The sequence below is a fragment of the Ruegeria sp. EL01 genome, assembly GCF_900313035.1.
GTDB lineage: Bacteria > Pseudomonadota > Alphaproteobacteria > Rhodobacterales > Rhodobacteraceae > Ruegeria.
On the sequence record NZ_OMPS01000049.1, the window covers coordinates 1 to 56,475 of the forward strand.

Below are 56,475 nucleotides of genomic sequence, written 5' to 3' on the forward strand. Positions count from 1 at the left end.
CGGAACTTGCCAGTCCAGCCCTGCGAGCCGCAATAGGCTTTCAACGAACCCTGCCGTCTGTCGAAGGGGCATGCCAAAAAGCACCTTCATCGTGAGACAAACCTGGATCGCCGCGTCGCTGAACTCAGGCTGACGCCCGCGCTTGCCCGTCGGAGCCGCATGCCAGGGCATCTCAGGATCAAACCAGATCGACAGGGAACCACGCTGCTTCAACGCCGTGTTGTACGAAGGCCAGTTCCTGGTCTTGTACGTCGTAGGGGACCAACTGCTCATGCACGCCAGCTACCACGCTGGATTCAAACAGTGAATCCCTCAAACCATTTGTGCAACAAAGTCCCGGTGACCCCAAAACCGATCGCTGACTGCACTTCGTCCCCCCTTCACTTCAGCGGCTTTCCAGCCATCATGCCGCCCAGCGACGCTGGCAGGTCGCTTTTCATCCCCGGCTCCTCACCATATGCGTAACGCGCTTGACAAGCTGCCCACCGGTGCCGCATGTCCCTTTCGTTGGTGTCTGCGACAGCAGATGAAAAGGGAATGCGTCAACGGGTTTACCGCCAAACGCAGCCGCCCCCGCGACCGTGACCGGAGAGGGTGCCCAATGCCACTGGCCAATAGGCCGGGAAGGCGGGACATCCGGCAGAGCCCAGGCTCTGACATCCGCAAGCCGGGAGACCTGCCAACACCCGAAGACCAGACCGGACGGGGTGTTCCGGTGTCGGGACCATAGCGAATAGCTTGGCCCGCATGAAACCCCGTCCCCCATGAACCGATGAGGGGGATGAGAGACGTGACCGAGACCACACCAGTCGAACTGCTGGTTTGCACAACATGCCGACGCGGATTGCCGATTGAAGACGATGCGCAACGCCCCGGCACCTTACTGCACAAGGCGCTGGAACAGGCAGAATTGCCTGATGGCGTGAAATTGAAACCCGTGGAATGCCTGTCGAACTGCAATCAGGGCTGCTCGATCGTTCTGCGCGGCGGGCCAACCCGCTGGACTTTTGTTTACGAAAACCTGAACGAAGATAACGATGTCGAAATCATCGTCGAAGGTGCCACCAAATATCTGGCCGCCGAAGATGGCTTGGTGAAATGGCGCGAACGTCCTGAACATTTCCGCAAGAACTGTGCGGCCCGTATTCCCCCGATTGGAGCCCTGGAATGAGCAACCTCGAAAAACTCCCTGTTACCGTGATCACCGGCTTTTTGGGCTCGGGCAAAACCACGTTGGTGCGCCACCTGATGCAGAACCCGCAGGGTAAGCGTCTGGCCGTTGTGGTCAACGAGTTTGGCGATGTGGGCGTGGATGGCGACATCCTGAAATCCTGCGCCATCCCGGATTGCCCGGCCGAGAACATCATGGAACTGGCCAATGGCTGCATCTGCTGCACTGTGGCCGATGATTTCATCCCGACCATCGAGGCGTTGATGGCGCTGGAACCGCGCCCCGATCATATTCTGATCGAAACCTCGGGTCTGGCGCTGCCAAAACCGTTGCTTAAGGCTTTCGACTGGCCCGATATCCGCTCGAAGATCACCGTAGATGGCGTGATTGCGCTGGCGGATGCCGAAGCCGTCGCCGCCGGTCGGTTTGCACCGAACGTCGAGGCAGTAGACGCCCAGCGCATGGCTGACGAGTCCATTGATCATGAAACGCCCCTGTCCGAAGTGTTCGAGGATCAGATCTCCTGCGCCGACATCATCCTGCTGACCAAGCCCGATTTGGCGGGTCCCGAAGGTGTGGCCAAGGCCAAAGAGGTCATCGCGTCTGAGGCCCCTCGTCCCCTGCCCGTCGTTGAAGTTGCCGAAGGCGCCGTCGACGTGCGCGTCGTGCTTGGGCTTGGGGCGGCTGCCGAGGATGACATGGACGCGCGCCCCTCGCATCACGACGGCCATGATGATCACGAACATGATGATTTCGAAAGCATCATCGTCGATCTTCCGGAACAGACCGACCCGGCCGAACTGGTTGCCAATATCGAACGTCTGGCGAACGAGTTGAACATTCTGCGTGTCAAAGGCTACGCCGCCGTTCAGGGCAAGCCCATGCGCCTGCTGGTGCAGGCCGTTGGCGCCCGCGTGCGTCACCAATATGACCGGCCATGGGCATCGACCGAGGAGCGCCGCTCACGTCTGGTGGTGATTGCCGAGCATGACGATATCAACGAGGCTGCAATTCGAGACATCCTTGTGGGCGTCGTTGAGGTTGCAGAGTAGAATCACATGCACGTCGTCTTCCGCGAAAGCCACGGGTTAGAGGAAACGGAAACCCCAACCGATCTGGGCCAGAGTCCGGCGGACTTGGTGGTGTTGTCCTTTTCCGACAGTGACCTCGGCGCTTTTGCGGCGGGCTGGCATCGCGGTGGCGGACCCGACGGTCGGATGCCGACGCTGCGGCTTGCTAATCTGACGGCGCTAAAGCACCCACTGTCCGTCGACACATATGTGGAACAAACGCTGGAAGGTGCCAAAGGCATCCTGATCCGTCTGATTGGCGGTGTGCCTTACTGGTCCTATGGCCTGCAGCAGGTTCTGTCCCTGGCCCAAGCCAAGGGCATCGCACTGGCTGTACTGCCCGCGGACGGGCGCGAAGATACGCGGCTGGATGAGTATTCGACCCTGCCCGTCTCGACCCTGCGGCGGCTGGCGCATTTGTGTGACACCGGGGGCGAAGTCGCGGCACAAGCAGCTCTGGCGCAGATGGCGCTGGCAGCGGGTCTTTATGCCGGGCCGGTGATGGGATCGAAAACAATTCCCGACTGCGGCGCGTGGTGCCCGGATCGTGGTGTGATTCCAGCAGAAACTGCCTTTGACGGTGATGCGCGGCGCGTGCTTGTCACGTTTTATCGCGCTTACCTGACTTCTGCGGATACCGCCCCGATTGCTGCGTTGATCCGCAGCCTGCGTGGCCGGGGGTTGGACGCCGTTGGAATGTTTGCACCGTCCCTGAAGGCACCAGCTGCTGCTGACTGGTTGCGGGATCAGGTCGTCGCGCTGCACCCTTCTGCCATCATCAATGCAACGTCTTTCTCGGGCAAAGGCGCGTCAGGCACATCGCCGCTGGACGCAGCGGGCGTGCCCGTTTTTCAGGTCGCCCTGTCCACCGCACGCCGCAAGGCCTGGGCTGAGGCCGAACGGGGCCTCTCACCGGCTGACCTTGCCATGCATGTGGTGCTGCCCGAAGTGGATGGACGGGTTTCAGCAGGCATCGCCTCGTTCAAGGAACCGGGAAAACGCGACCCACATCTGGAATACTCTCGTTTTGCCCACCGCGCCGACGTCGAACGGATCGAGGCGATCGTCGACCGCGTATCAGGTTGGCTGAACCTCAGCGAAAAACCTGTAGCTGATCAAGCCCCTGCTCTGGTTCTATCAACTTATCCCGGCAAAGACTGGCAAATGGCCCATGCTGTTGGTTTGGACGCACTGGCCTCGGCCGAGGCCATGCTGAGTGATCTGCAGACAGAAGGATACGACACTGGCCAGGCTGAGCCGATTGCCGAAACCTTATTGGACGCACGGATATCCTGGCCGTTGGAAGACTACCTGTCGGCGCTTTCGGACCTGCCCGAGCAGTTGCAATCAGACCTCGAAACCGTCTGGGGCCAACCTGAGGACGACACTGCCATAACTGATGGCGCGTTTCGCTTTACCGCGCTTCGGCGTGGAAAGGCATTCGTAGCATTGCAACCGGAGCGTGGCACACCCGAGCTGCGAGACGATGAATATCATGACCTATCCCGGACTCCTCGCCACGGATACGTGGCCTTTTATCTGTGGTTGCGAAAGGGTCTCGGCACCGATGCTTTGATCCATATTGGTGCACATGGGACGCTGGAATGGCTGCCCGGCAAATCCGTGGCCCTGTCCGCGACGTGTTGGCCCGAGGCATTGATCCGCGATCTGCCGGTGATCTACCCCTTTATCGTGAACGACCCCGGCGAGGCCGCGCAGGCCAAACGCCGGATCGGAGCGGTCACGCTGGGGCATATCCCGCCACCGATGAAGGCAAGCGGCACGCCAGACCGGATGGTTCGTCTGGAATCGCTGTTGGATGAATTCTCGAACGCCGACGGGCTGGACCCAAAACGCCGCGACCGATTGCAGGAAGACATCCGCGATGAGGCGCAGGCCATCGGGTTGGAGAACGATCTGGGCCTCAACCAAGCCAGCTGCACCGCCGAGGCGATCACCCGCATCGACCGCTTTGTCTGCGATATAAAGGAAAGCCAGTTTGGCGACGGGTTGCATATCTATGGCCGCAAACCTGCTGTGACAGCCAGTTTCGATGCTGAACCTTCCGCCAATGCGGAACGCTCTGCGCTGCTGGATGCGTTGGCCGGAAAACGGATCGAGGCTGGACCTTCCGGCTCACCCTATAGGGGTCGGTCCGATGTGCTGCCGACCGGGCGCAATCTCTATACGACGGATCCTCGGTCCGTCCCAACCCGCGCTGCATATGCGCAGGGTGTGAAGCTGGCCGAGGAACTTGTCCGCCGTCATCTGCAAGAAGAAGGTGACTACCCCAAAGGCCTGATCGTTGATCTGTGGGGATCCGCCACAATGCGTACGGCCGGTGAGGAATTTGCCATGGCGCTGCACCTGCTGGGTGTAAAACCCATCTGGGACGCAGGATCTGAGCGCGTTTCGGGCATCGAAGTGCTGCCGATCACCGATTTGGACCGCCCGAGGCTGGATGTAACGCTGCGCGTCTCGGGCCTGTTTCGCGACGTGTTTCCGACCCTGTCAGCCTTATACGGTCAGGCTGTGCGTGCCTTGTCGGATCGCGACGAAGCGGCAGACTGGAACCCATATGCCGGTCTGGCGCCTGCCGCACGGGTCTATGGTCCAGCACCGGGCAGCTATGGTCTGAACATGACGCAGCTATCCGAAATCTACACAGACGAGGCACGCACCCAAGCGGGCGAAGCATGGCTCGACGCCAGCTCATACGCGCTGGAAGGTGAGCACATTGCGCAGGATCTTCACGGCATCACCCAGCGCGTCGCACAAGCAGACAGCTTTGTACACCTGCAGGACCTGACCGAAACCGACCTGCTTTTGGCCAATGACTACGCCACTCATGAAGCCGGGTTTGCCGCCGCCAAGAAGGTCACTGGTGGTGCCGTGCAGCTGTACCATCTGGACAATACAAACCCTGAAAAGCCGCGCGCCCGCACGCTGCCCGAAGAAATCAGCCGGGTCGTACATGCCCGCGCTGCCAACCCGGGCTGGATTGCGGGGATGCAGCGCCACGGCTTCCGCGGAGCCGCCGAGATTGCCGCGACGCTGGATCACATGGCCTCGTTCGCGCATCTGTCCGGCACCGTCGCACCGCATCTGTTCGACCTTTATCACGACGCGACGCTTGGCGACGCCGAGGTGGACGCCTTTCTGCAGGACGCCAACCCGCAGGCGCATCACGCCATGCAGGACAGATTCCGGGCACTGCTGGATGCCGGGCTGTGGGACACGCGCAGAAACTCCATCCGCGCCGATCTGGAGGGGATGGGATGAGCGCGCCCATCGTTCAGGGCTGGTGCCCCGGCGCCCATCGACCGATGATGTCAGGCGACGGGCTGGTGGTGCGGATCCGGCCGCGACTAGCTCGGTTGGACGCACAACAGGTGTTGGGTCTTTGTGACCTTGCAGAGCGGTTTGGGAACGGTACGATCGATCTGACCAACCGCGCGAACCTGCAACTGCGTGGCGTTGCTGTCGATGATCATCAACCGTTGCTGAAAGAATTGGCCGAGCTGGATCTTCTGGATGCCGAACCAGGTATCGAGGTCCGGCGCAATATTCTGGTCTCACCGCTTTATCAGTTGGGTGATCTGACCATGCGGTTGACGCAAGAACTGATTGACCGATTGGGAGAATTGCCGTCCCTTCCCGCCAAGTTTGGCTTTGCCATAGATACCGGGCCTAAGCGATTGCTGGCAGAGGATTCCGCCGACATTCGATTGGAACTGAACTCGGGTGACTTGATCTTGCGCGCAGATGGAGCCGAAACAGGCCGTCGCGTTGACGAGGGTGAGGCCATCAACAAGCTGATTGCATTAGCCTGTTGGTTTTCAAAGAATTCTTCGGCGGACATGAGACGCATGGCACGATTGGTTGCCTCTCAAAGTTTACCGCAGGACTGGCAAGGCAGCGAGACGGGGTCAGTTGGGACTGGGCTACGCCCCGGTGTCTTTGATCAAGGGGTGGTATACGGTGCCGCGTTTGGCCAGCTGCACGCCCGCAGCCTGCGTGAACTGTTTGAAAACGCGGGCGCATCTGCCCTGCGGGTTACACCGTGGCGATTGATCCTATTGGAAGGCGGGGCGGCGATACCCGCCCCAGACTTCGTTACAGACAACACCGACCCGCTGATGACGACGGACGCCTGCCCCGGGGCACCGTTCTGCCCGCAGGCGCAGGTGGAAACGCGCGAAATCGCCCGTGCCCTGGCCTCTCGGGTGAATGGCAGCCTGCACGTTTCGGGATGCGCCAAAGGCTGTGCCCGTATGGGGGCTGCGGATGTCACTTTGGTGGGTAACGCCGGACGATTTGATCTTGTCAAACGAGGCCGCGCAGGGGATGAGCCCAGCCAGCGTGGGCTTGACCCGAACACTCTTATGACCATGGACCTGACCTGATGCCCTATGAATACGAAACCGATGGCGTGGCGATCTACAAACAAAGCTTTGCAACGATCCGGTCCGAGGCTGATCTTGCCCGTTTTGATGCCGATGAAGAACAGGTCGCTGTGCGCATGATCCATGCAGCAGGGATGGTGGGGTTGGAAGAGTTTGTACATTTCTCGCCTGATTTTGTGCCCGCAGCCCGTACTGCTTTGGAAAACGGGGCGCCGATCCTATGCGATGCACGCATGGTCAGCGAGGGTGTGACCCGGTTCCGCCTGCCCGCAGATAATGAGGTGATCTGCACCCTGCATGACGAACGCGTCCGCCCGTTGGCCGCTGAGATGAGCAACACCCGCTCTGCCGCCGCGCTGGAGCTATGGCGGCCAAAACTGGACGGAGCCATCGTGGCCATTGGAAACGCACCCACCGCCCTGTTCCACCTGCTGAACATGCTGGATGATCCGGACTGCCCGCGCCCCGCGGCCATCATCGGTTGCCCGGTCGGATTTGTCGGCGCGGTGGAATCGAAAGACGCGCTGTGGGAGGCAAAGCCAGTGCCGTCCTGCATCGTCAAAGGCCGTTTGGGCGGCAGTGCCATCACCGTCGCAGCGATCAACGCTATCGCGAGCCGCAAAGAATGAGTGCTGGTAAGGTATACGGTGTGGGCCTCGGCCCCGGTGACCCGGACCTGATGAGCGTTCGGGCTGACCGTTTGTTGCGAAATGCCCGTCACGTGGCCTTTTTTCGCAAACCCGGCCGCAGTGGTCAGGCGCGTAAAATTGTAAACGGCATGATTTCTGAGGACGCCATCGAATATCCGATGGAGTATCCTGTGACGACCGAAATCCCGCTGACCGATCCACGCTACAACGAGCTATTGTCGGCGTTCTATGAGGACTGCGCCGCGCATCTCAAAGCTTTGTCGGAACAGGGCGAAGATGTGGTTGTGCTGTGTGAAGGAGATCCATTCTTCTATGGATCTTTCATGCATCTTTACAGCCGATTGCGTGATGATATTAATGTCGATGTTGTGCCCGCCATCACCGGTATGTCAGGCGCTTGGACCGCAACGGGTGATCCGATCACCTGGGGGGATGATGTCCTGACCATTCTGATGGGCACCCTGCCCGAAGACGATCTGGCGCAACGGATGGCGCAAACAGATGCTTTGGTGGTCATGAAAATTGGACGCAATATCGACAAGGTGAAACGCGCCCTGCAGACGGCTGGCGTCTATGAGCGGGCGTGGATCGTAGAATATGCGCAGATGCCGAACCAGACAGTGACGAGACTGTCGGAAGCCTGCGATAAGGTAACCCCATATTTCTCGATCATTATTGTGCACGGCCAGGGGCGACGCCCATGACCGGATGGATCAAGATTGCTGGCCTTGGCCCCGGTAGCGACGATCTGGTGACGCCCGAGGTCACCGCCGCGTTGGCCGAAGCGACGGATATCGTCGGTTACATCCCCTATGTTGCACGGGTCGCCGGGCGCGAGGGGCTTACCCTGCATGCCAGTGATAACCGGGTTGAGATCGACCGGTCCCAGCACGCCCTGCAAATGGCCGCAGACGGAAGGCGCGTTGTCGTCGTCAGCTCGGGCGATCCCGGCGTGTTTGCCATGGCGGCAGCTGTGTTTGAAGCGCTGGAAAACGGCCCGGACGAGTGGCGCGACATTCCAATTGATGTATTGCCCGGGATCACCGCAATGCTCTCGGCCTCGGCCCGTGCCGGCGCGCCATTGGGACACGATTTCTGCACCATCAACCTCAGTGACAACCTCAAACCCTGGCCTCTGATCGAGAAACGTTTGCGTTTGGCTGCTCAGGCGGATTTCGCGATGGTGTTTTATAATCCCCGCTCGAAGTCTCGGCCGGAAGGGTTTGTAAAAACGCTGGAAATCCTGCGCGAGGAATGCGAGCCTGAACGGCTGATCCTGTTTGCACGGGCTGTTTCACGCCCAGATGAGGTAATCCGTATTTCAACCCTGGCCGAGGCGACGCCCGATATGGCGGACATGCAGACCGTGGTGATTGTCGGATCTTCACTGACCCGTGTCATTGAGCGGCCCGGTACGCCGATTGTCTACACCCCGAGGTTCACACCGGAATGAGCCAGCCAGTCCAAAACCTGCGCAACACTCGACAGTTCTGTCCGCTGCGGCAAGGCTGGACGATCGATCATGACCACGGATATACCCAGCGCCCGCGCGGCATCCAGTTTGGCGCGCGCACCCGTGCCACCCGCATTCTTGGACACCACCATTTGGGTGCCATGGCGCTCCATCAATGCGCGATCACCTTCAACTGTGAACGGCCCACGCGACACCACCACGTCCGCATTCGGCAACGGCAGAGCCCTGGGTTCATCTACCAGTCGCAGCAAATAGCGATGCTGAGGTTGGGCTGTGAATTCTTCGAGATGCATCCGTCCAACGGCCAGAAAGACCCGCTGCGCCGGGCCAGACAATGCCCCAACGGCTGCGGGAACATCGAGAACCGGGTGCCAACGATCCCCGCCCTGTTGGGCCCAGGCCGGTCGGGTCAAGGCAACCATGGGGACACCCGTAGAGTTGCATGCGTCAATCGCATTTCGGCTCATCTGTGCGGCGAAGGGATGTGTTGCGTCGATAACATGGGTGATCCCATGATCCTGAATGTAACGTGCGAGCCCTTCGGCACCACCAAACCCGCCAACCCGCACCGGCAGTGGCTGCGACCGAGGCGTGTCAACGCGTCCCGCGTAAGAATAGCTCGCGGGAATGCCAAGATCAGCTATGGTTCGGGCCAACGCATTGGCCTCGGTCGTGCCGCCAAGGATCAGGAGGTTGGGCATGCATAAGGCTCCGTGGCTGACCATTCTTGGGTTGGGCGAAGATGGACTGGATGGCCTGTCACCGGCAAGCCGTCAAGTGTTGGACCGGGCCGAAATCATCATGGGTCCTCCCCGGCATCTGTCGCTGATTCCTGAAACCGACGCAAAACGTGTCGAATGGCCGATTCCCTTTGCTGATGGTCTACCTGTGCTGACCGAATTGCGCGGACGGCCGACGGTTGTTTTAGCCTCAGGCGATCCGTTCTGGTTTGGTGCGGGATCGGTCATAGCACGCAGCTTCGATGCCGGAGAGTGGGTCTCAATCCCCGGACAATCCACCTTTTCGCTGGCTGCTGCGCGGCTGGGCTGGCCGCTGGAAACCACGCTGACCTTTGGCCTGCATGCCGCCCCCCTGACGCGGCTGCGCCCTCATTTGTCATCGGGGTTGCGCACAATCCTGCTGCTGCGCAACGGCCAAGCAGTGGCTGAACTGGCGACCTATCTGACCGAAACCGGATTTGCCGACACAACGCTGCACGTGATGGAGGCGCTTGGCGGACCGCGCGAACGCGCACGCGCGATGTCACTGACCCAAGCCTTGCTTGAGACGTTTGAACACCCGGTCTGCGTCGGACTGGACGTTGCGGGGGATGGCCGGGCCTTGCCTAAAGTCGCAGGAAAACCGGACGACATCTTTGAAACAGACAGGCAGATAACCAAACGCCCTATTCGCGCGCTGACACTGTCAGCGCTGGCTCCGCGTCGGGGCGAGCATCTTTGGGATATCGGCGGCGGCACCGGGTCGATCAGTATAGAATGGCTGATGTGCGATCCGACGCTAACCGCCACCTCGATTGAACCGCTGGAAGATCGGGCCAGCCGAATTCGCCGCAACGCCGACAGTTTGGGGCAGGATCGACTGGGCGTGGTTCATGGAACGGCCCCCGACGCCCTGACCGGTTTGACCCTGCCAAATGTTGTCTTTGTTGGTGGCGGACTCAGTTCTGAGTTGTTGGACTGGCTGCAGGAGAATCTGCGCACAGGCACCCGTATGGTCGCAAACGCCGTCACGCTAGAAAGCGAAGCACTACTTGCAACCTGGCACGAAAAACTGGGTGGCGACCTGCTGCGCATCGAACTGGCGCAAGCCAGTGCCCTGGGCCCGCGGCGCGGCTGGAAATCCGCCTATCCGGTGGTGCAGTGGAGCGTGACTCTATGATTGTTGCAGGACTTGGGTTTTCTTCCACCGCAACGGCGGACAGTCTAAGGGCGGCCTTTGATCGGGCCTGCGACGGTCATACCGTGGACGCTGTGGCAACGGTTGTGGACAAGACGGGTCATGCCGCTTTGGCAGAGTTTGTTGAGACGACCACCCTGCCCTTGCACTTCGTCGCGCCAGAGGATTTGGCTGCGCAACGCACCCTGACCTGCTCGCTCCGCAGCCGTGCCACACATGGCACCGGCAGCGTCGCCGAAGCATCCGCCCTTGCCGTCGCCGGATCTGGCGCACGGCTGCTCTCACCCAGACAGATTTCAGACGACCGGCTTGCGACCTGTGCCGTCGCCATCGGAGGACAGACATGACCGTTCATTTCATCGGCGCCGGACCGGGTGCCGCCGACCTGCTGACCCTGCGCGGGCGCGACCTTATCGCGTCCTGCCCGGTGTGCCTGTATGCCGGATCACTCGTGCCCGAAGAGATCCTGGGCCACTGCCCCGAGGGCGCAAAGGTCGTGAACACCGCGCCGATGGATCTGGATCAGATCATGGCTGAGATCCAGACCGCCCATAAGGCAGGACAAGACGTCGCCCGTTTGCATTCCGGCGATCTGTCAGTCTGGTCCGCAATGGGCGAACAAATCCGACGCTTGAAAGAGATGGGCATTCCCGTCAGCGTCACCCCCGGTGTGCCTTCCTTTGCGGCAGCAGCGGCGACGTTGGGGACTGAACTCACCCTGCCGGGACTGGCGCAATCGGTGGTCTTGACCCGAACACCCGGGCGGGCCTCATCCATGCCCGAAGGCGAAACGCTGGTGAACTTTGCCAAAACGGGCGCGACTCTGGCCATTCACCTGTCGATTGGAAATCTGGACAAGGTCGTTGACGACTTGTCCCCGGCCTATGGCACGGATTGCCCGGTGGCAGTTGTCTACCGCGCAAGCTGGCCAGACGAACGTGTCATTCGCGCGACCTTGGGTACATTGAAAGACGCGTTGGACGACAGCATCTCGCGCACGGCATTGATTTTGGTCGGCCCGGCGCTGGCAGGTGAAGGGTTTGACGAAAGCTGTTTGTATTCGCGAACCTATGATCGCCGTTATCGCCCGCAAAGCGCCGAAAGCCCATGGTCAAGTTGGAGCCACGGAGATGACTAACCCCCCCGGTCTTTTGATTTCCGCGCCGTCCTCGGGCACGGGTAAGACAACCGTGATGCTGGGCCTGTTGCGCGCATTGGCAGATGACGGTTTGACCGTTCAACCCTTTAAAAGCGGGCCGGACTACATCGACCCGGCCTTTCACCGGGCGGCTGCGGGTCGCGCCTCGTTCAACCTGGACAGCTGGGCGATGGGTGAGCCTTTGCTAAACGCGATTTCGGCGCAGGCCGAAGGCGCGGATATTGTGGTGTCCGAAGGGTCCATGGGCCTGTTTGATGGCGTCGCAAAACCCGGAGAACTGGGGCATGGAACCAGCGCAGAAACCGCCCTGCGCATGGGGTGGCCCGTTGTTCTGGTTCTGGACGTGGGCGGACAGGCGCAATCGGCAGCGGCTACTGCTTTGGGGTTTCGGATGTACAACCCCGACCTGCCCTTTGCCGGTGTCATCCTGAACCGGTGCGCCAGCCCAAGACATGAACGCCTGACCCGATTAGGCATGGAGCGCGCGGGCCTGCCGGTTCTGGGCGTGCTGCCACGCCGGGGGGATCTGACCCTGCCGGAACGACATCTGGGGCTTATCCAGGCTGTTGAGCACCCAGATTTGGAAAGCGCCATCACCGGGTACGCTGCGTTTCTGCGTGAACATGTGGATCTTGTGGCGATCAAGCTTGCGGCTTCCTCGGCCCCCTGTGGGCCGTCGTCAACCGCGCTGCCGCGACCTCCGGCCCAGCGGATTGCATTGGCACAGGACGCGGCGTTTTCATTCACTTACCCGCATCTGCTGGAAGGCTGGCGCGTTGCCGGGGCAGAGGTTTTGCCGTTTTCCCCGTTGGCCAATGAGGCGCCTGCAAATGACGCAGACATCGTGTGGTTGCCCGGCGGGTACCCCGAGTTGCATGCAGGCAAGTTGGCCGCTGCCGAGACGTTTCTGGCCGGATTGCGCAAACACGCCGAAACCAAACCCGTTCATGGCGAATGCGGTGGCTATATGGCATTGGGCGAGGGGCTGATCGATAAGGAAGGCACGCGCCACAAGATGGCCGGTCTGCTCGGGCTTGTAACATCCTATGAAAAACGCAAATTCAACCTGGGCTACCGCAGAGCCGAATTGCTCGCGCCGATGCCCGGGCTTGCGACTGGTACAGCACTGCGCGGGCATGAGTTCCACTATTCCTCAATCGTGGACCAGCCAGACGCCCCTCTGGCCCGGGTTTTTGACGCCGAAGGTGCCGAAGGGCCACAAACTGGGTCCGTGCGCGGCAATGTGACGGGCACGTTCTTCCACCTGATTGCAGAGGCCTCGGCATGAGCGGATTTGTCTCGTTCATCGGCTCAGGCCCTGGTGATCCGGAGTTACTGACCCTGAAAGCCGTCGACCGGATGCAAAACGCCGACGCAGTTCTGTTTGATGACCTGAGCAGTGGACCAATCCTGACCCATGCGTGCAATGACGCGGATCTGGTCGGTGTGGGCAAACGCGCCGGCCGCCCTTCGCCGAAGCAGAACCATGTCAGCCGTTTACTGGTTGAATATGCCGAAACTGGCGCTCGGGTTGTTCGGTTGAAATCCGGTGACGGCGGGTTGTTCGGACGGTTGGAGGAAGAACTGGTGGCCCTGCGGGAAGCCGGGATCGAATACGAGATCATACCGGGCATTCCATCCGCCATCGCAGCGGCGGCGGCGGCGGGTATTCCTTTGACCCGACGCCTGACCGCGCGGCGCGTTCAATTTGTGACCGGCCATGATGTCAGCGGCAAACTGCCCGAGGATCTGAACCTGCCAGCGTTGGCAGATGCATACGCCACAACGGTTGTCTTCATGGGCAAACGGACGTTTCCACTGTTGGCCGAGGCGTTGCACGCCCACGGTCTGCCACTGGATACCCCCGCACTTATGGCGGAATCCGTTTCGACACCCGATCAAGCGTTACACCGATCGACCATCGGGGACCTATCGAACCAGCTGCAATCCGAGATTGGAACCGCCCCGGCGCTAATCCTGTATGGCCCGCTGGCGGAGTTCGACGATGTATGAACTGAACCTGATTGGCATCGGTACCGGCAACCCGGACCATGTCACCTTTCAGGGCGCTGAAGCCATCCGCGCGGCAGACTTGATCCTGATTCCGCGCAAGGGTGAGAACAAGGCCGATCTGGCCGGAATACGCGAACAGATCATTGCGCAAGTGACGGAAACTCAACCAACAATTGCTTATTTCGACATCCCCAAAAGACGCGGTGACGACGGTTATCTGCAAGGCGTGGATGACTGGCATGATGCCATTGCGCTGCGGTGGCAGCGCACAATCGAAGCACACCCAGAGGCGCGCAAAGTTGCGCTACTGATCTGGGGGGATCCTTCGCTTTATGACAGCTCACTTCGAATCGCCGCGCGGCTGGATCTTCAACCCGTCAAACGCGTGATTCCGGGCATCACTGCTCTGCAAGCTCTGACCGCAGCGCATGGTATTCCAATCAATGACATCGGAGCGCCCTATGTCGTTACGACAGGCCGCCGCCTGCGCGACGAAGGCTGGCCCAAAGAGGCCCAAACGACTGCCGTGATGCTGGATGGGGAATGTTCGTTCCAAAGCCTTGAAATGGCAGATTATGACATCTGGTGGGGCGCTTACGTGGGCATGAAAGAAGAAATCCTGGTCCATGGGCCGCTGGATAAGGTGGCTGAAGACATCCTTGCAACCCGCGCGCAAGCCAGGGCTGATCACGGCTGGATCATGGACATCTACATCCTGAAAAAGCGCGCGAAGTGACATGAAACGTCGCAAATGGCGATTGCGCCAGCGCGACATTCCCGGCTAAATGGAGGCGTCTGGTCCTGCCGGAGAAATCCGGATGCTAAGAGGGAATTTGGTGCGCCTTCATTTGAAGTCAAATCCAAAGCCGCCCCCGCGACTGTAAGCGGTGAGCCTTTGTTCAACCAGCCACTCCCGAAATCGGGGGGAAGGCGAACAGAGGCACCGACCCGCGAGCCAGGAGACCTGCCAGGCGAGTATTGAAACACCGGCCGTCGGGTGCGACGGCACAGGAGGACAAGAAATGACAACACAAACACTTAGGGCATCCGCCTCGCGCACAGGCCTTATTCCAGCGGTTTTTGCAGTGGTTCTGGGCCTTGGCATCGTTACGCTGGCAGGTCACGTACAAGCATCCGCCCTGCATGACGCCGCCCATGACGTGCGGCACGCCACCGGCTTCCCCTGCCACTGAGCCCATGTTCAGTCGTATTCTGACCAGCGCGTTGTTCGCTGGCGCTGCAGCGGGGTTGATTGCCGCCTTGCTGCAGTTGGTATTCGTGCAGCCTGTATTGCTGCATGCAGAACTGTATGAATCAGGTGAGCTGGTGCATTTCGGCGGCGCAGCCGTTACCGCACATCCCGAACTGCCGGGCATGTTTTCGGATCTTCAGCGTGACGCCCTGAGCGTTATCTTTACGATGCTGACCTACACCGGCTACACGCTGATTGTTGTGGCACTGATGTCGATCGCCGAAGGGCAAGGCCACAAGATTGATGGCAGAACTGGCGTATTGTGGGGGCTTGCCGGCTTTGTAGCAGTGCATTTCGCACCAGGGTTCACATTGGCACCCGAAGTACCGGGTGTGGCAGCCGCAGATGTCTTCGCACGTCAGATCTGGTGGTTTGCGACCGTTGCAACCGCCGCCGTTGCGATGTGGTTGATCGCTTTTGGTTCCAACCTCATCAGCTATGTGATTGCTGCGGTTCTGCTGATGGCACCCCATATCATCGGCGCGCCCGAGCCAGAGTTTTTCACCGGCCCGGTCCCGACCGAGATCGGCGCCCTATTCGCGGCGCGAGCGTTTGGCATCGGTTTGGCTGCTTGGGTCCTCGTTGGCTCGTTTGCCGGATACTTCTGGCAAAAAGAGGCCAAACACACCGAAGCGCACGCCTGAAAACAGCTTTGTCAGCCCGTTGGGAACCCTCCCGGCGGGCTTTTCCCTTTTCAAGGATAAAAGATGTCCCGCTCACTTGCTTTGTTTGCAATTGGTCTGGTCTTTGGCGGCGGGGCCGGCTTTGTGCTGGCTGCGGCCAACGGCGTCACATTTGATGGCCATGACCATTCCGATCCCGCGCATCACGGCGGCCATAAGGCCGAGAGTACAGCGCATGATCATTCTGCAGTGATCAATCTGCCCGCTGGTCCAAACGCGCCCAGCGTGAAAATTGCTGTGGTCAAAGACCCCATGGCCGGTTGGAATCTGCATGTCCTGCCGCAAAACTTCGAATTTGCACCGGAAAGCGCTTCTGCTGCGGATCAGCTGGGTGAAGGGCACGCGCATGTCTATGCCAATGGCGTAAAACTCGCGCGGCTTTATGGCAACTGGATGCACCTTGCGGGTTTGCCCAAGGGTAAGGTTGAAATCAAGGTTTCGCTGAATGGCAACAGCCACAGCCAGCTATTGGTAGACGGAGTGCCCGTCAGCGCGTCGGAAGTGATTCAGGTCGATTGAAGCGCCGGTATGCGCGTGCGCAGACACAAACGAAGCCGCCCGCATGGCCGGGCGTCTTCAATCCAGCCCGCAGGGCTGTCCAGATAGGTTCTGCAAGTTGCGGCAACGTCATCCGCATCCGCCACCACATCGACCCCGGAAAACACATATGAGGCCATGCCGCCGCCCTGCAGCGCCAATGCAACCGGGTCCTGACAGCCATTGAAACAGGCATGCTCGGCCAGCTCAATGCTATCCTCCAGCCCTGCCCTGGAAAGCGCCTCGCTCACCGCTTGACGCTCGGCATCGCGATCACGCGTGCCAGAACAGCTGCTGCAAATGAGAATGCGGGCCTGAGCCACGTTGAACTTGCCTTTCGTTTTTCTGTTCTTGAGGCTTTACCGATCTAGGCGCAAGACCGGGCAACATAGAACTGCACGAGAATGTGAGTGCGCGCCTGCCCGATTTCTGGCATCAAGTATCCGACCAAAAAAAGCGGAGGTCATCGGATGAAAGTTTTTGGCGCAATCATGTGTCTGCTGGCTTTGCCCGCATTGGCCGACGAACCTTTGTCAGGTTGGGCTGTTTACGACACTGGAAAAAGCTACGATGAACTGGTGGCGGATACAAAAGCAGCCGTGAAAGAAAACGGGCTGATCGTTGTCACGCAGGCTGGACCAACCAATGCTGCCGCTGCACGAGGTATCACCATTCCGGGCAACCGGGTGATCGGTGTTTTCAACAATAACTTTGCCGTACGTGTGCTGGAAACCTCGACCGCCGCCATGATCGAAGCACCCATCCGGTTTTATGTCACGGAAAACGACAACGGCACCGCGACACTGTCTTACAAAACGCCAAGTTTTGTTTTTGCGCCTTACGTTTACGAGGGCGGCGAGGCGCTGTCTGAAATTGCATCAGAGCTGGATAACAGGTTTCAGGACATCGCAGAAAACGCTGTCAAATAGTCACACTGGCGTGATCCACCTTGCGTCCGGGTGCGTCCTCCGCAATCTGCGTCACATTGAGTAATTCGGAGCATGATTGATGCAGGACACCTCTCCCCGCGCGGCTGACCTTCTGGCCCAACGCCTGTACGAGGCCGGATGCCGCCATGCATTTGGTATGCCGGGTGGTGAAGTTCTGACTTTGGTTGATGCGCTGGAACAGGCAGGAATCGCGTTTCATCTGACCAAACACGAAAACGCCGCTGGCTTCATGGCCGAGGCCGTGCATCACCGCGACGGCGCGCCTGCAATTCTCGTGGCCACGCTTGGCCCCGGCGCGATGAACGGCATCAACGTGGTGGCCAATGCGTTGCAGGACCGTGTACCCATGATTGTCTTGACCGGATGTGTCGAGGCGGATGAGGCGCTGACTTATACCCATCAGGTCATGGATCACAGCCAGGTCTATCGCTCGATCACGAAAGCCACGTTCCTGTTGACCGCCGAAGGCGCAGATATCGTTGCGGACAAGGCTGTGTCTCTTGCCACACAACCCCGCCCCGGTCCGGTTCATATCGACGTGCCGATCTCGGTTGCGGATGCGCGTGTCAGTTCGCCGAAACGGCGCAGGTTGGCGAAAGCCGCTGCCGTCGCGCCCGAGGGCAATTGTCTGGAGAAAGCCCGGCGCTGGGTGGCCGAGGCAGAACGCCCCTTTGCCATTGTTGGTCTGGATGTCCTGTATGACGGCTCAAGCAGTGTTGTTCAGGCGTTTTTGGAACATTTCGGAATTCCCTTCGTGACAACGTACAAAGCCAAGGGCGTTGTGCCCGAGGATCATCCGCTGTGTCTTGGAGGGGCCGGGTTGTCACCCTTGGCCGACCGGCATCTCGTTCCCTTGGTGGAACAGGCCGATCTGGTTCTGTGTTTAGGCTATGATCCGATCGAAATGCGCCCCGGGTGGCGTGAAATCTGGGATCCTGAAGAAACGCGCGTGATCGATATTTCGGCGGTGGTGAACGATCACTACATGCATCAGGCGGGATTGAACCTGGTAGCTGACACCGGCGCGACCCTTGAAGCAATGGCCAAAGGAAATCCTGCTCGGGCGACGTGGCCAAACGGCGAACCCGATCGGGTCAAAACCGCATTGGCACAAGCCTTCCCGACGGATGATGAATGGGGGCCTGCCGCAGTTATTGCGGAAACACGGGCCGCTCTGCCTGCTGAAACGCTTGCAACGGCCGACAGCGGCGCGCACCGCATCCTGCTGAGCCAGATGTGGAACTGCATCGACGCGCGGGGCCTGATCCAATCGTCCGCATTGTGCACGATGGGCTGTGCAGTGCCGATGGCAATCGGTCTAAAACTCGTCGAACCCCAGCGCCCGGTGATCAGTTTTTCTGGTGATGCCGGTTTCCTTATGGTCGCCGGAGAACTGTCGACAGCGTCTGAGATGGGTGGCAACCCGATCTTTCTGGTCTTTGTCGACGCCAGCCTCGCGCTTATCGAACTGAAACAGCGTCAAAGGCAAATGGGCAATCGCGGTGTCGATTTCGATCGTCATGACTTTGCCGCCCTGGGTCGCGCGTTCGGCGGCTACGGTCACACCGTGCGCAACCGACAGGAACTGCGGGCCGCACTAGACGCAGCCCAGACGGCCGACCGCTTTACCGTCATCGCCGCAGAAATCGACCGAGGAGGTTACGATGGCCGCATCTGAGGGGCCTTTGAAGGGCGTCAAGGTTCTCGATCTCTCTCGCATTTTGGCTGGGCCGACCTGTACGCAATTGTTGGGCGATCTGGGCGCCAGCGTCATCAAGATCGAAAACCCCGCCACCGGGGGCGATGATACGCGTCAATGGGGGCCGCCTTACGTTGAAGACGCCGCTGGCAACCGCTCGGATCTGAGCGCGTATTTCATGTCTGCCAATCGCAACAAGAAGTCCGTCGCTATCGACATCACTACGTCCGGGGGACAGGCTGAAATCAAACGGCTGGCGTCCTATGCGGATATCCTGATCGAGAATTTCAAACCCGGCGGATTGGCAAAATACGGACTGGATTACAACAGCTTGGCGGGTGATCTTCCCGGCCTCGTTTACTGTTCGATCTCGGGCTACGGTCAGACCGGACCCAATGCCAGCAAGCCCGGCTATGATCTGATGGCCCAAGGCTATGGTGGGGTCATGTCCCTAACCGGCGATCCGGACGGCGCGCCGATGAAGGTGGGGGTTGGTATCGCGGATGTGATGTGCGGCATGTACGCCGCTGTTGGCATTCTGGCCGCCCTGCGCCATCGAGATCTGACCGGCGAGGGCCAACAGATCGATCTGGCCTTGGTCGATACGCAAGTGGCTTGGCTGATAAACGAAGGTGTGAATTACCTGACCTCAGGCTCTGTCCCCGAACGTCGCGGAAACGGGCACCCCAACATCGTGCCTTATGACGTTTATGAAACAGCCGATGGCCACGTCATTCTGGCGGTTGGAAATGACAGCCAGTTCAGACGGTTCTGCGCGTTTATTAAACAAGACGCACTCGCAGATGATCCACGCTTTGCGACAAACCCTGCCCGGCTGGAAAACAGGGACGCATTAAATGCGGTTTTGCGCCCTGCACTAAAGACTCACAGCACGGCAACCGTCATATCAGAGCTCGAATCCCGCAAAGTGCCTGTCGGGCCGGTACAGACGCTTGATCAGGTTTTTTCGACAGAACAGGTCGCGGCCCGGCAGATGCAAGTGCCCATGCAGGCCCAGCCTGGCGAAGTTCAATTGATCGGGAATCCCCTGAATCTGTCACGTACGCCTGTAACGTATCGTGATGCTCCGCCTGTTTTTGGGGCGGACACAGATCGTGTACTAAGCGCAAAAAATCCGTTCGAGGATTGAAACACTTGCCTCTTTAGGCGGCAACTTGCTGAAACATGCCCTTGAATCGGCGGTTTTTTTCGTTTTTTGCGCACACGGGTTTTCACCAATTCGAGAGCAGGGTCGATACTGTTACGAGCCGCCTGCACACTCTGTTACATCGAACAATGACAAATATCGCAATCAGATTGGACCCAAGTATGAAACAAGACGTTTTTGGACAAATGAACACCCTGACCCAGGCGGCAAGTGTCGACGCCTGGAACGGTGTTCTGCTGGGGTTCATGGCGCATGCTGCGGTCACACCGCAGCACTTGGGAAAAGTACTGGAGCTGGAACCTGATTTCGCGCTGGGTCACGCGATCAAGGGCTTGTTCATGGTTCTGCTGGGCCGACGTGAGATGCTGCCGGTTGCCAGCGAAGCGCTGGCAGCCGCCAATACAGCGATGCAACGACAGCCGGTTTCTGAACGCGAAAGGCAGTATGTCCAGGCGTTGGAGCTGTATCTGGCCGACTTGCCCACCCAGGCCGTGCAGAAATTCGAAGAAATTCTGCGGACCCACCCCGAAGATACGCTGGCCATGAAACTCAGCCACGCGACACGATTTGTGCTTGGCGATTCCGAGGGCATGCGCCGCTCGATCGAGCGCGTAATGCCCGCCTACGAACCCGACCATGCTGGGCGCGGATATCTGCTTGGGTGTCATTCCTTTGCGCTGGAAGAAACCGGCGCTTATGAAAAGGCTGAGATCGCTGGGCGCCAAGCGCTGTGGATGGTTTCTGACGATGCCTGGGGGTTACACGCGGTCGCACATGTCCACGAAATGACCGGGAACGCGAAGCTGGGCCTGGATTGGCTGGCCGGGCGCGAGGACGCGTGGGCACATTGCAACAACTTTCGCTATCACGTCTGGTGGCATAAGGCCCTGATGCATCTGGATCTGGGTCAGGTCGAGAACGTGATAGAATTGTATGACGAACATATCCGCCGGGATAAGACTGACGATTATCGGGACATTTCGAATGCAACATCCCTGCTCTCACGCCTTGAACTGGAAGGCGTGGATGTTGGCAGCAGATGGGAAGAACTGGCCGATCTGAGTGCGGCACGAACCGAAGACGGGTGTCTGATTTTCGCAGACCTGCACTATCTGTTGGCTTTGACCGGTGACAACCGTTCCGAGGCCACCGGCAAAATGCTGCAACGTATTCAGAAAGACGCGGGGCGCAACCATGGGGATACACCCACCCGCATGTCCGATCCGGGTGTCGCAGCGGCCAAAGGGTTAGAGGCGTTTGGTGACGGTCAATATGGCGCAGCCTTCGACTTTTTGTCGAACGCCCGAGGGTCAATGCAATTGGCTGGTGGCAGCCACGCCCAACGCGATGTATTCGAACGCATCACCATCGATTCGGGCCTGCGCGCAGGCCGTCTTGAGGCGGTGGAACGCATCCTGGACGACCGCCGTGCCAAACGCGCAGGGGGCGAAGACAATTACGCACTTGCGCGCCGCGCCCTGATCGACGCGGCCCGCGACAGCGATGACGCACATAGCGTCCCCGCCGAATAATAAAAAAGACCAAGAAGGACAGAAACCGTATGGCGACTGCATCGCCCGCTTCTGATTTTGCTCCGGTTGCGGCTTCGGCCGCGGCTCCGACTGCCCGTGTGCGCGACCCGCGCCTGGATTTTTATCGCGGCATCGCGATGTTCATCATCCTGATCGCCCATATCCCCAATGATCCGTGGGCCAAATGGATTCCCGCCCGGTTCGGCTTTTCTGACGCGACCGAGATCTTTGTGTTCTGCTCGGGTATGGCCTCGGCCATCGCTTTCGGCGGTGCATTCATGCGTAAGGGATGGTTGTTGGGCACGGCGCGCGTCGCGTTCCGCATTTGGCAGGTTTACTGGGCGCATATCTGCCTGTTTTTCTTTGTCGCCATGAGCATGGCCGCGCTGGACAACGCTGGCCTGTTTGAAAAAAGCTATGTCTCATCCTTGAATCTGCAGCATTTCTTCAATGATCCGCTGCCACAGATGGTTGGCATTTTCACCCTGACTTACGTGCCGAACTATTTTGACATTCTGCCGATGTATCTTGTGGTTCTGGCGATGATGCCGTTGTTCATGGCCTTGTCACGAGTTGGGTTCTGGGCTGTTGCCGCAACCTCGGTTGCGATCTGGCTGGTCGCCCAAACAGGTATTCTGGCCCTTCCGGCCGAGCCTTGGTCTGACCGGCAATGGTTTTTCAACCCGTTTGGCTGGCAATTGCTGTTTTTCACCGGTTTCGCCTTTATGCGCGGCTGGATCCCTGCCCCGCCCGTCTCAAAATCCCTGATCTGGGCCGCAGCGCTGTTTCTGATCCTGTCGGCACCATTTGGATCATGGAAAGTCTTCTTGTGGGTCCAATCTGCTGCACCGGGTCTGGCCGAAGAAATCCGTGACATCTGGCCCCTGACCAAGGAATTCCGTGGAAAGACCGAGTTTGGCCTGTTCCGCTACCTGCATTTTCTGTCGCTGGCCTATCTGGGCTGGGTGATTGCGGGTGAACACGGCCACCGCCTGATTGCATCTGGCCATAGTGCCAGCGCGCGCGCCTGGCAGGTTATGCTGACACTGATCACCAAGGTGGGTCAACAATCGCTGGCAGTATTTGTCTTCTCGATGGCCGCCGCTCGGCTGATTGGCGTCGTTCTGGATCAGACTGGGCGGGATTTTGCCAGCGTATTCATCGCGAACATGATTGGCTTTGCCATGATCATTGGCGTGGCCTATCTGGCCGCGTGGTTTAAGTCACAGCCTTGGAAATCGAAGAAATGAATTTAACTCGTCGCGCATTTTTGGCCTCAACTTCAGCGCTGTTTCTGGCACCCGCGACCTTCGCCTCGGGCGGAGAGGTACCGTTTGACCGCAATGACGTCGTTGCACTGGCCCGCGACCTGGTCAGCCGTCCCTTTGCAGAACGTGAGATGGTTCCACAGGAATGGCAGGATCTGACGTATCCGCAGTACCGGTCGATCCGTTTCCGGCTGGATCGCGCGCTGTGGTTCGAAACCGAAACGCCGTTCAACATCGATTTCTTCACACCGGGTCTCTACTTCCCGCGCACCGTACAGGTATCGACCGTCGAAAACGGAATGACCAAACCTGTCGCCTTTGATCTGGAGATGTTCGATAAATCGGATGAGGTGCCGCAGCTTCCTGTAGACGAAACCCTTGGGTTCTCGGGCCTGCGCTTGCGGACCGAAATGCACCGTCCCGGTAAAACGGACGAGTTCTGTGTGTTCCAGGGGGCGAGCTATTTCCGGGCAATTGGCCTGCACGAGGTTTACGGCCTGTCAGCCCGCGGGCTAGCATTGAAAACCGGCGATCCGGATGGCGAGGAATTTCCTGAGTTCATCCGCTTCTGGCTGGAACGTCCTGAGCCCGGTCAGCGCAACATGGTTGTGCACGCCCTGATGGACAGTCCCAGTGTGACCGGCGCCTATCGCTTTAACGTAACCGCAGGTGCCGATTGCACGATGGAGGTTGAAGCAACCCTTTTCCCTCGTGTGGAGCTGGATCACGTGGGCATCGCGCCGGGGACCTCGATGTTCCTGTTTGATCAGACCAATCACGGTCGGTTCGACGATTTCAGGCCCGCTGTGCATGACAGCGACGGGCTGCTGATCCGCAATGGCGTGGGCGAAGTGATCTGGCGTCCATTGGCAAACCCGACCCGTCTGCAGGTTTCGTCTTTCGTCGATACCAACCCCCAAGGCTTTGGTTTGATGCAGCGCAAGCGCGCGTTCTCAGATTATGCCGATCTTGAAGCTCAATATCACAAACGGCCCAGCCTATGGGTCGAGCCGCAAGGTGATTGGGGCAAAGGCACGGTTACGCTGGTTGAAATCCCGGCTGACCAGGAAATCTACGACAACATCGTTGCCTATTGGCGTCCGGCCGAGCCTTATGTGCCCCGTCAGCAAGTTGACATGTCCTACAGCCTGTTTTGGGGTGAAGAACCTCAACGCACGCCGATGCCCCGCGTGATCAACACCGCAATGGGCGAAAACACCTTTGGTGAAGGGCGTCTGGCCGTGATCGATTTCGAGGCCAGTGAGTTGTTTGAAGACCCCGAAGCGCTCAATATTTATGTGCAATCACCGCACGTTGAGACGTCGGAAGGTGTCTTGCAGCGTAACCCCGATACTGGTGGCTTGCGGCTGGCCTTCTCGTTCGAACCCGGCGATCGCGACCACGTCGAACTGCGCGCGCAGCTGAGGCTCGGCAAACAGGCCGCTTCAGAAGTCTGGCTGTACAGATGGACGACATGAGCCACGACCTGCATATCATGCCGCCAAGGGCACCTTTGGCGATGCCCGCGCAAGACTTTCGTGCCGGATTTCGGGATGCCGAAGTGCCGTCACGTGCTGGCACGCAATCGGCCGGGTTCTGGCGGGCGCTGGCGTTTTCACCAGCAATGGCTGCGACGCTCGGATTGTTCTGGGTCATGACCGATTGGTTCGGAGCCGAGGGGATCAATCTGATCGAAGCGGTCCTTTTGGTGCTGATCTCGTTTAATTTCTTCTGGATCTCGTTCACGGTCTGCACCGTTCTGTTGGGCATGGTGTCGTTGTCGCGTCAGGAACGCCCGACCCGTCAGGGACGTCCGCAAGCATTGCGCGTGGCCCTGCTGATGCCGGTCTATAACGAGGTGCCGTGGTTCGTGCTTGGCAACGCCAGAACCATGCTGGAGGAGTTGCAAGCCCGAGGCGGACAGCATCACTATGCCATGTTTATCCTGTCGGACACGCGCGACCCAGGGATTGCCGCGCAGGAACAAGCCAGCATCGAAGCACTGCGTACCACGTTGGCCCCTGGGTTAGAGTTGTACTACCGCCGCCGCGAACAAAACACGGACCGGAAGGTCGGTAATATCGCAGATTGGGTCAGCCGCTGGGGCTCGGACTGGGATGCAATGCTGGTGCTGGATGCCGACAGCCTGATGACAGGCCGCGCCATCGCCCGCCTGACAGACACGCTGGCGCGTGATCCCGGTGCGGGTCTGATCCAGAGCTACCCGCAGTTGATCGGCGCGCAGTCGGTTTTTGCCCGGATGCAGCAATTCGCCAACGGCGTGTACGGCATCGCCTTTGCCGAAGGGCTGGCCCGCTGGTGCGGCCAGGAGGGCAATTACTGGGGCCATAACGCCATCATCCGAACCAAAGCCTTCGCAACATGTGCGGGGCTGCCCAAACTCCGGTCCCTCAACGGGCAGGAAGAGCTGATCATGAGCCATGACTTTGTCGAGGCCGGTCTGCTGCGCCGTGCCGGATGGGGAGTGCGTTTTCTGCCACGTATTCGTGGATCATACGAAGAAACGCCCCCGACCCTCATCGATCATGCCATGCGAGATCGGCGCTGGTGTCAGGGCAACCTGCAGCATTTGAAACTGCTGGGGTCACGCGGATTCCGATCGGTCTCGCGCTTTCACATGTTCCATGGGGCGGTTGGATATCTGATGTCGCCGCTGTGGTTCGCGCTGCTGGTGATGTGGGCATTGATCGGTCAGGGCGAAGACGCCTCGGTCCTGCATTACTTCAGCCCTGACAACCCAATGTTCCCGCAATGGCCGGAAATGACTGAAACGCGGCATGTACTGATCATTCTCGTTATGTATGCGATGCTGCTTGCCCCCAAAGTTCTGGGCGTCGCGGCCCTGCCCCTCAGCGGTGTGCGCTATTCCGATTTCGGTGGAAAGCGTCGGTTCTTCACATCGTTTCTGGCCGAGGTGATCCTGTCGGTTCTTTATGCGCCGATCCTGATGGTGCAGCAGATGATTGCAGTCTTTCGCACCGTATTGGGCATTCAAAAAGGCTGGACGCCGCAGGAACGAGACGGCGGCAGCTATGGCCTGCGGACCTTGATCCTATGCCATGCGCTGGAAACGATCATCGGTATCGCACTAAGCGTCGGTATTTTGGCGGGTCTGGTCTCATTCTGGTTGGCACCGATTGCGATCAGCCTTGCGCTGGCAATCCCGTTGTCAGCGCTAAGCGGCGTGTCCGTCGGCGCAGCCCGGCACATGGTCGGTATGCGCGAGGACTTTAATGAGCCCGCCATCACCCGTTCGGCCCGCCGCCACCGGAAGGAACTGAAGCGCCTGCTGGAAGGCAAAGGTGTCATGACACCGGCGGAGTGATCAGCCGCCGGGCAGCCCCTCGTACCAGTCGACCATCATGTCTGCCCACCCTTGGGGCACGGTATGTCCGCCCGGGAACAAAGCGAATTCAAGTGCACCGCCATCGGCGCATGTCCATCTGCGACGCATGAATTGATCGGTTGTCCCAAAACCATCTGGCTTGGTGTCGACGCATTCATTGGCCTCGCGCCAGATTTGCAAACCAGCAAAGATATCCCCTTGATGATAGCGGCCACCGCCAAGAAGTCGCCCTTCCAACGGGACGACGTTGTCGACCCAGCCATGTGTGTGAAACAGGCGCACGGGTCCGCCGCAGGTTTCAGGATGCGGCCGCCAGAAACCGCCTGACACCGGCACATAGGCCGAAAAGGTTTCGGGCGCTGCGCACGCCAGGTAGTTCACCATAAACGCCCCGGCCGAAAAACCGCCAAGAACGACACGATCGCCGTCAACGCCAAACCGGTCCGCCGCATCTTGAACGGCTGCCTTCAAAAACTCTTTTTCGTCACGCTCACCAAACCCAGGGTAAAAATTCCAGCTTTGAGGGCCATCATCAGCAATCCCCTCGGGCGCCATCACCGCGTATCCCCGCGCCAAAAGAGGGTCGACCATGCCCCGGTTCTTCATCGTGCCGGAACCGCTGCCACCATAGCCATGCAGAAATATTACCAATGGCGGGTTTTCGCTGTCCGGTAATTCGATGTGGTAACTGCCAGATGGAATATCGCAGGTGCCCTCTTCCGATCCACACGCAGCTATAGCTGCGTGCCCGGAAAAAGCAAAACACACAGCCAAAAAGTGTTTCGCGCGCATTATGTGTCCTCTTTGTAACTTTGAATAGGAAGCCCGGCACGTACCCAGCCCGGACCAGCGGCCGAACCCAGCATGCCCTCGGGTACGTCTATGATGTTTGTGAACCCTGCCACGCTCAGTTGATTACTTAACCGCGCCGATCGAACACCCCGCGCGCAAATCAAGGCCACAGGAGCTTCCTGGTTGCCGCCGGTAAGCTGCTCAAGCGCTTGAACAAAATCCTCGCGCCGCATGTCCAGAAGGTGTGCCCCCTCACCCACCCCGGTCGCCCGCCATTCCCGAGGGGTGCGGATATCCACCAATAAAATATCGCCGGATCGGGCTTGCTGATACGCCTCGGTCACATCCATCTGAGCGCCCGCATAGTCCTGCGGGATAAGGCGGTATTCCCGGATCGCGAAACCGGTCGCAATGGCGGCTGCACCACCAAGCAAAACCCACCTGCGGGTCCGGTTCACCTTGTCCGACATGTCATCTTCCTTTGAGTTGCCGGGCCGGTTCTATCACAGGCCGTTGGTCATTTCTGCTCTGAATTCTGACCGTCAGATCAAGTTCGCGTCATTATTACGCAGGGCAAACCCGATCCAGAGATTGCCGTAGAACTCTGTGAAAAACTTGCAATATCTGGACAGTCAATAAATTATCCTTAGAAACCCAAGAACAATAGACCGCCCAGACCGGAGTATCGCACTTGTCCCTATTCCTCATCGCGGCCCTTCCCTTTCTCGGAGCTGTTTTTCCAGCCCTCCTGATCCGGGCGGGACGAAACGCAGCAGCCTCGGCCGCAGGGTTGACCACATTTCTGGCGCTTATGGGTTTGCTGATCCATAGCCCGGCGGTTCTTCGGGGCGAGGTGATCACAGCCCGGTTCGACTGGATGCCGGGGCTGGGACTGAATGCGAACTTCATGTTGGACGGACTTGGGTTCCTGTTCGCGCTGCTGATCCTTGGTATCGGATTGCTGATCATCCTCTACGCCCGGTTCTATTTGTCGCGCGAAGATCCGATGGGGCAGTTTTACACCTATCTGCTGCTGTTTCAGGGCGCGATGGTCGGGATCGTCCTGTCTGACAACATATTGCTTTTGCTTATTTTCTGGGAACTCACCTCGCTGAGCTCGTTCCTGTTGATCGGGTATTGGAAACATTTGCCGGAAGGCCGGCAAGGCGCGCGGATGGCGCTGGCCGTAACGGGTGGCGGTGGTTTGGCAATGATCGCCGGAATGCTGATCCTGGGCAACATTGTAGGGTCCTATGACCTAAGCATCATTTTGCAGAACAAAGAGTTGATCCAGTCATCGTCTTACTACATGCCCGCGTTGATCCTGATCCTGTTGGGCTGTTTCACCAAGTCCGCGCAGTTCCCCTTTCATTTCTGGCTGCCGCACGCGATGGCAGCTCCAACCCCAGTTTCGGCCTATCTGCACTCGGCAACGATGGTGAAGGCAGGACTGTTCCTGATGGCGCGCATGTGGCCGGTTCTGGCCGGAACTGATGCGTGGTTTTACATCGTCGCGACCACAGGACTGGTGACAATGTTGCTTGGAGCGGTGATTGCGCTGTTCAAAGATGATCTAAAAGCGCTTCTGGCGTTTTCAACGGTGTCGCACCTTGGGTTGGTGACCATGCTTTTGGGTTTTGGCACCAAGTTGGCAGCCGTTGCCGCCATATTCCACATCATTAACCACGCAACTTTCAAAGCTGCGTTGTTTATGACAGCCGGGATCATCGACCACGAAACCGGCACGCGCGATGTCAAACGGTTGGGTGGATTGCGTCACCTGATGCCGATCACCTTTACCATCGGCACAATCGCGGCCTTATCGATGGCTGGCCTGCCGCCTCTAAACGGTTTCCTTTCAAAGGAAATGATGTTGGAGGAAACCGTTCATACAACCTGGTTGCACTCGCACTATCTGGTGCCGGGACTGGCAGTTCTGGCTGCAGTGTTCTCAGCCGCGTATTCCTTCCGCTTTGTAAGCCACGTATTCCTTGGGCCACAGCGTGATGACTATCCGGCTAAGCCGCATGATCCGCCCGTTGGCTTGTGGCTGGCACCGGCCTTTCTTGTCATATTGGTCGTGCTTATCGGTCTTTACTCAGCCGCAATCGTCGGCCCATTGGTTGCTGTTGTCTCAAGCGCGGTGATTGGTGGTGAAAAGCTGCCATATTACTCTCTGAAACTGTGGCATGGCTTCACCCCAGCCCTATACATGTCTGTCGTTGCGACGCTGGGCGGTTTGTTCCTGCTTGCGCTGCATCAACGTGGTGAGCATATTTGGAACGCCCTGCCGCGCCCTGAGGCGAAAGTTATCTTTGAGGCGATTATCAACGCATTCACCAAACTCAGCCGTCTGATAACAGACGAGTTGCACAATGGTGTGCTCAGCCGCTATGCGATCATCTTTGTCACTTTCACGGTCGGGTTGGGCTACTACGCGTATTCGACGGGAACTATTGGTATCGAAACACGCGTTCCGCTACCGGCCCAGACTATTCCGATCATCGGGTGGATCTGTCTGGTCGGTGCGACGTTGGGGATCATGTGGTTCCACCGCAATCGCTTGTTGTCCCTGGTTCTGATCGGTGTTGTCGGCCTGATCGTATCCATCGCCTTCAACTACCTCTCGGCGCCGGATCTGGCACTGACACAGATTTCGGTCGAGGTGGTCACCATGATCCTACTGCTGTTGTCGCTGAACTTTCTGCCAACCGAAACGCCATGGGATAGTTCCGCTGGTCGACGATGGCGTGATGCCGCGATTTCCGTTGTCGCAGGGATCGGATCGGGGGCGCTGATCTACGCGATCATGATGCGCGATTTCGCATTTCCCACGATCTCGGACTTCCATCTGGCAAACTCGTACAAGGGCGGCGGCGGTACCAATGTGGTTAACGTGATCCTGGTGGACTTCCGGGGATTTGATACGTTTGGTGAAATCATCGTTTTGGGTATCGCGGCGCTGATCATCTACGCATTAACCGAATCTGTGCTGGGCACCAATGTGCGCGGCTACCTGTTGAACCGCAAACCGCATTGGCCACAGTCAGGCGACTCGCACCCATTGATGATGGTTGTGGTGACGCGGGTTATGATGCCGATCGCGCTGATGGTTGGCGCCTACGTCTTCTTCCGTGGCCACAACCAACCCGGCGGCGGCTTTATTGCCGGGCTGATCGTCGCCATCGCCTATCTGATGCAATACATGGCCAGCGGCTATACCTGGGCCATCGAACGCCAGAGGTTCTATTACCATGGAACCATCGGCTGGGGTGTTCTGATCGCTGCCGCGACCGGCTTGGGCGCGTGGTTCAACGACCGCCCCTTCCTGACCAGCGATTTCGGGTATCTCAACTGGCCACCGCTGGAAGAATTCGAGTGGGCCACCGCCATGTTGTTTGACACTGGCGTGTTCCTGGCCGTTCTGGGTGCCGTCATGCTGGCGCTGGACAGCCTGTCCAGGTTCGCATGGCAACCCGGTATGGCACAGGAATTCCCGATGGACATCAACCCGTTGCGGGATGATCCGCCGGAAGACGAAGAGAAGGAGCAGGTCTGATGGAAGCGCTCGTAGCCTCAGCCGTGGGCGTTCTGACCGCTGCCGGGATTTTCCTGATCCTGCGCCGCCGAACATTCCCGGTCATTTTAGGCCTGTCGTTGATCACCTATGCGGTGAACGTCTTTCTATTTGCGACCGGACGGCTGGCGCTGAATGCGCCCGCAGTTCTGAACAAGTATGAAGAGGTTCCTTACACCGATCCGCTGCCTCAGGCGCTTGTGCTGACGGCCATTGTGATCTCATTCGGAATGACGGCGGTGATCGTGATGATCGCGCTCAGCGCCTATCTGTCTTCGAAGGATGACCATATAGACATGACCGCGCAGGATTGCGTCGACGCGCCGGGAGAAGACGCATGAACCACTGGATCGTTGCGCCGATCGTCCTGCCCGCGATCCTTGCGCCGTTTATCATCATGGTCTTGCGATATCATCTGGACCTGCAACGCATCTTCTCGGTCGCGGGTGTGGTCACCCTGCTAGGCATTGCACTGACCATTACGGCGCAAGCCTCTGGCGGGGACATTCAGGTCTATGAACTAGGCGATTGGCCCGCCCCGTTTGGCATTGTCATGGTGCTGGACAGGATGTCGGCCATGATGGTGTTGCTAACGGCATTGCTGGCCTTGCCCATTGTGCTTTATGCGATTGGGTCTGGCTGGGATCAGCGCGGCAATCACTTCCACGCACTGTTTCATTTCCAATTGATGGGCGTCTGTGGCGCGTTTCTGACGGGCGACGCGTTCAACCTGTTTGTTTTCTTCGAGGTTCTGCTGATCGCATCTTACGGTCTTATGACCCATGGCGGCGGTTCAGTGCGTTTGAAAGCAGGTGTTCAATACGTCGCTTATAACTTGCTAGGCTCGACCTTGTTCCTGTTTGCCTTGGGAACGCTCTATGGCGTGACAGGCACCTTGAATATGGCCGACATCGCCGTGCGGGTGGCAGAGTTACCGGCCGAAGATACCGCTCTTCTGCGGGTCGGTGCGGTACTGTTGCTGTTGGTTTTTTGTATCAAGGCCGCCGTTCTGCCGCTGCATTTCTGGCTACCTGCAAGCTATGCCAATGCGCCCTTGCCGGTGGCGGCGCTGTTTGCGATCATGACCAAGGTAGGGGCCTATTCGATCCTGCGTATGTACACGCTGGCATTCGGGCCAGAGGTTGAAGCAACGCAAGGGTTGGTCGGCGATTGGCTGCAACCTGCTGCCATATTGACGCTTGCAGTCGGGGCCATCGGCATCCTTGGCGCACAACATATTGCCCGTATGGTTGCATTCTGTGCCATAGCGTCAATGGGCACTTTGCTGATCGCAATCTCGTTGTTCACGCCCCAGGCAACGGCGGCTGCACTGTACTACATTTTCCACTCGACACTGGCGACCGCACTACTGTTCCTGGTTGCTGATCTGGTGATGGAACGGCGGGGGGGCGCAATTATCCCCAAGCCACCGATGCCGCAAAGCGGGTTGATCTCGGCCCTGTTCTTTGTCGGCGCCATCGCGATGGCAGGAATGCCGCCGTTGTCGGGTTTTATTGGCAAACTGCTTGTTTTGGACGCCGCACGCGATGCATCAAATGCAAACGCAATTTGGTTTGTGATCCTGGTCGGGTCCTTCGTAACAATCGTTGGATTGGCGCGCGCCGGATCGCTGATCTTTTGGAAGAGCCATGATGCCCAATATGCTGAAGAAACCGAACCGACGGAGCTGGAGGAAACGGATGTGCAACCTGCCACCGAACCCCAACCTGGTCTGGCCTTTACAGCAATCTTTGGCGCGGTTGCGGGTCTGATCCTGCTGACCCTGTTTGCCGGGCCCGCTTTGGAGTACACAAGCAAGACCGCAGAGCAATTGTTCACGCCCGAGCGTTACATCTCGGCCGTATTGGGAGGTGAAGAGTGATGAAACTGCTGCGCCGTATATTCCCGCACCCGCATCTGACAATTTTGCTAACGCTTGTCTGGTTGCTTCTGGCAAACGCGCCATCGCTGAACTCGCTGGTTTTTGGTTTGATATTGGGAATTATCATCCCCTTTGTCACCCAGCCCTACTGGCCAGACCGTCCCAAGCTGCGCAACTGGCCCATGGTGGTCGAATACATGCTGGTCGTGCTGTGGGATATCGTTGTTGCCAATGTCACGGTCGCAAAGATCATCCTGTTCAAGCGTGACGCCGACCGGCAGCCGAACTGGGTTTGTATCCCATTGGAACTGCGCACACCCGAAGCGATCACCGTTCTGGCTGGCACCATAACGATGACCCCCGGCACGGTCAGTTGTGATCTGTCGGCGCAAGGGCATAACCTGCTTGTCCACTGTCTGGACACCTCAGACCCGGACGCCGTGCGGGATCAGATCAAGCAGCGCTATGAACGCCGTCTGAAGGAGATTTTCGAATGATGGACTTTGCCATCCACTTTGCATTTGCCTGTTTCGGAGCAGCGATCATGATGTGCCTTTGGCGGATCATCACGGCCGAAGGGGTCGGCACCCGGGTTCTGGCGTTGGATACTATGGTGATCAACACCATTGCCCTCATGATCCTGTACGGATTGTTCAAAAGCACCGAAATCTTTTTTGAGGCTGCCATGATCATCGCAATGCTGGGGTTCGTCTCAACCGTCGCCTATGCCCGCTTTATGTTGCGCGGCAACATCATCGAGTGAGGGTGTGATGGACTTTATCTTCGAACTTCTAATCGCATTCTTCCTAGTAGTTTCGGGCATATTCGGGTTTGTCGGCTCGTTTGGAATGATCAAGCTGAAAGATCCGATGTCGCGCCTGCATGCTCCGACCAAGGCAACGACCCTTGGCGTGGGCGGCATTCTGTTGGCCTCGATCTGCCATTCCGTCCTGATAGAAGGGCATCTGTCGCTGCACGAGCTGCTGATCACCCTGTTTTTGTTCCTGACCGCCCCGATCACGGCCCTGTTCATTGCCAAATGGCATATTCACCGTCATGAAATGCCCGAAGATCTGCCGGATGCGGGCGAGGATGAGCTTTGGGCCACCCACGCGGTCGAGCAGGTCGAAGACGTCCCCGACCACAGCACGAACTGAGCCTCATGCACACACCTCCGTTGCCCCTGACCCGTGATCTGGTTCTGATTGGCGGAGGCCACACGCACGCGCTGGTGTTGCGGAAATGGGGTATGAACCCTCTGCCCGGTGCGCGCTTAACCCTGATCAACCCTGGCCCAACCGCGCCTTATTCGGGCATGTTGCCGGGGTTTGTCGCCGGTCATTACGAGCGTTCGGAACTGGACATCGATCTGGTCAAACTGGCGCGCTTTGCCGGAGCCAGGGTTGTTCTTGGGACTGTGGACGGGATCGATACCCAAAAGCGGGAAATTCACCTGCCCGGACGTCCCCCGCTGGCATTCGATGTCGCGTCAGTGAACGTTGGCATCACTTCGAAAATGCCTTCGTTGGCAGGCTTTGCCGACCATGCCGTGCCTGCCAAGCCTTTGGGTCCGTTTGCCGCGCGTTGGGCCGCCTACCTGGGGGGCAGCGGATCGGCAGCGATCGTTATTATCGGCGGCGGCGTTGCTGGTGTAGAACTGGCAATGGCAATGGCACATGCGCTAAAGGCCAAAGGGCGGGCTGCGCAAGTCACGCTGATAGACAATGCCTCTGCTCTGACCGCAACAAATCCCAAAGCCGCGGCGACAATCCGGAACGCAATGACCGATCTTGGTGTCGATGTGATCGAGCATAACTCGATCACACAGATAGCCAAGGATCATGTGAAACTGAAAGACGGTCGCCAAATCCCGGCAACATTCGTGACCGGGGCGGCCGGAGCACGCCCTTATGACTGGATCACAAATACCGGACTGGACCTGCAGAACGGGTACATTCAAGTGAACGAGCATCTGCAATCCAGTGATCCGGTGGTTTTTGCCGCTGGCGATTGCGTGCATCTAACAGATAACCCACGTCCCAAAGCCGGTGTATACGCGGTGCGCGAGGCACCGATCCTCTTCAACAATCTGCAGGCCGCATTGGGCGCTGGAAAAATGAAACGGTACACCCCTCAGAAAGACTATCTGAAACTGATCTCTCTGGGTCGTAAATCCGCGCTGGCTGAGCGTCTTAGCACATCCTTCAGTGGCTCTTTGATGTGGACGTGGAAGAACCATATCGACCAGACCTTCATGAACAAGTTTCGCGATTTGCCGCAAATGCGACCCGCGCCCCTGCCCCGCGATCATGCGTCCGGCCTGCGCGAGACATTGGGTGACAAACCCATGTGCGGAGGGTGCGGTGCCAAGGTTGGACGCGGTGCTCTGCGATCTGCGTTGCAATCTTTGCCGCCGCCTGAGCGAGCCGATGTGATCTCGCTGCCCGGCGATGACGCCGCGGTGCTGCAGACCGGTGGTGCGCGGCAGGCCATGACCTCGGACCACCTGCGCGCCTTCACGCTGGACCCAGGCCTTATGACTCGCATCGCAGCGGTGCACGCATTAGGGGACATCTGGGCCATGGGGGCCGCGCCACAAGCGGCCACCGCGACTGTCATCCTGCCTCGGATGTCGGCCGAATTGCAGCATCGCACCATGTCCGAGATCATGACAATTGCCGGCGACGTCATGCGTGAAGCTGGGGCTGAGATCGTGGGTGGCCACAGCTCGATGGGCGACGAAATGACCATCGGGTTTACCTTAACCGGCCTGTGCGAAAACGATCCGATCACTTTGGCGGGCGGCCGTCTGGGCGATATTTTGATCCTGACCAAACCCATAGGCAGTGGTGTGTTAATGGCGGCAGAGATGGCTGGTGAAGCGGACGGCGCCTCGATCGCAGCAGCATTCCAGCACATGATACAGCCACAAAGCGCGGCAACCCGTATCCTATCAGGCGCACACGCCATGACGGATGTGACCGGGTTTGGTCTGGCCGGTCATCTGCAGGGCATATGTGAGGCTTCTGATTGCGGCGCAACGCTTGACCTGGCCAGCGTCCCGCTGATGCAAGGCGCGCAAGATCTGAGCGACCAGGGCATTCGCTCGACGATATTCACCGACAACAGGTCCATCGCAATGGAATTGCCATCTGATGGCAAGGCCGCGCTTTTGTTTGATCCGCAAACCGCTGGCGGCCTGCTGGCGGCTGTTGCCGCAGATGGTGCTGAATTCGTTCTGCGGGATCTGCGCGACGCGGGCTATCCCGCTGCGATCATTGGGCAGTTGACCAAGACGCCGGGACTGCGTTTTCAGAGCTGAGTCAGCAGTTTTTCAATCCGTGCAGCCGCATCTGCCAGCCCCACGTCATCCAGCGTTGCGAGATCGACTTGCGCAAGCACGTTTGCGTCGCGGGCCCGCCGGGATTTCAAATAGGCCGGGTCGTAGTGACCTTCCATCAATGCTCGGGTCAGCGCCGGTTTTTCGCCCGCCTCAATCAATTGCAGCCAACCATCCACAACCCCGTGCCCGCGATGCAAGCGCAAGGGTGACAACCGATCGCGCAAGCCATCGATGTCGGACAGGATGTCATCATAAGCGCGAACCAAATAGGCCGTACGCGCCTCGATCGAGGCCGTGACCTGAACCCGCGGGGCGGCGCATAAAGCACTCCACAGGCTGGGCGGCAGGATCAGGTTGCCGATCTTGGATGATTCCGCTTCGACCACGACCGGGCGGGATGCATCCAAAGCGCAAAACGCTGCGGACAACGCAGATTCAAAGGCTTTCTGCCCCGGTTGACCACCTGGCATATCGCCCAGCAAAGACCCCCGATGGTTGGCCAACCCCTCGAGATCCAGAACCTGAACGCCGCGCCTTTGCAAGTGCCGCAGTATTTCGGTTTTGGCGGTTCCGGTGTATCCGTCCAAAGCCACCAATTGGTGTGGCAGCGGATCGTGATAAAGATAAGCGTTTACCAAACGCCGATAGCTACGATAGCCCCCTTCGACCACCTCGGCGCGCCAGCCGATCTGCTGCAGCATCCACGTGAAGGAACCCGACCGCTGACCTCCGCGCCAGCAATACACCAGCGGTCGCCAGCTGCCTTCGTGATGGCTTAGGCTGTTTTCAATGTGATTGGCCGCATTGCGAAACACCAGCGCTGCGCCCAACTTGCGGGCCAGAAACGGGCTTTCCTGCACGTAGATCGTTCCGACACGGGCGCGTTCTTCGTCATCCAGAACCGGCAGGTTGATCGCACCGGGCAAATGATCCTCGGCAAATTCAGCCGGGCTGCGCACGTCGATCACCGTATCGAAGCTATGCGAATAAAGATGCGGCAGGTTGTTAAGCTTCAGGGCCATGCCAGCGGTCTAGCCCGCTGGATCAACGAAGGAAAGGCCGTTCGGATTCAATCCTCCAAGGCCTCAATCAGCTTTGATCCCTCGGCACGACTGGAGTTTACGGTCGGGGCAACTCGATTGTAGGCCAGCATGGCCTCTGCGCTCGGCTGCATGAGGCGCGCAACCCCTTTTTCCCGCCTGGTCCAACCACAACGACCAATTGTGTTGCTCACGCGCCAAAGGCGTCCGAAATAGAAAAAGCCGCATCAGTGTGATGCGGCTTTTTCATTCCAGATTGAGTTTACTTCTGCTTGATGCGCCCATCCAGATACGGCTGATATGGTGCGTTTTCGGCCAGATACTCAGCCGTCACGTCTGCCAGATCAGGGCCGAAATCATACGCGTTCTTGTCGTCACCTTCGAACACGCTGTATCCGTCGCCGCCGTTTCGCACATAGTTGTTGGTCACAACAAGATAGGTGGCTGCCGGGTCAATCGGAACAAACCCGTCGCCATCAGCCACCATCACATCACTGATGCGACCTTCGTTGGGTGCAACAGAAGCATCCCAGGCAAAAGTCACGCCCGCCACTTGCGGGAAGCGGCCTTTGACCTCTTCGACCTGGCTTACGCCGTTCTCCAACGCATCAATGACACCCTGACCACTGATCTCAAAGGTCGAGAGCGTGTTCTGGAACGGAAGGACAGTCAGCACCTCGCCCATGGTGATTTCACCCGGATCGATCGACGCCCGCAAACCGCCTGAGTTCGCAATCGCGATCTGTACACCCTGATCAGCGACCCGTGCCAGCATGGCATCAGCAACAAGGTTGCCCATTTGACATTCCTGGACGCGACAAATGGCACGGTCGCCTTCGATCGCATCGGCGGAGCTGGCCACAACTTTGTTGCGGATCTCGTCCAGTGGAACCGCCAGTTCGGCGATCCGGTCCAGCGCGGCCTGATCCTCGGTAACGGTGTTGTCCATGATCAGCGGCTCACCCGCCGCTTCGACGACATTGCCATCATCATCGAAGGTCACATTCAACTCACCCAGGAACTTGCCATAGGCATAGGCCTGAACGATCTGCACTCCGTTGATGACGGTCGGATACGGACCGGCCGCTTTGTCGGACACATTGGATAAATAGGTGTTCGAATGGCCCCCAACAATGACATCAACCCCGGTGGTTTCCTGTGCCACGCGCTGGTCCACGCCATAGCCCGAATGGCTAAGCACGACGATTTTGTTGACGCCTTCGCCGGTTAACCGGTCCACTTCACCCTGAACCGCCGGTACCGGATCGGAAAATGTGACATTCGGACCGGGCGAGGCCAGTTCATCAGTATCAATGGGCGTCAGGCCAATCAGGCCGATCTTCTCGCCACCAACCTCGATGACTGTCGATTTCTTGATCTTGTCGGTCAGCAACTCTTCGTCGGCCACATTAGCGTTCGACATGAGGACTGGGAAATCGACCGAGTCGATGAAGCCGCGCAGAACCTCGGGTCCATCGTCGAATTCGTGGTTACCCACCGTCATCGCATCATAGCCCAGCTTGTTCATGAACTCGGCAGCCACTTTGCCTTTATAATAGGTATAGAACAGTGACCCCTGGAACTGGTCACCGCCATCCACCAGGATCGAGTTTTCCGCCCGTCCGCGTGCCTCTTCCACCGCTGTCACCAAACGCGCCGATCCGCCGAAACACTTTCCTTCGGCATTGTCCTCAGCACCACAGCCACTGTCGTATTTGTTGATCGGCTCAAAACGAGAGTGGAAATCGTTGGTGTGTAAAATGGTCAATTTGTAATCGGCAGCCGCGATACCTGCGGTCAGGCCCAATATGGCGGCCGAAGCCAGAAATCGGGTCAACATACTAAAACTCCCTATTGTTGTTTTCCCAGATCGTGCGCTGAGGGAAGGAAAGAGTCAAAGGGGGAAATCCGGCTTGATTCCCACAGCTTTGCGAGGCATCACCACGTCATGCTGATATACAAGATTTTCCGGGCCGACGAATGGGCCCACCTGCAGGCCAACGGTGCCTCGGACGGTGCGTCGATTGATGTGACCGACGGGTTTGTGCATTTTTCGACTGCGGAACAGGCCGCCGAAACGGCCGCAAAGCACTTTGCCGGGGTTGAAGGCCTGGTTCTTTTGGCCTGCGATGCTGAGGCAATGGGGCACGATCTGAAGTGGGAGATTTCGCGCGGTGGAGCACGGTTCCCGCATCTTTATCGGCAGATCCAGATGAGCGATGTGGTCTGGTCTCGGCCCCTACCTTTTGACGGGCAGGCCCATAGCTTCCCCCAGGAGATGGTATGACCGGCTATATTGATCCGGAGCGTGCTCAATTCGAAGCCTTCAAGACGCTGGATCGGGATCAGCCTATCGAAATGCTTAATCTTGTCAGGTTTCGCACAACGGCAAGCTACCCGGCGGATCACGAACTGGCCAAAGAGAACCTGACAGGCGCGCAGGCTTACCGCAACTATGGCGCCGCAACTGCACCGGTCATTGCACGGCTCGGTGCGTCGATCCTGTGGCGCGGCCAGTTCCAAACCACGCTGATCGGTCCGACAGATGAGGTATGGGACGAAGTCTTCATAGCGCGCTATCCGACGGCACATGCGTTTCTAGAAATGGTGACCGACCCTGTTTATCAAGCTGCGGTAATCCATCGTCAGGCTGCGGTGGAAACCTCGCGCCTGATCCGCTGCGGTTCGGCCGAAGGTGGGGATACATTCGGATGAAACTGACCGAGAAGCTGGGGCTTGCCGCATTACACCGCCTGGACCCGGAAACCGCGCATGGGATGTCGATCAAGGCTTTGAAGGCTGGGTTGGCCCCTGCCCCGGGCCCGGTTTCATCGCCGCGTCTGCGGACCCGAGTCGCGGGGCTGGATTTGCCAAACCCGGTTGGATTGGCCGCTGGATTTGACAAGAACGGAGAGGTTTTGGGCCCGCTGTCCCAAGCTGGTTTCGGCTTCATTGAAGTCGGCGCGGTCACCCCACGACCGCAACCTGGCAACCCAAAACCGCGCCTGTTTCGGCTGACTGAAGACAAGGCTGCCATCAACCGCTTTGGCTTCAACAATGACGGCATGCAGGTCATGGCCCAGCGTCTGGCCAGCCGTCCAAAAGATGCGGTGATTGGCCTGAATCTGGGTGCAAACAAGGACAGTGACGACCGGCCCGGCGATTTCGCCAAGGTGCTGGCACATTGCGCTGCGCATCTGGATTTTGCGACGGTCAATGTGTCCTCGCCCAATACAGAAAAACTGCGCGATTTGCAGGGTAAGGCGGCGCTGAGCGCGCTGTTGAGCGGGGTCATCGAAACCCGCGACACCCTTGCCCGACCAATCCCTGTGTTCCTGAAAATCGCCCCAGATTTGACCTCGAGGGAACTGCACGACATCGCCGAGGTCGCCCGCGAAACCGGTGTTGATGGGGTGATCGCCACCAACACAACCTTGTCGCGCGACGGTTTGAGCAGCGCGCATAAGGGCGAAGCGGGCGGTTTGTCCGGTGCGCCGTTGTTTGAAAAATCGACGCGTATTCTGGCCCAGCTGAGTAAGTTGACGAACGGATCAATTCCATTGATCGGTGTCGGCGGCATCAGCACTGCAGAACAGGCTTATGCCAAGATCTGCGCGGGCGCTTCGGCGGTGCAGTTTTACACCGCAATGGTTTATGGCGGCTTATCCTTGGCCTCGGACATTGTGCAGGGGCTGGACCAGTTGCTTGCCCGCGACGGATTTGAAACTGTAGCGCAAGCCGTTGGCAGCAAAAGAGAGGACTGGTTGTGATCGAATACTGGCATAACCCGCGTTGTTCAAAGTCCCGCGAAGGCCTCGCCTTGCTTGAAGATAAAGGCGCGGAGATCAAGCTGCGGAAGTATCTTGAGGATGCGCCTTCGGAGGATGAGCTTCGAGCAGCACAAACCCTGCTAGGCGTGACGGCGATTGGAATGATGCGAACGGGTGAAAAGCTGTTCAAAGAGCTCGGTCTGACAAAATCCTCGCCAGAACCGGACCTGATCCGGGCGATGGCCGAGAACCCGATTCTGATCGAACGCCCTTTGGCAATTGCAGGCGAGAAAGCCGCGCTTGGACGTCCTCCGGAAAATCTGCTGGACCTGCTTTAGGCCACCTGCGCCTCAAGTTTGGGATAGCGCCAGCCCAGTGTCACGCCGCGTGCGATGTTCAGAACCATCAGCGCGGCCCACAAGCCATGGTTGCCAAATACTGGCACCAAAACAAACAAAGCCACCACATAGATCGCAACGGATTGCAGCATCGCGTTGCGCATCGCCCGCGTCCAAGTCGCCCCGATATAGATCCCATCGAACATCCAGCTCGCCACCCCTATCACCGGGGCAAGCGCGGCCCAGATCAGGTATTCTCGCCCGGCTTCGCGCACCTCGGGTGAGGTCGACATAAGATCAATCAATGTCGGCCCAGCGATAAAAAAGACAGCGCCCAACAGCACAGCGCCACCGACGCCCCATTGCGAAGCCATCACAGAGGCCCGCCGCACCTGATACCGATCACGGGCCCCAACGGCAACGCCAACCAGCGCCTCGGCAGAAAAGGCAAATCCATCCAGCGCAAAGGCCGTGATTTCCAAAAACTGTAACAGTACCTGATTGGCAGCCAAATTGATGTCCCCCAGATCCGAACCGACGAACAGGAAGGTTGTGAACGATCCCGTCAACAAGACCGAACGGATCATGATATCGCCATTGACCTGCAACATCCGACGCAATCGCTCGGCGTCAAAGATACGGGCCGTGTCGCGCCACAATTTGCCTGCAAAGGCATCGCGGCAAAGCCACAACCCCAAGGCCAACCCGGTCCATTCCGCGATCAATGTCGCGACGGCGACACCTTCGACACCCCAGCCAAGACCCAATACGAACCATAAGTCCAACAGGATGTTCAGACCGTTCATCCAAACCTGCAGGACAAATACACCGCGCGTTCGTTCAACCGCGATCAACCACCCCGTGACGGCGTAAAGTGCGATCGTGGCCGGCGCGCCCCATATCCTGATCTCAAGATAGGCGCGGGTCAGCGCCTCGACCTCGGGACTGGCCGGCGAAAGCGCAAAGGCACCGGCAAAAACCGCAACCTGTGCGACAATAAAAAAGAACCCCGCTGCAGCGCCCAGCAAGAGACCACGCATCAGCAAGGCCCGGATCTCAAGTACATCCCCTGCCCCGCGTGCCTGAGCCGCCATGCCAGTTGTGCCCATCCGCAGAAAGCCGAAGATCCAGTAGATCGTCGACAAAATCACCGCTCCGATTCCAACGGCTCCGATTGGTGCCGCAAGACCCATCTGGCCGACCACGCCAGTATCTACGGCCCCCAGGATCGGAACCGTGGCGTTCGACAGAACGATCGGCAATGCAACTTTAAGCACCCGCCGATGGGTTATGGGAGCCGACGCGTCCTGCATGCCTCAGCTTTTGTCAGCACGGTTTTGCGGCATCAGGAAGTGACCTGTTCCCTGTGCAAACAGCTTGCTGTGGTGATCCTGCCAGGCTTCGACACGTACCGAGGCATAGCGCCGACCCGCACGATTGATGAACGCCCGCGCATATGCGTCTCGGGGCAGGCCAGAGCGCAAGTAATCAACGGTAAAATCGATTGTCTTGGGAAAGCGAATGTTCTTGTCGGTCATGATGGCATCCGCATCAATCTCACCGCTTTCGATGTGGGGAAACATATGTTCCCAACTCAGGGTGATCACGGCCGTGACTTCAAGAAAGGCTGCAGTCACACCACCATGAATGGCAGGCAGCAAAGGGTTGCCAATCAGATTGTCATCAAAGTTCAGGACACCTGTCAGCTCATCTCCACGTCGATCAAAACTGATATTGAGAAAGCGGATATATGGCACGCCATCGACCAGCGCGTTCAGTGCAGCATCGCGTCGGTGTTTGACAACTTGAACCGGTTCGGGACGGGGTCTGGCCATTTACTTCCCCTCCACCGTAAACGACCCCGAGGCGGTGGCCACCGGATCGTCACGATCTTCATCTATGGCTGTCGCACGTACAAAGGCCACGTTACGGGTAATGTGATAGCAGCTTGCCCGTGCTGTGATCGTCTGCCCCGGCGTCGCGGCGCGCATGTAGTCGATGCGCAGGTCGATGGTCGCCGTACCACCGGGTGCAGCCGGATGGCTCATCACCGCAGCGCCGCAACAGGTATCCAGAATGGTCGACACCGCTCCACCATGAATAACGCCAGTACGCGGATCTCCGATCAGATCCTCGTTATACGGCATCGAGATTTCGGCCTCGCCTTCTCCGATCTGCATCAGCCTAAGGCCCAGCGCCCTTGCGTGCGGGATCGCCTCGATGAACTGGCGGGCGAGTACTGTCTTGTCGACCATTGGGTTTTGTCCTGTTGTCTTGCCCCCCTTTATGAGCCGCAGCCCAATCAAAGGGCAAGCCCACCTGTTGCGCTTGCCGCCACGACGCCCTAGGTTGCAGGCGAGGAGACCAGGAATGTCCGACAAACGTTTGTCATTCAAAGAGATGTGCGCCGAATTCGACGTGACGCCGCGCACCCTGCGATACTACGAGTATATCGAGTTGCTGCAGCCCGATCGGGAAGGCAGATCCAGATTCTATGGCCCGCGCGAATGCGCCCGCATGAAGCTGATCATGCGTGGGCGCAAATTCGGCTTTCCACTGGAAGAAATTCGGCAATGGCTGCTGATCTACGAAGATCAGGGGAACAAAGCTCAGATGGCAACTTTCGTTGATATGGCTGATCGTCAAATGGATGAGCTCCGCCAACAGCGCCAGCAACTGGACGAAGCCATGGACGAACTCAAGCGCCTTCGGGACCAAACGTTTAAGTCAATAGGCTGAGACAGTGCCCTGTTGCGGTGGGGAATCGCCCAACTCGAGACCGACTCGCCTGTGCGAATGCGCATCCAGTTATTCGACGCGCTGCTCAAAACGCCCCCAATCTGGTTGACGCAGCGGAAAGAAAACTGCGTCAAAAGCCCCTTACGCGTTCAGATGTTACGTCAACTTCAAAGTGACGCAGCGTCTGGATTACGTCAACGTCACTCACATGTTGTAAAGCGCGTATCAACTACGCAACTCATAGCTCATGATGCCAGTGACGAGAGTATGATGAATGACTGAAGATCTGATGACCATCCGCGAGATGTGCGAGACCTATGACGTCACGCCCCGTACTTTGCGGTTTTATGAGGCCAAAGAGCTTTTGTTTCCGCACCGCGAGGGGCAGAAACGGCTGTTCACCAAACGCGACCGCGCCCGGCTCAAGCTGATCCTGCGCGGCAAACGGTTTGGATTCAGCCTGGAAGAGATTCGCCAGCTTCTGGATTTGTACCATGTAGGTGACCAACAGGTGACCCAGATGTCCCGCACATTCGAGATCGCGTGCGAGCGTCTGGCGGACATGGAATCGCGCCGTGAAGAGCTGACACAGGCGATCGACGATCTGAAAGAGCAGTTGCGTTGGGGCGAAAAAGTCATCGCCTCGATGAAACAGGAAAAGAAGGCCGCCGAGTAAACCGCTCGGCTGCCTGCCACCCGGACATATGAATTAAGGGAGCTTCACATGCCCGTCTATAACGCGCCAACAAAAGACACGCAGTTCATTCTGCATAACGTTCTGAAAATCTCGGAGTCAGATATTCCGGGTTACAACGAGCTTGAAGCCGAGTTTACCGGCGCTGTTCTGGAAGAAGCAGGCAAAGTTGCCACCAACGTTCTGCACCCGCTGAACGTGGTTGGTGACACCGAGGGCTGCCGCCTGGAAAACGGTGTTGTCTACACGCCTACAGGGTTCAAAGAAGCCTTCGAGCAGATGAAGGAAGGTGGCTGGACTGGCCTCGACATGCCGGAAGAGTATGGAGGCCAGAACATGCCCTATGTGCTGGGTACAGCCGTGGGCGAGATGTTTTCGGGCGCCAATCAGGCGTTTGTGATGTATCAGGGTCTGACCCATGGAGCGGCCTCGGCCATTCTGGCGCACGGTACCGACGAGCAGAAAGACAAGTACCTGCCAAACATGGTCAGCTGTGAATGGACCGGCACCATGAACCTAACCGAACCGCATTGCGGCACCGATCTGGGCATGATGCGGACCAAGGCAGAACCGCAGGGCGACGGCAGCTACAAGATTTCCGGACAGAAGATCTTCATCTCGGCCGGTGATCACAACATGGCAAACAACGTTATCCACCTGGTGCTGGCTAAGATCCCCGGCGGGCCTGAGGGTATCAAGGGTGTTTCACTGTTCATCGTGCCCAAGTTTCTTGTCAAAGAAGACGGTTCGGTCGGCGAGCGTAACGGTGTCTCGGTCGGCAAGATCGAAGAGAAGATGGGCATCCACGGCAACTCGACCTGCGTCATGAACTATGATGAAGCCACCGGTTGGCTGTTGGGCGAGGAACACAAAGGCATGCGCGCCATGTTCACCATGATGAACGAGGCACGTCTGGGTGTCGGCATGCAGGGCTTGTCCCAGGCCGAAGCTGCCTACCAGAACGCCCTGGAATACGCTAAGGATCGCCTGCAAGGTCGCGACGTGACTGGAGTGAAGAATCCGGACGGCCCTGCCGATCCGCTGATCGTGCATCCCGACATTCGCCGCAACCTGATGGACCAGAAAAGCTTCACCGAAGGCGCACGCGCGTTCATCCTGTGGGGCGCCTCGATGATCGACAAGGCGCATCGCTCCGGCGACAAGGATGCGGACGGGCTGATCTCGTTGCTCACCCCCGTCATCAAGGGCTTCCTGACGGATGAAGGTTATGACATGACCGTTCAGGCCCAGCAGGTCTATGGTGGCCACGGCTACATCGAAGAATGGGGCATGTCGCAATACACCCGCGACGCCCGCATAGCGATGATTTATGAAGGGGCCAACGGCGTTCAGGCGCTGGATCTTGTTGGTCGTAAGCTGGCGCAGGATGGCGGCAAGCATGTCATGGCGTACTTCGACATGGTCAAAACCTTCTGCAAGGAAAACGCCGGCAAAGACGAAGCCTATGACAAGGCCTTCATCGAACCGCTGAAAGCCGCGTCGAAGGATCTGCAGGCTGCTGGCATGTACTTCATGCAGGAAGGTATGAAGAACCCGAACAACGCCCTGTCTGGCTCGTACGACTTCATGCACATGTTCGGTCATGTTTGCCTGGGCCTTATGTGGGCACAGATGGCCAAAGCCGCTCAGGAAGCTTTGGACGGTGGCGCATCGGACAAGGATTTCTACGAAACCAAGATCAACACCGGTCGTTTCTACATGGCACGTCGCCTGCCTGCTACGGGCATGCACCTTGCGCGCATTCAGACCGGCGCGGACACGGTCATGGCACTGGACGCGGCGAACTTCTGATCGCAGCCTGGGTTCGGGTGACATCACCCGGACTCAGGTTATACGCGGACATGAATGGCAATGTGCTTTGGCCTAACCTCGCGCCTGAGCACCTTCAATTCCGAATTAAAAGTACGAAAGGACGAAAGGCAGTTCGAACCAATCATCGACCAGCGGCAATCTGAAGGCCAGGTGCCTCCGGCGGGAGTATTTGTGAAAAGATGAAAATAGGACGCGCCCCTGCCACCGGGCGCACTCGCCATCAGGACAGGGACGACTTCACCTTTTGCGGCCATTGGCTCTCCAGCCTGTACCGCGCAACCATTGAACTGGAAGAAGGTTGATCAAAGGTTACTGTTAGACCTTCATCTTTTCAAAAATACTCAATTCCGGCCGAGCCAAAAGCGCCTTGGGAGGGGCGATTGCATGACCATCAAACTTCATTGCTTTGGAGAAAGCGGAAACTCCTACAAGGCCGCGTTGGCTCTGGAGATGTCCGGCCTCGAGTGGGAGCCAGTCTTTGTCGATTTCTTCAAAGGCGTCACTCGTACACCCGAGTACCGGGCTGATGTAAATGAGTTGGGCGAGGCTCCGGTCCTCATCGACGGCGAATTCCGCACCAGTCAATCAGGCGCTATTCAGGCCTATGTAACCGAGAAATCCGGAAAGTTCGGCGGCAAGACTCGGGAAGAAAATTACGACATTCTACGTTGGGTGCTGTGGGACAATCACAAGCTTAGCTCGATGGCCGGCCTGACCCGGTTTCTGATCAACTTTCTGCCCGAAGAACACCGTAACCCGGATGTCATCGCTTTCAATCAAGGGCGCTTGAAAGCGGCCTACGACGTTCTGAACAATCATCTGGACGGCCGTGACTGGATCGTCGGAGATGGCGTGACCAACGCTGACCTTAGTTGCTGCGGCTATCTGTATTACCCCGAACCTTTCGGCTTTGATCGCACCGACTGGCCCCATATCGACACCTGGCTGACTCGTTTGTCCGAGCAGTCCGGCTGGAAGCACCCCTATGACCTGATGCCCGGCAACCCGTCGGATCGCGCTTAAGGAGAGACCCCATGACCGAAGCATATATCTATGACGCCCTGCGCACCCCGCGCGGCAAGGGCCGCAAGGATGGCAGCCTGCACGAGGTAACCTCGGTGCGCCTGTCAGCCGTTACCCTGAATGCCATGAAAGAGCGCAACAATCTGGAAGGCCACGCCGTTGAGGATGTGATCTGGGGCAACGTTACCCAAGTGATGGAACAGGGCGGTTGTCTGGCGCGCTCGGCGGTTCTGGCGTCGGATCTGGATCAGTCGATCCCCGGTCTGGCGATCAACCGGTTCTGTGCATCCGGCATGGAAGCCGTGAATCTGGCAGCAAACCAAGTCAAAGGCGGCGCTGGCCAAGCTTACATCGCTGGTGGTGTCGAGATGATGGGTCGCGTGGCAATGGGTAGTGATGGTGCTGCGATTGCCGTTGATCCTTCACTGGCGATGGGCACTTACTTCGTGCCGCAGGGCATCTCGGCCGACATCATCGCGACCGAGTATGGTTTCAGCCGTGACGATGCTGACTCGCTGGCGGTTGAATCGCAGAAACGTGCCGCTGCAGCTTGGGAAGACAACCGCTTCGAAAAGTCGGTCATCACCGTCAAGGATCAAAACGGACTGACCATTCTGGACCGTGACGAATACATGCGCCCCGGTACTGATATGCAGAGCCTTGGTGCGCTGAATCCGTCCTTCCAGATGATGGGCGAGCAGATGCCCGGATTCGACAAGGTTGCAATGCTGAAATACCCGCATCTTGAGCGCGTGAACCACATCCACCACGCTGGCAACAGCTCGGGCATCGTGGATGGGGCTGCGGCGGTTCTGATCGGCAACAAGGAATTTGGTGAGAAATACGGGTTGAAGCCGCGTGCGCGCATCAAGGCGACTGCCAAGATCGGCACCGACCCGACCATCATGCTGACCGGTCCGGTTCCGGTGACCGAGAAGATCCTGGCCGACAACGGTATGAAGATCAGCGACCTGGACTTGTTCGAGGTGAACGAAGCCTTTGCCTCGGTCGTGTTGCGCTTCCAGCAGGCGTTTGATGTCGACCCCGGTTTGGTCAACGTCAACGGCGGTTCGATTGCGATGGGTCACCCGCTGGGCGCGACCGGCGCGATGATCATCGGCACGCTGCTGGATGAGCTTGAGCGTCAGGATAAGGAAGCTGGCCTGGCCACGCTTTGCATTGCGTCCGGAATGGGTGCGGCAACGATCATTGAGCGCGTCTGATGCCTAAACTGGATCTCTCTCAGATCGCGTTTCAGGGCGGCTCGAGCTATCCCGGCAAACTGGCCGAGGCGACCGCAGGTCGTTTTGCCCAGCGCGTCGGCGATGCTGGCGGGCTGACCCAGTATGGCGTCAACATTGTGCGGTTAGAGCCGGAGGGCCTGTCCTCGCTGCGCCATTACCACATGGAGCAAGACGAGTTTGCCATCATTCTCAGCGGCTCATGCACGCTGATCGATGATGATGGCGAACACGACATGCAGCCCGGCGACTGCGCCGCTTGGCCCGCTGGTGAGGCCAACGGCCATCACCTTGTGAACAAGACCGGTGCGCCCGCGACCTTTCTGGTGGTGGGCACACGGACCCCGACCGAGACCGGCTATTACAGCGACATAGATATGATGGTGAAGGATGATGAGAACGGATTCTCCTTCACGCGCAAGGACGGCAGCCCGCTGACGGCTGACCAGATTGGAGATGACAATGACTGATTTCACTCTGACAAAAGGCGCCGATGGCGTCGGTATCATCACCTGGGACGTTCCCGAAAAAACCATGAACGTAATGTCTTTTGATGGGCTGGCACAGCTGAGCGATTGCATCGATCAGGCGCTGGCGGATGATGAGGTCAAAGGCATCGTCGTAACGTCCGGCAAAGAAGGTTCGTTCGCAGGCGGCATGGACCTGAACCTGTTGGCGGTGATGAAGGAACAGGCGGGTAATAATCCGGCCAAAGGCCTGTTCGAGGGCACGATGCAGATGCACGCCCTACTGCGCAAGATTGAGATGGCGGGCATGGACCCCAAGACCAAGAAGGGCGGCAAGCCGATTGCGACCGCCCTGCCCGGCACCGCCGCTGGCATTGGCATGGAACTTCCCCTGTCCACACATCGCATCTTTGCGGCCGAAAACCCCAAGGCCAAATATGGTCTGCCCGAGATTATGGTCGGCATCTTCCCCGGCGCAGGCGGCACCACGCGGATGGTGCGCAAGGTCGGCGCGATTGCTGCGGCTCCGCTGTTGCTGGAAGGTAAGATGCTGGACGTCAAAAAGGCCAAAGGCGCAGGCTACATTGACGAGATCGCCGAAGATCCAGTTGCTGCGGCAAAGGAATGGGTGCTGAACGCCAAGGACGGGGACATTGTGAAACCTTGGGATGCCAAGGGCTACAAGATGCCCGGTGGCGCGCCCTACCACCCCGCTGGTTTCATGAACTTCGTTGGTGCATCAGCGATGGTGAACGGCAAAACGCAGGGTGCCTTCCCGGCTGCCAAAGCCCTGCTGAGCGCGGTTTACGAAGGCGCGTTGGTCGATTTCGACACGGCCCTGAAGATCGAAGCGCGCTGGTTCACATCCGTGCTGATGAACCCGTCCTCGGGTGCGATGATCCGCTCGCTGTTCCTGAACAAGGAAGCGCTGGAAAAGGGCGCAGTACGCCCCGCGGGCGTACCGGATCAGACGGTGAAGAAGATCGGCGTGCTGGGCGCTGGCATGATGGGTGCGGGTATCGCGCTGGTCTCCGCTCAGGCTGGTATGGAAGTGGTTCTGGTTGATCGCGATCAAGAAGCCGCCGACAAGGGTAAGGCCTATACCGAGACCTATCTGGACAAGGGTATGAAGCGCGGCAAGGTCACGGCCGAGAAGAAAGAGGCCATGCTGGCCCGCATCACTGCGACCCCGGATCTGGATCACCTGAAAGGCTGCGACCTGATCATCGAAGCTGTGTTCGAAGACATGGGTGTGAAGGCCGAAATGACCAAAAAGGTCGAGGCGATCATCCCCGAGGATTGCATCTTTGCCTCGAATACCTCAACCCTGCCGATCACCGATTTGGCCAAAGCCTCGGTACGTTCGGACCAGTTCATCGGCATTCACTTCTTTTCACCGGTCGAAAAGATGTTCCTGGTCGAGATCATCAAGGGCAAGGAAACCGGTGATCGCGCGGTCGCCAAGGCGTTGGATTATGTCCGTCAGATCCGCAAGACACCAATCGTGGTCAACGATGCGCGTTTCTTCTACGCCAACCGCTGCATTATCCCATACATCAACGAAGGCGCGCGCATGATCACCGAAGGCGTCAGCCCCATCCTGATCGACAATGCGGCACGGCAATTGGGTTTCCCTGTGGGGCCGATCCAACTGACAGATGAGACCTCGATTGATCTGGGCGCCAAGATCGCGCGTGCGACCAAGGCAGCAATGGGCAACGCCTATCCGGAAAGCCCATCGGACGACCTTATCTTCTGGATGGAAGAACAGGGCCGTCTGGGTCGCAAGGCGAATGCAGGCTTTTTCGACTACGACGAAAAAGGCAAGCGCACCGAATACTGGAAAGGTCTACAAGACCAGTATCCGTTGGCCGCAGATCAGCCCGACCTGATCGAAGTGCAGCAACGCCTTATGTTCGCGCAGGTTCTGGAAGCCGTTCGTGCGCTGGAAGAGGGCGTTCTGGAAGACATCCGCGAAGGCGACGTTGGCGCCATCTTGGGTTGGGGCTTTGCACCATGGTCTGGTGGTCCACTCAGCTGGCTGGACATCATCGGCACGCCCTATGCCGCAGAACGGTGTGATCAGCTGGCCGAGGCGTATGGCGATCGGTTCGCATGCCCACCCCTGCTGCGCGAGATGGCGGAGAAAGGTCAAAGCTTCTACGGCCGCTTTGATCCTGAAGTCAAAGCTGCTTGAAACAGTGATGCCGGCGCGTGAAACCACGCGCCGGCATCGTTTTCAGTGTTTGGTTAGGTCTGCCATTCAGGCCGCAGAAACAAGGCCGGCACATCTGGCCGTCCCGGACGACCCGGTCGCCGAATTCCACCGGGTGGACGAACCGGAAAAATCGGTTCTTGCGGGATGGGCGCTGGCAATGCACCCAACGGGTTTGCGAGGGCCGACATGTCGCCACTCATTGCAATCGAATCTACAAGCGCAGCGGCTTCATCGTTTTCAGCAACATCATAGCCCGAATGCCCGGGCCTACTTCGCATGGTAAAACGCCCTGACGGGCAATATGCCTGAAGGCCACCTTCGACAAAGACAACCTCATCCGCATCGAAGAACAATGAACTGACTTCAAACGTCGCGCCGGGCGCTTGCGATGTCAGCCGACCCGCGCCGCTGAGCAGCCTGGCCGGGACAACGGAAAATCCACTGACATCGGGATCGATCTTGCCGAGATTCAGCGCCATCCCCTGCTCGGGCATCAGCCAGACAGGCCGCCCGTTGTAAGCTGACCGCGCCGGTACAAATACTGGCAAATACTCAACACGGTTTTCACCGGCAGGTATGGTGACAGTATTGGTTGAAACCCGGCGCACTTCTTTAAAGCCATTGTCCAACGTGCGCACCAAATCCCCGGTTACAAGCTGTTCTACCAGTTTCCAGCCGCGGGTTGTTGCAACTTTCGTACCATGTACCAACCCGCTCCGACGTGCGTTTACCGCTTCACTCAAAAAGGCCTGATCAACATCACCGGATTGATCTAAAAAACCTGAAACACTCACTACTTCTAACACGTGCCGCACCCCCTTATGGCACAATTAACTTGTTCACTAGAGCTAGCATGAAAATGAAGGTGCGACTTATTTTCGACATATTTGCGCCCAAATTGAGCCATCAAGGGCTCTTTTGGCCGCCAAAACTCGGACAGAAGCGCGAATTTAGCGCGGTTTTATGCGAATTTGGAAACTATCGTTAATCCGCTGCATCAAACTGATATCCGAATCTCAGAATATCTTCTGAGCAGGCCCGCGCCACCGCTTCGGCAGATTGCGCAGTGTAATACTGGCGATAATCCTGCTCTCTGGTGGAGCGGTTCAAATGCGGCAAATCCACCTTAAAGCCCAACTGCTTGAACAATGGGTCGGCGTCCTGCACAAAATGCTCAAGTCGGATGTACGCCTGACAATGTTCTGCCCCATCTGTCATTGTCATGTAGGACCGCGCGGAATGTTGTTGAAACGACCGCTGCATCGCTGGATGCAAAACAAATCCTTCAAAATCCGATGCTTTCGCCAGGGTCACCGCCGCGTGGTTAAACTTTTGCGCACGCAGCCAATGGTAGTAGCTGGCGATCCGATCCCATGGGTTGCGCACCATGGTAAAGGCGAACAAGTTCTGCAATTCACCTTCGGGCAACACTCTGTCGATATCCGCCAGGGTAGAATGTTTCCACAATCGGCCGCGGGCATTCAATGTCTTGGCACGTGCGCGGCGCGTTATTGAAACGGGGGTGTCGCCAAACAGAATGTCATCTTCGCTCACCCGTTGTTCCAGCGCCAGCGTCAGCGACGTCCCCCCCGTTTTAGGGATATGAACAAAGACATAGCCTTGGCTGGTCGAGATGATCACACCGCCTCCTGCCCCGCTGGTGCGCGCCCTGCCCGCCACCCCAGCAGTGTCCCGGCGGTCGCGATCAGTGCGATGCCGGCGATCTGCAGTGGACCGATGGTTTGCCCCAACGCGACCCAGGCAAAAAGCGGGCCGAAGATCATTACCGAATACTCAAAAACGGCCACATAAGACGGCTCACCAACCTGATAGGATTTGATCAGCATGAATACAGCGATGGTCGATCCGCAAGCTTGGATCAGGATCCATGGCACCGCAGGTCGAATATCCCAAACCCAGCCCCGGAAAACAAATCCGTCCGGTCCCTCCGGCGACGCGATGGGGAACACCGACAAAACCGCGACTCCGATCGCGCCCGCCAGGCCCAGCGTGATGACCATACCGGCCAACAGCGCCACGGTACTTTCATCCGAACAATGGCTGCGGGTGACAATCGAACTGAGCGCGTAAAACAGCCCTCCGGCAACGGGCAAAAGTGTCTTGGTATCGAATTCGCCCGGGTTCGGCTGCAGCACGCACAAGATGCCGACAAAGCCGATCAACACCGCCGTTATGCGCCAGGGGCCGATGGTTTGTTTGAGCCCCAGGGATGAGATCAACAGCACAAAAATCGGCGATGTAAACAACCCTGCCAAAGCCTGCGCAATCGGCATCATCGCCAGTGAAGCAAAGTAAAACAGCATCGCCATCGTGATCAGAACGCTTCGTAAAATGACAGGACCCAAGCGTTTAGGTCGTAATCCTCCCAACCCCAGAAGCGACAGACCTGCGATAAGCGGCAGCATCAGCAAGGCCCGACTCAGGTGGAACTGCCACAGGCCGATTGTGTCAGCCAGCAAGATCACTACGTTGTCGATCACTCCGATGATCGCCATCGCGCTGACCATAAGGATCGACGCTAGTATCGGAGACGTTGATTTGTCTGACTGCATTTTGCGCCTTTACCCAGATTCAAAGGTCGGCGGCCCCGAACCTCTGCGCGTTGACGTATCCAGCACAATTCCGAAAGCTGACGCAACAGGTTTGCGCCATGTGATTTCACCATGCTAAGCTGCGGCAAAACAATAATGAGCAGACCTCACCCCGATGACAGCCCTGAAACAGTACCAGCGGATCGAAGCCACCGGTCTGTGGCGCCCCTCGCCCGATGAGCAGCGGCGCGAGGTTGTCGTGTCGATTGGTGAAGCTACGCTTACGATTTCGGATTTCAATGACAAGGCGCTGACCCATTGGTCATTGGCCGCGCTCGAGCGGCAAAACCCCGGGGGTTTTCCGGCGATTTTCAATCCTGATGGCGATCCAGATGAAACATTGGAACTAGCCGAGTCTGAGACAACGATGCTTGAGGCGATCGACCGTCTTCAGCGTGCCATTGACCGGTCGCGCCCGCATCCGGGGCGTCTGCGGTGGTTAAGTGTCGGCGGTGTCGTCGTTGCGGTACTGGCTGTGCTGCTGTTGTGGTTGCCAGCCGCCTTGCAAAGCCATGTGGTGTCTGTCGTCCCCGAGGTCAAACGGCAAGAGATCGGTGATACAGTTCTGCATCGGATTGAGCGCGTTTCGGGTCAAGCATGTGCCTCTCGGGATGCGCAAGCCTCGCTGGATCGGCTGGCCCGACGTACCGGCGTACGCCAGATCATTATCCTGCCCGCAGGCGTAAAAGACAGCCTGAGCCTTCCCGGCGGCACTGTCCTGCTAAGCCGTTCGCTGGTCGAGGATCACGAAGACCCCGCCGTTGCTGCGGGGTATGTCATCGCAGAACGCGCAAGATCCGAGGACCGGGATCCATTGGAAGACTTACTGGACAGAACCGGACCGACGACGGCCTTTCGATTGCTGACAACCGGTCGTCTGACGGCGGATATTGTGGACTCGTATACCGAACAGGTTCTGTCGCAGCCCCGTCCCGCAGTTGGCGAAGAGGACCTGTTGGCCGTCTTTGCACAGGCAGCACTTCCTTCAACCCCATACGCCTATGCGCGTGACATCACCGGCGAAACCGTGCTTGGCCTGATCGAGGCCGACCCGATGGCTGGACGAGCTCTGGAGCAGGTGCTGCCAGACCGTGATTGGGTCCAGCTGCAAAACATCTGCGGCGAGTAGGCGGGATTACTTTGTGCCGAACATCCGGTCGCCCGCGTCGCCCAAACCCGGCATGATGTACCCTTTGGAATTCAGTTGGCGATCCAGTGCAGCGGTCACGATATGTACATCTGGATGTGCTTCTTTCATGCGCGCGACGCCTTCCGGGGCGGCTAGCAGACAGAGGAAGCGAATATCCGTGGCACCGGCCTCTTTCAGCAGATCAATGGCCGCGGCCGAGCTGTTGCCCGTGGCCAGCATCGGATCAACCGCGATTACCAACCGGTCTTTCAGCTCTTCGGGGGCCTTGAAGTAGTACTGGACCGGTTTCAGCGTCTCTTCATCGCGATAAAGCCCGACAAACCCGACGCGTGCTGATGGGATCAGTTCCAGCACCCCGTCCAACATCCCGTTTCCGGCCCGCAGGATGGACACCAGCGCCAATTTTTTGCCCGCCAGAATGGGGGCATCCATCTCCTCCATCGGGGTTTCGATGTGGCGAGTGGTCAATTTCAGCTCACGCGTGACCTCATAGGCCAGCAACAAGGTGATCTCGCGCAGCAACTGCCGGAACACGGCGGTCGAGGTGCCTTTGTCCCGCATGAGCGTCAGTTTGTGCTGCACCAGCGGGTGATCAACGACGGTCAGATGTTCGCTCATGTTGTCTCCAGTCTTTTCTTGACCCGCGCACGCGTGTCTTCATCGCAAAAGGCCGCGTTCAGGGCGGTTTCGTTCAAGGCGGCAAAATCCTCGGCCTCCCAGCCGAAGGCTGCACTCAGCATCTCATATTCGCGCTGCATGGTCGTGTGAAAAAACGGCGGGTCATCGGTTGAGACCGTGACGTTGACCCCGGCATCACGCAGCCGCGCAATCGGATGGGCCTCGATATTGGGAAACAGACCCAAAACCAAATTGGAACCCGGGCATACTTCTAGCGTGATACCCCGGTCGGCCAGTTCGCGGACAAGGTCAGGGTCCTCGATGGCCCGCACACCATGACCAACCCGCTCGACATTCAGATCACGAACGGCATCGCGAACACTTTCCGGGCCACCAAACTCACCTGCATGGGTGGTCAGCTGCAAACCCGCCTCGCGCGCGCATTCAAAGGCCCATTTGAAATCACCTTGGGCACCAATGGATTCGTTGCCGCCCATGCCAAATCCGGTGATCCAGTTGCCGGCAGTTTCGGCGGCACAATGGGCGCTGCGCTTGGCCTGTTCAGAACCGAAGTGGCGAACACAAGTGACGACGCCACGCAGAGTAATGCCGAACTTATCCTCTGCCTCGTCAGCTGCGTCCTGAATTGCGCTCAGATAGTCCTGCCAAGCGTTCAGATCACCGCCGCCGCAAAAATCTGGGCTGAGGAAGGTTTCAGAATAAACCACGCCGTTCGCAGCGCTTTCTTCCAGAATGGCCAGCGTCAGACGGCGAAAGTCTTCGGGCGTTTTTAGGACTTCACAGGCGGCTTCGTAAACGCTG

Annotated in this window: 58 protein-coding genes and 2 riboswitches (1 of these 60 only partly in view); of the genes, 43 read left to right on the plus strand and 15 right to left on the minus strand. The window is 58.3% G+C overall.

The features are described 5' to 3' along the window. Window positions 1-273: transposase (locus tag D9K61_RS26420; protein WP_174235131.1), on the minus strand; the 273-nt coding region annotated here is incomplete at its 3' end. A 218-nt stretch (window positions 274-491) separates the two neighbouring features. Next, window positions 492-699: riboswitch (cobalamin riboswitch) on the plus strand. Between the two features lie 82 nt (window positions 700-781). Between D9K61_RS26420 and D9K61_RS26425 the strand changes: the two genes are divergently transcribed. The 7 genes from D9K61_RS26425 to cobJ are packed head-to-tail and all read left to right on the plus strand — an operon-like array spanning window position 782 to window position 8,750. Next, window positions 782-1,171 (plus strand): DUF1636 domain-containing protein, encoded by a 390-nt coding sequence (locus D9K61_RS26425; RefSeq protein ID WP_120636216.1) that lies wholly within the window; start codon window positions 782-784, stop codon window positions 1,169-1,171. Further along, window positions 1,168-2,223 (plus strand): cobalamin biosynthesis protein CobW, encoded by a 1,056-nt coding sequence (cobW, locus tag D9K61_RS26430; RefSeq protein WP_120636217.1) that lies wholly within the window; start codon window positions 1,168-1,170, stop codon window positions 2,221-2,223. The genes D9K61_RS26425 and cobW overlap by 4 nt, the downstream gene beginning before the upstream one ends. Window positions 2,224-2,229: 6 nt before the next feature. After that, a complete protein-coding gene (gene cobN / locus D9K61_RS26435) occupies window positions 2,230-5,523 on the plus strand; it encodes a cobaltochelatase subunit CobN (RefSeq protein WP_120636218.1) in 3,294 nt (1,097 codons plus the stop codon). After that, entirely contained in the window at window positions 5,520-6,647 is a 1,128-nt protein-coding gene (gene cobG / locus D9K61_RS26440; protein WP_120636219.1) for a precorrin-3B synthase, read from the plus strand. The genes cobN and cobG overlap by 4 nt, the downstream gene beginning before the upstream one ends. Then, a complete protein-coding gene (locus D9K61_RS26445; RefSeq protein WP_120636220.1) occupies window positions 6,647-7,276 on the plus strand; it encodes a precorrin-8X methylmutase in 630 nt (209 codons plus the stop codon). Before cobG ends, D9K61_RS26445 begins: the two co-directional genes overlap by 1 nt. Continuing rightward, window positions 7,273-8,001 (plus strand): precorrin-2 C(20)-methyltransferase, encoded by a 729-nt coding sequence (locus tag D9K61_RS26450; protein ID WP_120636221.1) that lies wholly within the window; start codon window positions 7,273-7,275, stop codon window positions 7,999-8,001. The genes D9K61_RS26445 and D9K61_RS26450 overlap by 4 nt, the downstream gene beginning before the upstream one ends. Then, the gene (cobJ, locus tag D9K61_RS26455; protein WP_120636222.1) at window positions 7,998-8,750 is read left to right on the plus strand and encodes a precorrin-3B C(17)-methyltransferase; all 753 of its coding nucleotides are present in this window, start codon (window positions 7,998-8,000) and stop codon (window positions 8,748-8,750) included. The genes D9K61_RS26450 and cobJ overlap by 4 nt, the downstream gene beginning before the upstream one ends. Here the strand turns inward: cobJ and D9K61_RS26460 are convergent. After that, on the minus strand, window positions 8,723-9,472 hold the full coding sequence (locus D9K61_RS26460) for a cobalt-precorrin-6A reductase (RefSeq protein ID WP_120636223.1): 750 nt from the start codon (window positions 9,470-9,472) through the stop codon (window positions 8,723-8,725). The two genes, cobJ and D9K61_RS26460, sit on opposite strands and share 28 nt — an antisense overlap. Between D9K61_RS26460 and cbiE the strand changes: the two genes are divergently transcribed. The 9 genes from cbiE (at window position 9,471) to D9K61_RS26505 (ending at window position 16,314) form a co-directional block, all read left to right on the plus strand. Then, window positions 9,471-10,670, plus strand: coding sequence for a precorrin-6y C5,15-methyltransferase (decarboxylating) subunit CbiE (cbiE, locus tag D9K61_RS26465; RefSeq protein ID WP_120636224.1), 1,200 nt, complete (start codon window positions 9,471-9,473; stop codon window positions 10,668-10,670). The two genes, D9K61_RS26460 and cbiE, sit on opposite strands and share 2 nt — an antisense overlap. Further along, the gene (locus tag D9K61_RS26470) at window positions 10,667-11,035 is read left to right on the plus strand and encodes a cobalamin biosynthesis protein (protein WP_120636225.1); all 369 of its coding nucleotides are present in this window, start codon (window positions 10,667-10,669) and stop codon (window positions 11,033-11,035) included. Before cbiE ends, D9K61_RS26470 begins: the two co-directional genes overlap by 4 nt. Beyond that, window positions 11,032-11,826, plus strand: a complete 795-nt coding sequence (gene cobM / locus D9K61_RS26475; RefSeq protein ID WP_120636226.1) for a precorrin-4 C(11)-methyltransferase — start codon at window positions 11,032-11,034, stop codon at window positions 11,824-11,826. Before D9K61_RS26470 ends, cobM begins: the two co-directional genes overlap by 4 nt. Continuing rightward, a complete protein-coding gene (locus D9K61_RS26480; protein ID WP_120636274.1) occupies window positions 11,819-13,135 on the plus strand; it encodes a cobyrinate a,c-diamide synthase in 1,317 nt (438 codons plus the stop codon). The genes cobM and D9K61_RS26480 overlap by 8 nt, the downstream gene beginning before the upstream one ends. Next, the gene (cobA, locus tag D9K61_RS26485) at window positions 13,132-13,860 is read left to right on the plus strand and encodes a uroporphyrinogen-III C-methyltransferase (RefSeq protein ID WP_120636227.1); all 729 of its coding nucleotides are present in this window, start codon (window positions 13,132-13,134) and stop codon (window positions 13,858-13,860) included. Before D9K61_RS26480 ends, cobA begins: the two co-directional genes overlap by 4 nt. After that, on the plus strand, window positions 13,853-14,596 hold the full coding sequence (gene cobF / locus D9K61_RS26490; protein WP_120636228.1) for a precorrin-6A synthase (deacetylating): 744 nt from the start codon (window positions 13,853-13,855) through the stop codon (window positions 14,594-14,596). Before cobA ends, cobF begins: the two co-directional genes overlap by 8 nt. A 43-nt stretch (window positions 14,597-14,639) precedes the next feature. After that, window positions 14,640-14,847, plus strand: a riboswitch (cobalamin riboswitch). Between the two features lie 35 nt (window positions 14,848-14,882). Next, a complete protein-coding gene (locus D9K61_RS26495) occupies window positions 14,883-15,053 on the plus strand; it encodes a CbtB domain-containing protein (protein WP_120636275.1) in 171 nt (56 codons plus the stop codon). A gap of 4 nt (window positions 15,054-15,057) precedes the next feature. Further along, on the plus strand, window positions 15,058-15,756 hold the full coding sequence (locus tag D9K61_RS26500) for a CbtA family protein (RefSeq protein WP_120636229.1): 699 nt from the start codon (window positions 15,058-15,060) through the stop codon (window positions 15,754-15,756). 63 nt (window positions 15,757-15,819) lie between these two features. Beyond that, complete coding sequence (locus D9K61_RS26505; protein ID WP_120636230.1) at window positions 15,820-16,314, plus strand: hypothetical protein; 495 nt, start codon at window positions 15,820-15,822, stop codon at window positions 16,312-16,314. On the opposite strand, the gene D9K61_RS26510 is transcribed toward D9K61_RS26505, so the two are convergent. Next, a complete protein-coding gene (locus D9K61_RS26510) occupies window positions 16,302-16,655 on the minus strand; it encodes a DUF1636 family protein (protein ID WP_120636231.1) in 354 nt (117 codons plus the stop codon). The two genes, D9K61_RS26505 and D9K61_RS26510, sit on opposite strands and share 13 nt — an antisense overlap. Window positions 16,656-16,802: 147 nt before the next feature. Here D9K61_RS26510 and D9K61_RS26515 point away from each other — a divergent pair, with 147 nt between their 5' ends. From D9K61_RS26515 to mdoH, 7 genes are all read left to right on the plus strand, one after another. Then, a complete protein-coding gene (locus tag D9K61_RS26515; RefSeq protein WP_120636276.1) occupies window positions 16,803-17,261 on the plus strand; it encodes a DUF302 domain-containing protein in 459 nt (152 codons plus the stop codon). A gap of 79 nt (window positions 17,262-17,340) precedes the next feature. Further along, a complete protein-coding gene (locus D9K61_RS26520) occupies window positions 17,341-18,960 on the plus strand; it encodes a thiamine pyrophosphate-binding protein (RefSeq protein WP_120636232.1) in 1,620 nt (539 codons plus the stop codon). Beyond that, window positions 18,947-20,131, plus strand: coding sequence for a CaiB/BaiF CoA-transferase family protein (locus D9K61_RS26525; RefSeq protein WP_120636233.1), 1,185 nt, complete (start codon window positions 18,947-18,949; stop codon window positions 20,129-20,131). The genes D9K61_RS26520 and D9K61_RS26525 overlap by 14 nt, the downstream gene beginning before the upstream one ends. 179 nt (window positions 20,132-20,310) lie before the next feature. After that, entirely contained in the window at window positions 20,311-21,681 is a 1,371-nt protein-coding gene (locus D9K61_RS26530; protein ID WP_120636277.1) for a tetratricopeptide repeat protein, read from the plus strand. Window positions 21,682-21,710: 29 nt separating this feature from the next. Next, window positions 21,711-22,931: an OpgC family protein gene (locus D9K61_RS26535; protein WP_120636234.1), complete on the plus strand. Its 1,221-nt coding sequence runs from the start codon at window positions 21,711-21,713 to the stop codon at window positions 22,929-22,931. Continuing rightward, complete coding sequence (locus D9K61_RS26540) at window positions 22,928-24,427, plus strand: glucan biosynthesis protein (protein WP_120636235.1); 1,500 nt, start codon at window positions 22,928-22,930, stop codon at window positions 24,425-24,427. Before D9K61_RS26535 ends, D9K61_RS26540 begins: the two co-directional genes overlap by 4 nt. Beyond that, window positions 24,424-26,295: a glucans biosynthesis glucosyltransferase MdoH gene (gene mdoH, locus D9K61_RS26545; protein ID WP_120636278.1), complete on the plus strand. Its 1,872-nt coding sequence runs from the start codon at window positions 24,424-24,426 to the stop codon at window positions 26,293-26,295. Before D9K61_RS26540 ends, mdoH begins: the two co-directional genes overlap by 4 nt. Here the strand turns inward: mdoH and D9K61_RS26550 are convergent, their stop codons facing one another. Together D9K61_RS26550 and D9K61_RS26555 are read right to left on the minus strand one after the other, a co-directional pair. Beyond that, entirely contained in the window at window positions 26,296-27,108 is an 813-nt protein-coding gene (locus tag D9K61_RS26550; RefSeq protein WP_120636236.1) for a PHB depolymerase family esterase, read from the minus strand. Next, a complete protein-coding gene (locus D9K61_RS26555) occupies window positions 27,108-27,578 on the minus strand; it encodes a rhodanese-like domain-containing protein (protein WP_120636237.1) in 471 nt (156 codons plus the stop codon). The genes D9K61_RS26550 and D9K61_RS26555 overlap by 1 nt, the downstream gene beginning before the upstream one ends. Window positions 27,579-27,799: 221 nt before the next feature. Between D9K61_RS26555 and D9K61_RS26560 the strand changes: the two genes are divergently transcribed. The 7 genes from D9K61_RS26560 to selD are packed head-to-tail and all read left to right on the plus strand — an operon-like array spanning window position 27,800 to window position 35,889. After that, a complete protein-coding gene (locus D9K61_RS26560) occupies window positions 27,800-30,667 on the plus strand; it encodes a monovalent cation/H+ antiporter subunit A (RefSeq protein ID WP_120636238.1) in 2,868 nt (955 codons plus the stop codon). Continuing rightward, complete coding sequence (locus tag D9K61_RS26565; RefSeq protein WP_120636239.1) at window positions 30,667-31,026, plus strand: Na+/H+ antiporter subunit C; 360 nt, start codon at window positions 30,667-30,669, stop codon at window positions 31,024-31,026. Before D9K61_RS26560 ends, D9K61_RS26565 begins: the two co-directional genes overlap by 1 nt. After that, on the plus strand, window positions 31,023-32,567 hold the full coding sequence (locus D9K61_RS26570) for a monovalent cation/H+ antiporter subunit D (RefSeq protein WP_120636240.1): 1,545 nt from the start codon (window positions 31,023-31,025) through the stop codon (window positions 32,565-32,567). The genes D9K61_RS26565 and D9K61_RS26570 overlap by 4 nt, the downstream gene beginning before the upstream one ends. Then, on the plus strand, window positions 32,567-33,064 hold the full coding sequence (locus D9K61_RS26575; RefSeq protein WP_120636241.1) for a Na+/H+ antiporter subunit E: 498 nt from the start codon (window positions 32,567-32,569) through the stop codon (window positions 33,062-33,064). The genes D9K61_RS26570 and D9K61_RS26575 overlap by 1 nt, the downstream gene beginning before the upstream one ends. Next, window positions 33,061-33,330 (plus strand): K+/H+ antiporter subunit F, encoded by a 270-nt coding sequence (locus D9K61_RS26580; RefSeq protein ID WP_120636242.1) that lies wholly within the window; start codon window positions 33,061-33,063, stop codon window positions 33,328-33,330. Before D9K61_RS26575 ends, D9K61_RS26580 begins: the two co-directional genes overlap by 4 nt. A 7-nt stretch (window positions 33,331-33,337) precedes the next feature. Next, window positions 33,338-33,724 carry a Na+/H+ antiporter subunit G gene (locus tag D9K61_RS26585; RefSeq protein WP_120636243.1) on the plus strand — a complete coding sequence of 129 codons (387 nt, stop codon included), beginning with the start codon at window positions 33,338-33,340 and terminating at the stop codon, window positions 33,722-33,724. Between the two features lie 5 nt (window positions 33,725-33,729). Beyond that, the gene (gene selD, locus D9K61_RS26590) at window positions 33,730-35,889 is read left to right on the plus strand and encodes a selenide, water dikinase SelD (RefSeq protein ID WP_120636244.1); all 2,160 of its coding nucleotides are present in this window, start codon (window positions 33,730-33,732) and stop codon (window positions 35,887-35,889) included. Here the strand turns inward: selD and mnmH are convergent. Then, the gene (mnmH, locus tag D9K61_RS26595) at window positions 35,880-36,932 is read right to left on the minus strand and encodes a tRNA 2-selenouridine(34) synthase MnmH (RefSeq protein WP_120636245.1); all 1,053 of its coding nucleotides are present in this window, start codon (window positions 36,930-36,932) and stop codon (window positions 35,880-35,882) included. The two genes, selD and mnmH, sit on opposite strands and share 10 nt — an antisense overlap. 280 nt (window positions 36,933-37,212) lie before the next feature. Further along, window positions 37,213-38,790 (minus strand): bifunctional UDP-sugar hydrolase/5'-nucleotidase, encoded by a 1,578-nt coding sequence (locus D9K61_RS26600; protein ID WP_120636246.1) that lies wholly within the window; start codon window positions 38,788-38,790, stop codon window positions 37,213-37,215. Between the two features lie 108 nt (window positions 38,791-38,898). Between D9K61_RS26600 and D9K61_RS26605 the strand changes: the two genes are divergently transcribed. Genes D9K61_RS26605 through arsC form a run of 4 tightly spaced genes read left to right on the plus strand, consistent with a single transcriptional unit; the run spans window position 38,899 to window position 41,058 of the window. After that, window positions 38,899-39,237, plus strand: coding sequence for a DUF952 domain-containing protein (locus tag D9K61_RS26605; protein WP_120636247.1), 339 nt, complete (start codon window positions 38,899-38,901; stop codon window positions 39,235-39,237). Further along, window positions 39,234-39,665, plus strand: a complete 432-nt coding sequence (locus tag D9K61_RS26610) for a DUF1330 domain-containing protein (protein WP_120636248.1) — start codon at window positions 39,234-39,236, stop codon at window positions 39,663-39,665. The genes D9K61_RS26605 and D9K61_RS26610 overlap by 4 nt, the downstream gene beginning before the upstream one ends. Beyond that, window positions 39,662-40,720, plus strand: coding sequence for a quinone-dependent dihydroorotate dehydrogenase (locus D9K61_RS26615; protein ID WP_120636249.1), 1,059 nt, complete (start codon window positions 39,662-39,664; stop codon window positions 40,718-40,720). The genes D9K61_RS26610 and D9K61_RS26615 overlap by 4 nt, the downstream gene beginning before the upstream one ends. After that, window positions 40,717-41,058, plus strand: a complete 342-nt coding sequence (gene arsC, locus D9K61_RS26620; protein WP_120636250.1) for an arsenate reductase (glutaredoxin) — start codon at window positions 40,717-40,719, stop codon at window positions 41,056-41,058. The genes D9K61_RS26615 and arsC overlap by 4 nt, the downstream gene beginning before the upstream one ends. Here the strand turns inward: arsC and D9K61_RS26625 are convergent. Genes D9K61_RS26625 through D9K61_RS26635 form a run of 3 tightly spaced genes read right to left on the minus strand, consistent with a single transcriptional unit; the run spans window position 41,055 to window position 43,313 of the window. Next, entirely contained in the window at window positions 41,055-42,371 is a 1,317-nt protein-coding gene (locus D9K61_RS26625; RefSeq protein WP_120636251.1) for an MATE family efflux transporter, read from the minus strand. The two genes, arsC and D9K61_RS26625, sit on opposite strands and share 4 nt — an antisense overlap. A 3-nt stretch (window positions 42,372-42,374) precedes the next feature. Further along, window positions 42,375-42,893, minus strand: a complete 519-nt coding sequence (locus D9K61_RS26630; RefSeq protein WP_120636252.1) for a PaaI family thioesterase — start codon at window positions 42,891-42,893, stop codon at window positions 42,375-42,377. Next, the gene (locus D9K61_RS26635; RefSeq protein WP_120636253.1) at window positions 42,894-43,313 is read right to left on the minus strand and encodes a PaaI family thioesterase; all 420 of its coding nucleotides are present in this window, start codon (window positions 43,311-43,313) and stop codon (window positions 42,894-42,896) included. Window positions 43,314-43,428: 115 nt separating this feature from the next. Between D9K61_RS26635 and D9K61_RS26640 the strand changes: the two genes are divergently transcribed. From D9K61_RS26640 to D9K61_RS26670, 8 genes are all read left to right on the plus strand, one after another. Beyond that, window positions 43,429-43,797, plus strand: a complete 369-nt coding sequence (locus D9K61_RS26640) for a MerR family DNA-binding transcriptional regulator (RefSeq protein ID WP_120636254.1) — start codon at window positions 43,429-43,431, stop codon at window positions 43,795-43,797. 274 nt (window positions 43,798-44,071) lie between these two features. Beyond that, window positions 44,072-44,473, plus strand: coding sequence for a MerR family DNA-binding transcriptional regulator (locus tag D9K61_RS26645; RefSeq protein WP_120636255.1), 402 nt, complete (start codon window positions 44,072-44,074; stop codon window positions 44,471-44,473). A 48-nt stretch (window positions 44,474-44,521) separates the two neighbouring features. Then, window positions 44,522-46,303, plus strand: coding sequence for an acyl-CoA dehydrogenase C-terminal domain-containing protein (locus D9K61_RS26650; protein ID WP_120636256.1), 1,782 nt, complete (start codon window positions 44,522-44,524; stop codon window positions 46,301-46,303). Between the two features lie 200 nt (window positions 46,304-46,503). Then, on the plus strand, window positions 46,504-46,626 hold the full coding sequence (locus D9K61_RS27740) for a hypothetical protein (protein WP_256386782.1): 123 nt from the start codon (window positions 46,504-46,506) through the stop codon (window positions 46,624-46,626). An 82-nt stretch (window positions 46,627-46,708) separates the two neighbouring features. Then, window positions 46,709-47,347: a glutathione S-transferase family protein gene (locus D9K61_RS26655; RefSeq protein ID WP_120636257.1), complete on the plus strand. Its 639-nt coding sequence runs from the start codon at window positions 46,709-46,711 to the stop codon at window positions 47,345-47,347. 11 nt (window positions 47,348-47,358) lie between these two features. Continuing rightward, window positions 47,359-48,570 carry an acetyl-CoA C-acetyltransferase gene (locus D9K61_RS26660; RefSeq protein WP_120636258.1) on the plus strand — a complete coding sequence of 404 codons (1,212 nt, stop codon included), beginning with the start codon at window positions 47,359-47,361 and terminating at the stop codon, window positions 48,568-48,570. Continuing rightward, complete coding sequence (locus tag D9K61_RS26665) at window positions 48,570-49,058, plus strand: cupin domain-containing protein (RefSeq protein WP_120636259.1); 489 nt, start codon at window positions 48,570-48,572, stop codon at window positions 49,056-49,058. The genes D9K61_RS26660 and D9K61_RS26665 overlap by 1 nt, the downstream gene beginning before the upstream one ends. Continuing rightward, the gene (locus D9K61_RS26670) at window positions 49,051-51,252 is read left to right on the plus strand and encodes a 3-hydroxyacyl-CoA dehydrogenase NAD-binding domain-containing protein (RefSeq protein WP_120636279.1); all 2,202 of its coding nucleotides are present in this window, start codon (window positions 49,051-49,053) and stop codon (window positions 51,250-51,252) included. The genes D9K61_RS26665 and D9K61_RS26670 overlap by 8 nt, the downstream gene beginning before the upstream one ends. Window positions 51,253-51,305: 53 nt before the next feature. Here the strand turns inward: D9K61_RS26670 and D9K61_RS26675 are convergent, their stop codons facing one another. The 3 genes from D9K61_RS26675 to D9K61_RS26685 all read right to left on the minus strand — a co-directional run bounded on the left by D9K61_RS26675 (window position 51,306) and on the right by D9K61_RS26685 (window position 53,846). Next, on the minus strand, window positions 51,306-52,079 hold the full coding sequence (locus D9K61_RS26675) for a Hint domain-containing protein (protein WP_254055885.1): 774 nt from the start codon (window positions 52,077-52,079) through the stop codon (window positions 51,306-51,308). Between the two features lie 178 nt (window positions 52,080-52,257). After that, on the minus strand, window positions 52,258-52,914 hold the full coding sequence (locus D9K61_RS26680; RefSeq protein ID WP_120636280.1) for a sulfotransferase family 2 domain-containing protein: 657 nt from the start codon (window positions 52,912-52,914) through the stop codon (window positions 52,258-52,260). Further along, entirely contained in the window at window positions 52,911-53,846 is a 936-nt protein-coding gene (locus tag D9K61_RS26685) for a DMT family transporter (protein WP_120636261.1), read from the minus strand. Before D9K61_RS26685 ends, D9K61_RS26680 begins: the two co-directional genes overlap by 4 nt. A gap of 154 nt (window positions 53,847-54,000) precedes the next feature. Here D9K61_RS26685 and D9K61_RS26690 point away from each other — a divergent pair, with 154 nt between their 5' ends. Further along, the gene (locus D9K61_RS26690) at window positions 54,001-55,014 is read left to right on the plus strand and encodes a hypothetical protein (RefSeq protein ID WP_120636262.1); all 1,014 of its coding nucleotides are present in this window, start codon (window positions 54,001-54,003) and stop codon (window positions 55,012-55,014) included. Window positions 55,015-55,020: 6 nt separating this feature from the next. Here the strand turns inward: D9K61_RS26690 and upp are convergent, their stop codons facing one another. Both upp and D9K61_RS26700 read right to left on the minus strand, forming a co-directional pair. Next, window positions 55,021-55,653, minus strand: a complete 633-nt coding sequence (gene upp / locus D9K61_RS26695; RefSeq protein ID WP_120636263.1) for a uracil phosphoribosyltransferase — start codon at window positions 55,651-55,653, stop codon at window positions 55,021-55,023. After that, window positions 55,650-56,475, minus strand: the 3' portion of a protein-coding gene (locus tag D9K61_RS26700) for an adenosine deaminase (RefSeq protein WP_120636264.1). It continues 161 nt past the right edge of the window; only the last 826 of its 987 coding nucleotides appear in the window; its start codon lies beyond the right edge, outside the window; it ends in the stop codon at window positions 55,650-55,652. The genes upp and D9K61_RS26700 overlap by 4 nt, the downstream gene beginning before the upstream one ends.

Coding starts and splice junctions, on each gene's coding strand:
- D9K61_RS26570 (WP_120636240.1), top strand. CDS start 31,023: ATGAACCACTGGATCGTTGCGCCGATCGTCCTGCCCGCGATCCTTGCG.
- D9K61_RS26505 (WP_120636230.1), top strand. CDS start 15,820: ATGTCCCGCTCACTTGCTTTGTTTGCAATTGGTCTGGTCTTTGGCGGC.
- D9K61_RS26535 (WP_120636234.1), top strand. CDS start 21,711: ATGGCGACTGCATCGCCCGCTTCTGATTTTGCTCCGGTTGCGGCTTCG.
- D9K61_RS26500 (WP_120636229.1), top strand. CDS start 15,058: ATGTTCAGTCGTATTCTGACCAGCGCGTTGTTCGCTGGCGCTGCAGCG.
- D9K61_RS26445 (WP_120636220.1), top strand. CDS start 6,647: ATGCCCTATGAATACGAAACCGATGGCGTGGCGATCTACAAACAAAGC.
- D9K61_RS26610 (WP_120636248.1), top strand. CDS start 39,234: ATGACCGGCTATATTGATCCGGAGCGTGCTCAATTCGAAGCCTTCAAG.
- D9K61_RS26650 (WP_120636256.1), top strand. CDS start 44,522: ATGCCCGTCTATAACGCGCCAACAAAAGACACGCAGTTCATTCTGCAT.
- D9K61_RS26670 (WP_120636279.1), top strand. CDS start 49,051: ATGACTGATTTCACTCTGACAAAAGGCGCCGATGGCGTCGGTATCATC.
- D9K61_RS26565 (WP_120636239.1), top strand. CDS start 30,667: ATGGAAGCGCTCGTAGCCTCAGCCGTGGGCGTTCTGACCGCTGCCGGG.
- cobM (WP_120636226.1), top strand. CDS start 11,032: ATGACCGTTCATTTCATCGGCGCCGGACCGGGTGCCGCCGACCTGCTG.
- mnmH (WP_120636245.1), bottom strand. CDS start 36,932: ATGGCCCTGAAGCTTAACAACCTGCCGCATCTTTATTCGCATAGCTTC.
- D9K61_RS26460 (WP_120636223.1), bottom strand. CDS start 9,472: ATGCCCAACCTCCTGATCCTTGGCGGCACGACCGAGGCCAATGCGTTG.
- D9K61_RS27740 (WP_256386782.1), top strand. CDS start 46,504: ATGAAAATAGGACGCGCCCCTGCCACCGGGCGCACTCGCCATCAGGAC.
- D9K61_RS26645 (WP_120636255.1), top strand. CDS start 44,072: ATGACTGAAGATCTGATGACCATCCGCGAGATGTGCGAGACCTATGAC.
- D9K61_RS26450 (WP_120636221.1), top strand. CDS start 7,273: ATGAGTGCTGGTAAGGTATACGGTGTGGGCCTCGGCCCCGGTGACCCG.
- D9K61_RS26555 (WP_120636237.1), bottom strand. CDS start 27,578: ATGTCGGACAAGGTGAACCGGACCCGCAGGTGGGTTTTGCTTGGTGGT.
- cbiE (WP_120636224.1), top strand. CDS start 9,471: ATGCATAAGGCTCCGTGGCTGACCATTCTTGGGTTGGGCGAAGATGGA.
- D9K61_RS26550 (WP_120636236.1), bottom strand. CDS start 27,108: ATGCGCGCGAAACACTTTTTGGCTGTGTGTTTTGCTTTTTCCGGGCAC.
- D9K61_RS26685 (WP_120636261.1), bottom strand. CDS start 53,846: ATGCAGTCAGACAAATCAACGTCTCCGATACTAGCGTCGATCCTTATG.
- D9K61_RS26640 (WP_120636254.1), top strand. CDS start 43,429: ATGTCCGACAAACGTTTGTCATTCAAAGAGATGTGCGCCGAATTCGAC.
- upp (WP_120636263.1), bottom strand. CDS start 55,653: ATGAGCGAACATCTGACCGTCGTTGATCACCCGCTGGTGCAGCACAAA.
- D9K61_RS26575 (WP_120636241.1), top strand. CDS start 32,567: ATGAAACTGCTGCGCCGTATATTCCCGCACCCGCATCTGACAATTTTG.
- D9K61_RS26530 (WP_120636277.1), top strand. CDS start 20,311: ATGAAACAAGACGTTTTTGGACAAATGAACACCCTGACCCAGGCGGCA.
- D9K61_RS26525 (WP_120636233.1), top strand. CDS start 18,947: ATGGCCGCATCTGAGGGGCCTTTGAAGGGCGTCAAGGTTCTCGATCTC.
- cobN (WP_120636218.1), top strand. CDS start 2,230: ATGCACGTCGTCTTCCGCGAAAGCCACGGGTTAGAGGAAACGGAAACC.
- cobW (WP_120636217.1), top strand. CDS start 1,168: ATGAGCAACCTCGAAAAACTCCCTGTTACCGTGATCACCGGCTTTTTG.
- D9K61_RS26520 (WP_120636232.1), top strand. CDS start 17,341: ATGCAGGACACCTCTCCCCGCGCGGCTGACCTTCTGGCCCAACGCCTG.
- cobF (WP_120636228.1), top strand. CDS start 13,853: ATGTATGAACTGAACCTGATTGGCATCGGTACCGGCAACCCGGACCAT.
- D9K61_RS26660 (WP_120636258.1), top strand. CDS start 47,359: ATGACCGAAGCATATATCTATGACGCCCTGCGCACCCCGCGCGGCAAG.
- D9K61_RS26600 (WP_120636246.1), bottom strand. CDS start 38,790: ATGTTGACCCGATTTCTGGCTTCGGCCGCCATATTGGGCCTGACCGCA.
- mdoH (WP_120636278.1), top strand. CDS start 24,424: ATGAGCCACGACCTGCATATCATGCCGCCAAGGGCACCTTTGGCGATG.
- D9K61_RS26605 (WP_120636247.1), top strand. CDS start 38,899: ATGCTGATATACAAGATTTTCCGGGCCGACGAATGGGCCCACCTGCAG.
- D9K61_RS26690 (WP_120636262.1), top strand. CDS start 54,001: ATGACAGCCCTGAAACAGTACCAGCGGATCGAAGCCACCGGTCTGTGG.
- D9K61_RS26585 (WP_120636243.1), top strand. CDS start 33,338: ATGGACTTTATCTTCGAACTTCTAATCGCATTCTTCCTAGTAGTTTCG.
- D9K61_RS26470 (WP_120636225.1), top strand. CDS start 10,667: ATGATTGTTGCAGGACTTGGGTTTTCTTCCACCGCAACGGCGGACAGT.
- D9K61_RS26635 (WP_120636253.1), bottom strand. CDS start 43,313: ATGGTCGACAAGACAGTACTCGCCCGCCAGTTCATCGAGGCGATCCCG.
- cobA (WP_120636227.1), top strand. CDS start 13,132: ATGAGCGGATTTGTCTCGTTCATCGGCTCAGGCCCTGGTGATCCGGAG.
- cobJ (WP_120636222.1), top strand. CDS start 7,998: ATGACCGGATGGATCAAGATTGCTGGCCTTGGCCCCGGTAGCGACGAT.
- D9K61_RS26655 (WP_120636257.1), top strand. CDS start 46,709: ATGACCATCAAACTTCATTGCTTTGGAGAAAGCGGAAACTCCTACAAG.
- D9K61_RS26630 (WP_120636252.1), bottom strand. CDS start 42,893: ATGGCCAGACCCCGTCCCGAACCGGTTCAAGTTGTCAAACACCGACGC.
- D9K61_RS26480 (WP_120636274.1), top strand. CDS start 11,819: ATGACTAACCCCCCCGGTCTTTTGATTTCCGCGCCGTCCTCGGGCACG.
- selD (WP_120636244.1), top strand. CDS start 33,730: ATGCACACACCTCCGTTGCCCCTGACCCGTGATCTGGTTCTGATTGGC.
- cobG (WP_120636219.1), top strand. CDS start 5,520: ATGAGCGCGCCCATCGTTCAGGGCTGGTGCCCCGGCGCCCATCGACCG.
- D9K61_RS26665 (WP_120636259.1), top strand. CDS start 48,570: ATGCCTAAACTGGATCTCTCTCAGATCGCGTTTCAGGGCGGCTCGAGC.
- D9K61_RS26615 (WP_120636249.1), top strand. CDS start 39,662: ATGAAACTGACCGAGAAGCTGGGGCTTGCCGCATTACACCGCCTGGAC.
- D9K61_RS26540 (WP_120636235.1), top strand. CDS start 22,928: ATGAATTTAACTCGTCGCGCATTTTTGGCCTCAACTTCAGCGCTGTTT.
- D9K61_RS26425 (WP_120636216.1), top strand. CDS start 782: ATGAGAGACGTGACCGAGACCACACCAGTCGAACTGCTGGTTTGCACA.
- D9K61_RS26625 (WP_120636251.1), bottom strand. CDS start 42,371: ATGCAGGACGCGTCGGCTCCCATAACCCATCGGCGGGTGCTTAAAGTT.
- D9K61_RS26495 (WP_120636275.1), top strand. CDS start 14,883: ATGACAACACAAACACTTAGGGCATCCGCCTCGCGCACAGGCCTTATT.
- D9K61_RS26580 (WP_120636242.1), top strand. CDS start 33,061: ATGATGGACTTTGCCATCCACTTTGCATTTGCCTGTTTCGGAGCAGCG.
- D9K61_RS26515 (WP_120636276.1), top strand. CDS start 16,803: ATGAAAGTTTTTGGCGCAATCATGTGTCTGCTGGCTTTGCCCGCATTG.